This is a genomic window from Clostridia bacterium, from assembly GCA_035561135.1.
GTDB lineage: Bacteria > Acidobacteriota > Terriglobia > Terriglobales > Acidobacteriaceae > DATMYA01.
In genome coordinates this window covers 57,672-115,342 of the sequence record DATMYA010000057.1, presented here as the reverse complement: position 1 = coordinate 115,342, position 57,671 = coordinate 57,672, and the positions used below count along the sequence as shown (strand labels likewise).

Sequence of the window (57,671 nt, the reverse complement as noted above, 5' to 3'; positions counted from 1 at the left end):
TCCTATTCAGTACATTCGCGCCAGTTTGCCATGCGCTCCCAGAGCTGAGGAAATAGACATTCATCGATCCCTCTGCCGGCGAAGTGAAGGTCGGGTAAATAAGGCTGGCCGAAATTGGCACGGCACCACCGAAGGTATCCGCAAAGATTGCACTACCCGCGCTTGACTTGCTCCAATTGAAGCGTAGATCGTTTGTCATTGCCGACGACACTTTGGACGTTGCACCTAGGGTCAAGGTGTGAGTTCGATAGGTGGTCGGCATACTTGTACTTAAAGTGAGGCCAGATGATCCGCGACTGGTCTGGTCCGACTTTGAATAGTTGTAGCGCCCAAAAAGCGTGACTTGACTGCTCGGCGTGTAGTCCAGCCGGAGGCTAGTTGCATCTAAATTTGATGGTTCCGAATAACTGCCGGTGAACTCCGCTGCCCCTCCGCCTAGTTCGGCTCCGTTCGGCATTGGGAATGCATTAAACAAATCCTTGATTACTCCCCCAGCTGCCGCGCGGACTTGGGCCGAAGGTACCTGGATTGTTTTCGATTTTGGTTGCCGTAATCGTAGACTTTCGTGTGAGAAGAAGAAAAAGGCTTTATCACGCACAAGCGGGCCGCCCAGCGTGCCGCCAAAATCATTTTGTCGCAATGCTGGCTTCTTGCCTTCAGACGCTTTCGCGAACCAGTCCCTTGCATCCAGAACGTCATTCCGGAAGAACTCAAACAAACTTCCATGGAATTCACTGGTCCCAGAGCGCGTGACCATCGAGATTTGCGCGCCGGGTACACGACCGAATTCCGGAGCGACGTTTGAAGTCTGAATTCGAAATTCCTGCAGGGCATCAATAGATGCTAATGAACTTGTGCCACCGCTCGCTCCTACAGCTGCCTGAGTACCTGCCGCTGACTGGCCGAGCGACATTCCTGCGCTGACACCAACATTTGCGGCAACTCCATCCACCATGAAGTAATTTGAATCAGTGCGCTGACCATTGACACTGAACTGACCCTGAGAATTAAAGTCGGTTTTTGCCAGCACCACACCCGGGGTGAGCTGGAATAGGGTGTTGACGCTCCGCCCATTAAGTGGCATGTTCTGAACGAATCGTGAGTCAACAACGGTCGCTACGGAGGAGGTAGTCTCCACTAATTGCGCTTCGGCAGTCACAGTAATCGACTCCGAAGCGGCTCCAATGTCCAAAGTGAAGTTCCGGCTTACCACGTCCTGAACATTTAAGATCAAGTTAGTAACCGCAACCTGCTTGAAGCCCTGCTTCATTACGGTCATGCGATAGCGGCCAGGTTTGATAGAGGAGGCGACGTAAATCCCGGCGGCATTCGTGACCATCGCGGTCTTGACATTCGTGTCGGAGTTTGTGAGTTGCACCTGGACACCGGAGATAACTGCTCCGCTCCTGTCCATGACGGTACCGGACAGGGTCGCAGTTTCTGTTTGCGCACAGGCAACGCCAGCCAATGCGAGCAGGAGAACAATATAAGTAGCGTATCGCACAGATACCGGAACATCCTTCATACAGAACATCCCCCTTAACCGAGTATCCAACGAAAATCCGGAGATCTGCCCACTGCCTCGAAAATAAAAATGCCGGGCGGAAATCTCGCTCGGCAACACCATTTGTTTAGCTACCTTATTATGGATGATTCGCGGCGGTCCCGAGGAACGCACTGAGCAGAGGTTTACCACTTGGCCGAACATTCGACTTCTCATTCGGCTCAGTAGTTACGAAGACGGAATCGATTGAGGCCAGGATCTTAGTATCCGTTGTAGTGAATACCCAGCGCTTCTGAACGTGATCATCCTTGGCTAAGGCACCAAGGCTCTTGATGCGTTGCGGTGCGCCGTCGCGCTTGCCCCATACATAAAATGTGGTTTTACCGTTATCGGATTGCTTGCCGCTGAGATCGTACGCATAAAAGATGAGAGACTTACCTTCTGTATAGAACATGCGGCCGAACGCTGGGCTGGTCTTGCCCCTGGTATCTGTGTCGTAGACGTCAATGATATGAAGATTGCGGGCCGCAATAAGATCCCGTATCTCGCGGCCACCCAGCGATAAGACTTGGCGCTCGCGTTCGAAAGTGGCTGCCTGGTCCGCCAGTTTCTTGTTCAGGCTTTGGATCTCGCTTTGTTGCAGAAGGGCTATGGCGCTAGCGGTGTCCTGCTTAAACCGCAGCTCGGCCAATTGCGTTTCCGCCCCGAGCTGAATGGTACGCGCCGCATCGAGTTGCTGTTTGACTTTGTTGACAACCTGAGCCGCGTTGGCATTGCTCTGCTCTAACGCCGTAGCCTTGCGCTCCTGCGCGAGCAATTCCTGCTGTAAGCGGGCATGCGTGAGGCGCGCTTCCGCGAGTTGCTGCATAAGTTCTGACTGAGAAGCCCCCGGCGCGCTCGGCACAGGGGAGAGCACTGGAACCTCAACCCTTACCATTTGCACGGATGACACAGGTTTCGAGCCCAGCCAATCCTCAAAGAAAAGTCCCGTACCGATGCAGAACATGAGACTGCCGACGACGAGAAAACTCCAACCCCGCCGAACAGGCCAAGTTGATGTGGTGCTCAGCTCTGGCGAGGATGGCGTCCTTGCTTTACGAGTAAAATGCGCTCCTTCCTTGGTCAGGGCCCTCAATATTGCATCGCGACCACGGAGGTCCGCATCGCGACCGCGGTAGATTACAAATCCCGGACGTTCCGGCAACCACTGAGCATGAATTTCCGCCATGTCGGCGAAAGTACCGCGGCAGCTGACGCACTCCTCAAGGTGCGCTTTTAGAGCCTGTGAATCCTCAGTACTGATATTTCCCGCCGATGCTGCCACGCACAATTCTTCAAATTCTTCGTGGTTCAAGACTTGCCACCTCCACTCTGAGCTCGGCCTTTTCCGACGACTTTACGGAATCCTCTGCGCCCTGAGTGCCGATAAATTCTCTCATTTTCACTAAGCCGCGATAATAATGATGTCGCACAGCCGCTAGCGTTTCGCCCGCTTTTGCTGCAGCCTCTTCTATTGTGAGGCCCTGGAAGTAGATGAGTTCAATCGCCTCTTGTTGTTGCTCGTTAAGTGAACTTAGCGCACGCCGGACGACATGCCCGGCTTCATCGCTCGATAGCCCCTGGATACGTAGAGAACTGCCGGCCAAGTGAAATGGATCAACCTCTGCTAACCCTTCGTTCGTGTAAAAATGGCGTTGCTCAAGATAGCGCCGTTGGTTGATGCTGCGGCTGTAAGTGAATTGCAATAGCCACGTCTTAAGTGTCCCGCGCGCAGAATCAAATTGTGCCGCCTTCCTGTAAATCTCTACGAAGATTGATTGGGTTACGTCATCCGCCTCGCATTCATTCTTAACGATTCGTAATGCGATGCTGAAGACTAGACGCCTGTAGCGGTCAACAATCACAGCGAGCGCATCGTCATTACCGGCTGTCAGTTGCGCGAGCAGGTCGGAATCACCGGCCTTCTGAAGGTCGTCCCAAGACAACTTGGGCGAACCGGGATCGCACAGCAGTGACATGCTCAACTCCGACTACTCAGGATAGCGACATAGTACCTCGCTACTTTGCGAGCACAACTCAATTCGGTGAATTAAAGCCACAAATATTTACGGCTGTCGGTGGGATTCATTCGCCATTTCGGTTGGAACTGTTTATGAAACGAAAAAAGATTGTGGCTCCGTAGAGGGTTGCGGTTCGGGAGCCCCTCCGATACGCTTGCTGCCGTTCAAATTTGTAATCTATTTCAACACTCGAGTTCGCATAGCGAGAGAACTCAAATTCACGTGGAGCACTTAATGAGCAGTCATCGAGTGGCGTTTGCAACAAGTGCGCTGTTTGTAGCGTTGTTCAGCGGTGTAGCCCTTCACGCACAGGCTGGTTCTGCTCGTACCAAGGAACCAGTGTCCGCAACCAACACACAGACTCAATGGCCGAAGCTTAAGTGTGAAAAGTATAAGCTGACGAATGGTTTGGAGGTGATCCTTTCCGAAGATCATCGCCTGCCGCTGGTAGCGGTAAACGTGTGGTACCACGTTGGACCGGCTAACGAGCGTGCGGGACGCACAGGATTCGCACACCTGTTCGAGCACATGATGTTCCAAGGATCACGGAACGTCGGCGAAAAAGCTCATATTCGCTTCCTGGAAGCCGCCGGCGCAAGCGACATCAACGGTACGACGGAATTCGACCGCACCAATTACTTCGAAACCTTACCGTCCAATCAACTTGAGCTGGCCCTCTGGTTGGAGAGCGACCGAATGGGGTTCCTATTGCCGACCCTTGATGCGGCTAAGCTGGAAAACCAACGCGATGTCGTCCGAAATGAGCGGCGCGAAAGTGTAGAGAATCGCCCGTACGGCCTCGCCGAGGAGGTCGTATTCCAGGAATTGTTTCCGAAAGGACATCCTTACCACGCCGCCGTGATAGGGTCTCACGCTGATATCGAAGCCGCAAGACTCGATGATGTTCGCGAATTCTTCAGGCAGTACTACGCACCAAACAATACGAGTGTTGCCATAGTTGGCGATTTCAATCCTGTTCAGGCAAAGGCCTTGGTCGAGAAATACTTCGGTCCTCTTCCTTCTGGCCCACCTGTACCAATGCTTGCAGCCACAACTGCGACCGTCACGAAAGAACGTCGATCAACTGTAACGGACACGATCGAGCTTCCTAAGGTTTACATTGCGTGGATCACAGATCCGATCTTCAAGCCTGGAGACGCAGACGCCGATTTGCTTGCCAAGATACTCGGAGGCGGGAAGTCCAGCCGTCTCTATGAGCGGCTCGTGTATGACAAGCAGATTGCGCAGGATGTACAGGCTTACCACTACTCTCTGGTGCTCGGTGGTGTATTTTGGATTGAAGCGACAGCGAAACCGGGCATTAAGCCCGATGAACTCGAGGCGGAAATCAACGCGGAATTAGAGGCTGTCAAGAGAGACGGCGTTACCGCGGATGAACTGACACGAGCCCGGAACTTAATCCAGTCAAACATTATCCGCCGCTTACAGACTCTCGGTGGTTTCGGCGGAGTCGCCGACCGTCTTAATCGGTACAACCACTTCCTCGGAAAGCCTGAGTATTTGCAGGAGGACCTCGCGCGATACGAGAAAGTGACCACGAGCTCTGTGCATGACATGTTGAGGGTAAAATTAGGCGCAAACCAGCACGTGGTCGTGTTTGCCGTCAACGGACCCAAGAAAGTCGATGATGTGCCGAAGTCGGCCGCGGATAAGGCAATTCCTAAGATTACAGATGTGAACATCCCCGATCAGGAGTGGCGCCGCATACCACCGCCCGCAGGGCCGGCATCGAAGATCGTGCTGCCAATTCCTATTCAGTTCAAGCTCAACAATGGCCTGACGGTGCTTTTTTCGGAACAGCACAACTTGCCAATCGTTTCAGCAAGACTGGTTTCGTTGTCCGGCAGCGATGTGAATCCGGCCAATCGGCCAGGGCTATCGTCGTTCACCACTGACATGCTCGACGAAGGTACGGCGAGTCGATCGACGCTGAAACTCGCCAACGATTTGGCCCAGATTGGAGCAACGCTGGCGACAGAAGCCAGCAGCGACGATTCGAGCTTGATAATCAGTTCGCTAAAGCGCAACGTGAGCGAGGCTTTTGATGTACTGTCGGACGTTGCATTGCACCCCGCCTTCGACCCTAAAGAAATAGAACGTGTTCGAAAACAGCGGATCGCAACTCTTACTCAGATGAACGATGAACCTGGAGACGTTGCCGACCGCGTGTTCAGCCGTGTCGTCTACGGGGACAAGCACCCATACGGTTACCTTGAGATCGGAACTGAGGAGGGAAACAAGTCCATCACTCGTGACGAATTGATCGGATTCTGGAAAACTGGTTACGTTCCCTCGAACTCAGCTCTTGTAGTTGCGGGCGATATGACCTTTTCTGAGGTGAAATCGCTAGCGGAGAAATATCTGGGGCAATGGCAAGGAACGGGTAAATACGAGGGCCCACCTGCATTTTCCAGCAAGACTAGGCGTACCGTTTTTGTGGTTGACAAGCCCGACTCGCCACAGACGCAATTGCGCATTGGCACGGTGGGAGTCTCGCACAGCAGTCCCGACTACGTCGGTCTGCGCGTGATGAACATGGCTCTTGGCGGTGCCTTCTCAAGCCGAATCAACATGAACCTTCGCGAGAAACATGGATATTCCTACGGCGCTTTCTCGCGTTTCGTATTCAGGCGAGGATCTGGTCCGTTCGTCATCAACACAGGTGTGCGTGGCGACACGACAGGCGATTCCGTTCGCGAGATCTTCAATGAAATTGAAGAGATCAGGAAGTCACCGTTCAGCGAGGCTGAATTGACGCTGGCCAAGGCTGCGTTAGCACGTTCGCTTCCGGCACTGTTCGAAACCACTGAACAGACGACACGCGCCACTTCTCGACTGTTCGATTACGAACTTCCGCTGGATTTCTATCGTGCATTGCCAGGGAAAGTCGACAGGGTAGACGCCGCCGAGTTGCAAGAGCTTGCAGTTAAGTATCTTGTCCCGGAGAACCTGATTGTTGTAGCGGTTGGGGACCAATCAAAAATCGAACAACAGCTCAGTAAACTAGAGCTTGGCGTAGTCACGGTTCTAAATTCGCAGGGGGTGGCAGCCAAGTAATGGTCCCCCGGCAGTTGGCAGCCCGATTGGCAGCGGAACGGGATGGCGAAGGAATGGCGCGGAGAGGCGCGCGGGACCAGCGTTGAAATGCATGAACGGACGCCGAGGACTGTAGTCTAGTTATTGCTATTCCATCGCGCAGAGAGACGCAATCGCACTGCTTAAAGCCAGGATCGTTGCGCGTAGGGCAGTTCTCTTTCCGTCAGTGAACGCCGCGCGCTGTTGAACCGGCGAACCGCTGCGCCCCTCCGGCGAGTTGGCCGAACTTCTCTCGGCGCTCACCCTCACATACGGCGTCACGCTTGCGGCTTCGCACCTGCCAACCAGGGTGCGGATACCCGCCTCAGCCATTTTCCGGGCACAGCAATATCCAGCATACCGTCGGCTATACCGCTGGGAAGGTTCAATCATTTGGGAAATTTTTCTTCGTTTGCTTCAGTTGTTCAATCGTGCGCTTGGCTCGGTCTGCCTGCGGGCCATTCGGCGCCTTATCGACAAACTCCTGAAGTGAACTGATGGCCTTCACTGTGTCCCCCTGCCTGACATAGATGTTCGCTAGGAGGAACGGCATTTCCGGAATGTGACTCCAGTCCTTTCCAAGAGCCATCTTCGCGGCTTTCTCAGCGACGTCTGTGTGCCCTGTATCGAGCTGGATTCGCGCCATCTCAAAGAATGGTTCGCCCCTGTCAGGCTGCGCCTTGGCGGCCAAAGCCAGGGTCTTGGCAGCGCCGTTGTAGTCTTTTTTCCGGGCTTGAACACGGGCCAAATTAAGGTAAGAGTAGAGATACTTCGGATCCTTCGCCAACGCCGTCTCAAAAGAGTTCTGCGCCGCGTCCAACTCTCCGACACGCTCCTGGCAGAGTCCGCTCTCCAGGTAAGCAAGCACAAAATCCGGCGCGATCTCGGTTGCCTTCCTGCCGTGATCAAGTGCTCCTTTGCAGTCGCCTTTCAATCGCGATTCCCGGGCCTTCTGCAGTTCCTTGCGGGCACCATCCGGGGCGGCCAGAAAGCGGACTGAAACGAGTGGGTCATCCAGTGATGGTGCAGTATCTGCCGGTGCTGAGTTCGGGTCAGCGTGCAGGGTGAGGCTGATGGTGCGCGATGAAGATCCGTAGAGCTCTACCGGGTAATCCTCAGGAGTGAAGCCGGGTAGGGTCACGCGTACCAGGTAGCTTCCTTCCGGAAGACCGCGCCATAGAACTTCACCGCGTGAATTCGCATAAGCGTGTTCCCAAGGCATATCGCCTTTGAATAGTTCAACACGGGCGAGCCCGGAAAAATCGCCTCCGTAAGCGAGCCTCACCCGGACCTGCAATTCATTCCCAAACTGCGCGAAGCTTGCGGTGCTTGCAACGATCAGTATCAAGAGAGCAGTAGTTATGCGCTTCATCTCCAATTCCTCCTCGCACTGCTGTGAAGAATGCCGGTTCTGCGATTACGTTAGCGACCACAAAAATGGGCCGGCTTTCGCCGGCCCAAAGCACATCAATTCTTAGAAGTTGAAGCGAAAACCAAGCCGCACCGCGACTGGGGACTGGAACAAGTCGCCCTTGTTGTAACGCGGGTCAACAACTGTTCCACCCGAGATGGTGTTGGCCGCGTCAATCGTCGCCTTCCAGTCGAAACCCTGCTGCAAGAACTTGTTCACGTTTGCAAGGTTGGAAGCGTCATTCATGCCTGCGTACGGCAGGTTGACGCTGGCCCGGTTGTAAAGGCGATATCGGTGAATCTCCGTAGCTTGGTTGAATAGGTTTGTGACGTTCACGCTGAATTCGACCGACTTCGATTCGTTCTTAAACGGCTTGAACGTCTGGCGGAGGAACACGTCGGTCTGCGTAAACCAGGGCAGTCGACCCATATCGCCGCGGTTGTTGACCATCATCTCAGCGCTGTTGAAGGTTGCTTCGGTTGTGATCGGCGTACCGCTCAGAGCCTGGAAGAAAAAGCCGATTGCCGGCAGCCTCTTGGGCATCTGATATTGGCCGTTCATCTTGATCTGATGCGGACGGTCAGTGTTCAGCGGACCATCAACTAATTTCCCGCTGGCATCATAGTTCAGGAACCATAGGTCGAAGTAACGAGCGACGTTCGGGTCGGTACGGCCCTGACCGACGCCGTTTGCAGTGTCTTCGTCAGAGCTGGCCAGACCGGAGTAGTTGCCCCGCAGGCGCGAGTAGGTATAGCTCGCGTCAAGTGTCCAGTTGTTTGAATACGGCTTACGGAGACGGAACTCCCAAGCGTTGTAGTTCCGGGTCGCTTTCGGCGTTGCCGGCATGCCAGCCGCGACGAACTTGCTGACCGAGTAACCATAGCCTGGATTGGTGATGAAGTATTCCTCTCCGAGCGGGGTCTGTACGCCAACGTCTTCGATGGCTCGATCAATCTGCTTGTGCACATATTGGAAGCTGAAGATGTAGTCCTTCTTCAGTTCGATCTCCGTGCCAACGATCGCATTGCTCATCCGCATTGCCTTGAGGTCTGGGTCGAGCGTATCGAACGAAGGAATACGCCAATCCAGGTCCTCAATAAACGGCATGCCCGCGAGCGGGCCGCAACTCACCGCGCCGCCTGAAGTTGAACCGGTGCAATTGGTGCTGAAGCCCGCCGGATCGTGAGCGCCACCGGCAAGCGTCCAGTCATCCGCAACCGCCTGATTGATGAGGTAGTACTGGCTATGCCACTTAAAACCGCCAAATGAGCCTTCGGCCATTGACAGCTTCATCATGTCGTAGAACCAGCCCCAGCTCCCGTAAACCTTGGCTTTGCCGTTTCCAAACAAATCAAAGCTGGCACCCAGGCGAGGAGCCACCTTGTCTTTGAATCCCCAGCTGAATGCTGCGCCCTTGAACTGCGGCAGATCGCTGAACGACGGGATCTCTTCCTTTTCGAATCGAATGCCCGGGCTGATGGTCAAACGGCGCCCGATAGTCCACGAGTCCTGGAAGAAGAGCGCGTGGTGATCGGTGTGGATTTTGGCGACCGTGCCGAACGGCGAACGAACCTCTACGTAACCGCACGGGTTGTAGGTAACGGCGTCCGGGCCTACGCAAGAGCTGGCGTGATTCCCCGAGATAGGGGATTCATACGTGCGCCCCCAATTGAAGCGAACGTAATCGTAAGGGTGGGCGTCAGCGATGTCGTGGACCCAGCGGTTGAACTGGTAGCCGCCCCTGAAGTTATGCGAGCCAAGGAAGTTCGCGTTCAAGCTGGCCGTGGCCACATAATTCATCTTCTTCTGGTAGTTCTGGGTCGTCTTATAAGCAGCATCGTTCGGGAACTGGTTGTAGAAACCACTTGGGCGATACAAGGAGCTGCTCGCGGAAACGCCGATTGCATCGTTCGAAGTGCGGAACAGCCATGTCGGCTCCGACGGTCCAACAAACTGGATTACATCCGAACCGTTGAAACCATACCTTGTGTCGATCAGGAATTTCGGGGTGACGGTGAACGTGGCGCCACCAGTGAATGTGTAGCTTGGGTATTTGTAGCCGGCAAGCGCGTAATTGAATTCGAACGCGTCCGTGCCAGCGCGGCTGGGGAGTTCACCCTTGTAGCGCGAGGTGTCCTGCGTGTAGCTGGCAAACAAACGAACGCGCTGCCACGGTTGGAAGTCGATCTTCGCCAGGCCACTGCGAGTAGTGTCGCGGCGCTCATACTTGTTCAGATGCTGAACACCACTCACGTCCGTCATGCGGACTTCGCGGCTGGTGTTTTCAAAGCTCGGGTTTAAGTTGACGAAGAACCAAGCCTTGTCGCGCCAAATGGGGCCGCCGAGGTTGAAGCCAAACTCGTTGCGGATGCTATGGTCTTTCGGGTACTTGATGTACTCAGATTCTTTCTCGTTGGCCAGGTTCAATCGGAGCGTGTTGCGCTCAGCACCGGTGAGACCGCTACCGCTGTTGTAATAATAGAATTGACCGTGGAAGTTGTTGTTGCCGCTCTTCGTTACTACCGAGAGGACGCCGCCCATCGCGCCGCCAAACTCAGCCTCGTAACCACCACTCTTCAGTTGGAGCTCCTGTACGATTTCCGGACGAACACTCTGATTGTTCTGCCCGGTGTACATATTGCTGGTGTCCACGCCATCGACGTAGAACACATTCTCAGAACCGCTGGCGCCGTCGACCGAAATGCCCGCCGCCATGGTCTCGTTATTAACGCTGGGCGTAAGCTTTGCGTAATCAGCGAAATCTCGCGTGCCCGGCACGCTCAGCATCGTGCCGCCCTGAACCGCGTCAGACGATTCGCTTTTGAACGTGTCGATCTGGACAGCCGAGGAGGAGACCTCAACCGTTTCCGCGGATGCGCCGACCTTCAACGGCATCTCGATCGCGAACGAACGGCCAAGTTGGACGGTGACGTTATCACGCACAGCCTTCGCAAAGCCGGTTTTTGCAGCGTTAACCTTATAGGTGCCGGACGGTAGTGCTGTTGCACGAAACGTGCCAGTGCTATCGGTTGTGCCTTCGACCGGGCGGATCAACGCCGTCGATGTCAACGTAATTGTCGCATCGGCGATCACTGCGCCCGATGGATCGGTCGCTTTGATGACAAGTTCGCCGGTCTGCTGCTGCGCCAATACGGGAACGGTGATAAGGCACAGGAGCATTACCAGTAGGAACTGAGCTCTACTCATAGAAGCCTCCATTTGGATTGTTGAGGAAAATTCCCGGGGACCCAAGGAGCCTTGGCCGCCGCTGTGGGTTGCGGGGGTGCGGCACTCTCAAAGCACAAGGCTTTTGGAAGTGATGCACCAGAGCTTAACCACAACAGGTGTAGCGCTATGAGAGGCGTTGCCCTATGAGGAGATTGAGTGTGCTACCCGATGAAGATTTAAAGCCTATTAGTTCGCGGAATCACTCGAAATGCGCAGAGACAACTCTTAAACAAGCTATTTATGCCAGGTGTACGCACAAAAATGGAAGTGTTGTTGGCACAATAGTGGTAGCAATTCGCATTCCAGAGTAGATCATTATATTTTCCAACAACTTACCATCCGCTAAAGTTCTAGAAAATATTGTTTTACGGAAGTGAGTAGTCTCGTTTCTATTAATTTTGGGATTTCCGTCCCGCTCGCGCGAACTCAGAGAGGCGACAAATATCCACTTGCACACGCCTGGTGGAGTTCGGCGTGATCAAATCGGGGGAGGTTTTCCATACCCAAAGAAAAATGAGTCGACACACTCAACCGATCAGAAGGCGAGAAACTGCAAGTCGGCCCACACACCCCTCGGCCGCTCCGCTCAGCGCGGTGGGCTGGCCGCGCAGCTTGGCAGGTTTTTCATGAATAACCATTGCCATCTCCACGATAGGGTTGCCCCAGTGCGGAGTTTGGCTGCTCAACTGGAGAACCTGGGATACGAGGCAGTCGATGGCTCCCGCAACTTCCAGTTTGAAAAGCCGATCCCCAATAGCGCCGAAACCATTTTGGACGGCAGCCTTCATCGATTCGGGCGTAGGATGAACGTACTTGCTGGTAGTGCTCAAGTCGGCATGGCCTGCAGCTCGTTGAAGCGTGAACAGATCCACACCGGTCAACCCAGGTTCGTCAGCGCCGTATGACGGGCACGGTGAACGGTCTTCAGGATTCTTGAGATGGGGGTATCCGATTACGATGGAGCTTTGATATCTGCGGGACTGATTTACAGGCGATGAAGCAGGCGTTAACGAACTTGTTTTCTAAAATGAGAACGGAAGGACCTCAAATGGACTACAAGTTTATTACTGACCTTCTGGCGGATGCGGAAATTCCGAAGGAGGGGATCCACAGCCGCGTGTTGCAAAAAGACGAGCATGTGAATATCACCCTGTTTGGATTCTCCGCCGGGCAGGAACTCTCAACGCATTCGGCACCAACGCCTGCAGTCATCTGCATCTTGAACGGTGAAGCAGACATAACGCTTGGGGAGGATGTGCATAAGGCGAAAGGCGGTTCGTTCGTATATATGCCCCCCTTGCTCCCGCACGCTATTGCGGCGAAGGTTCCGACGACCATGCTCCTGGTCCAAATCAAGGTCCCCAGAAAGTAGCGGACTTACAATGTGGAGCGCGACATTCCGCATGACGTCGAAGCAAAGACGGATAGCGTCTTTCTTCTAGCCATCGCGTGGACAAAATAGTGACATCGAGCGAATGAAACATACGGCTTAGCGGAGGACTTCAAAGTGGCATCGGAAGAGAAACCGGCGTTTGAGCGCATCAACTTCAAGGAGCGTGTTCCGGGAGCATATCAAACCATGCTCGCGCTGGAAACGTATGTTCACCAGACCGGCTTGGAAACTTCGCTGCTGGAACTCGTGAAGATGCGGGCTTCGCAAATCAACGGCTGCGCATACTGTCTCGACATGCACAGCAAGGATGCGCGTGCAGCAGGCGAAACGGAACAGCGTCTGTATCTATTGTCTGCATGGCGCGAGGCCCCCTTCTACAGTGATCGTGAACGCGCGGCCCTGGCATGGACCGAGGCCGTGACCCTGGTCAACGAAACCCATGCACCGGACGAAATTTATGAACTCGCGCGCGAGCAGTTTTCCGAAGAAGAACTTGTGAATCTAACAATGGCGATCATCGCTATCAATGGGTGGAACCGGCTGGAGATAGGCTTCCGCGGGGTCGCCGGCACGTACCAGGTGGAGAAACAAAGTCCAGCGCGATAGGACTGTCACCGCTGCGCAACCGGTAGGAGCAAGTCTTCCAGGAAGAAAGCAGAAAGCTCGGTGCGGCTTCGCAAGCCCGACTTTCGGTAGACCGCGAGCGCCTGCTGGCGAACCGTCGTCTCGGTTGTCGATCTAATTGTCGCAATTTCCTTATGTGTGAGGCCCTTCAGCAACAGAAGGCCGACTTCTCGTTCTGCGGGTGTGAGTGACCAGCGTGTAAACTGCCGATCAATCGCTTCCCCCAGCCCTCTAAGGGCATCCTGCGCCTCTTCCCGGAATCGGACGGCTTGCCATTGTGCCGCTTCGAGATCCACACTCAACTGCTTCGCTTGGCGCTGTACCAAGTTGAACCGTCGCCACATGAGCACCAACCCGACTACGGCCAGCGCCATTACAAATCCTTCCGCCAGTACATGGGACGGCATGGTGCCAGAGCGGTAATCGACCGCAATATCAATTCCTATGAGGACGGCGATGATCGCAAACAGGGCCATCGCCAATGACGTTGGCAGCGATCCAACATTCGTTCGATTGAGCGGTTCAACTCTCTCTTTTTCCATGACTTACACCTCGCGTACGTCCGTGCGATGACAGGACACCATTCGGCGCCTACGCTCGTCTGGCGCGTTCATTATGCGCCAAAGTGGAGGAGAACACCGTGACGACACCTTTGCATCCCGCGCTGGTACACCTGCCCCTTGGGCTGGCTTTTGTGGTTCCATTGCTCGCGATCGGATTTTCCTGGGCGATCTGGAAAGGACATATCCGGGCACGCAGCTGGTTCATGATCGTTTTTCTCCAGGCGCTACTCGTTGCAGGCGGCCTGGTTGCAATGAATACCGGCGAACGTGAAGAGGATCGTGTTGAATCCGCCGTTCCGAAACAGGCGCTACATGAGCACGAGTCGCTGGCAACGCAATTTCTGTGGGCTGCTGGTATAACGCTCGGCATAGCACTCCTCCCGGTAGCATCTCGCCGGCCTTCTGTCGTTCGTGCTTTTACAGCAGCGACGGTAGTGAGCACCTTCGTAGTCGCGGGAGCAGCTTTGCGCGCTGGTCATGCCGGCGGCCAGCTCGTTTACGTATACAACGCGGGGTCCGCGTACGGGGCTTCCAGCCAGCATACAGCACAGTCCGACTCCGATTTAGGGGTCAAGGTACCAAAGACTTCGTCTATCGTGCGGCGCGATCATGATGACGATTGAGCATCACGACCGTGACATGAAGGAACAATGCTGAGGCTTGTCACAGCATTCTTTTGTGCGAGTTCTGTACAGCGCGGTGCGTTCGATCTGAGGATCTGTTAACGCATAGTCTCCAAGGCGCTCCGACAATTCGTACCCGTAGGAGTGCCCCTTTTCCTTCAAGATAAGCAGCAGCACCGGCTCGATAATTCGGTAAATATTGATTACTATTAGCTAATCAACAACTAACAAGATTCGTTGAAACCGAAGTGAAAATCGCGGTCGCAACAAAGTCGAAAAGGGCCCCGGGTATGAATCTCGAATTTCTGTTCCACCAAATCCTCAAGCCGGCCTTGGGATGCACCGAGCCGGTTGCGGTGGCACTGGCGGCTTCGGCAGCGGTGCAGGCTTCCGCCGGATGGACGCCGAACTCAAAGGTGCTCCCGTTGCCGACGGTGAAGGAAGCAGATGTGAGCGCGATTCGGATGCGCGTGAGTCGAAACATATTCAAGAATGCGTTCGCCATCTTGATTCCGAATGCCGAAGGCCGCAAAGGCATCGTTATGTCTGCGGCGCTGGGCGTCTTCTGCGATCCGCGACAAGGCATGGGCCTGTTTCAGAACCTCGATGCCGAACTTATCCGCTCTGCCGATGCCCTGGTCCGCTCGAACAGAGTACAGGTCTCCATCTCCGAGGAGGCTCCCTCGGATCTGTTTATCGAGGTTGAAGTGGAGTTGAAGGGTGGGAGAGGCGAGTGCACGATTCGGGATGAACACTCGAACATCACTTGCCTGAAGCGGAATGGCGCCGCCATCCATGGTTGCGACACTATAGCAACAGGAATTGCCCGGTATTCTCCAGAGGTGAAAGCGCTCAAGGGCATGAACTTATCTGAGTTGATGGCTCTCGTAGAAGATCTGCCCGCAGGCGTGCTGTCGTTGCTCCGCGAAACGATAGAGAAGAATGTGACCGCGTGCAAGGCAGGACTTACGAGTCCGATGGGAATCGGCGCTGGATTTTTCGGTACATCGGGCGGCGCGCCCGTGAGTGTTTCGCAGTACGTGTCGAGTTTAACGGCGGCCGGCAGCGACGCGCGTATGGCCGGTTATCCGGTGGAGATCATGACCTCATGCGGGTCGGGCAACCAGGGCATCGTCGCGACGATTCCCGTCGTGGCCTACGCTCGCATGCACTTGCTCGATGAGCAACGCTTGCTGAAGGCGCTTGCGCTTTCTCACCTTTTGACGATGTACATCACGACTTACGTCGGCTATCTCTCCGGGTTATGTGGCGTAGCGATTAAGGCAGGTACTGGCGCGGCGTGTGGATTGACGTACGTGATGGGCGGAGGCGTTGAAGATGTGGAGCGGGCCATCAAAATCATGGCCGCGACGCTCACGGGAATGATCTGCGACGGTGCCAAGGTCGGTTGCGCGCTCAAGGTGAGCAGCGCCGCCGACATGGCCGTACGCGCGGCGTCGCTGGCGATGCGCAAGGCTGAGGTTCCGGACGACAACGGTATCGTTGCGAACACGGCAGAGCAAACGATCGAGAATCTTGCACAGCTTAGCCGATCTATGGACGTAGTCGATTTGAAGCTGATCGAAATCATGCTGGCGAAGATCCCTCAGTAGTTCGTCTGAGGCGGCGCGGAAAGTTTGGTTGAGCGCTTGCCTGGAATCGCGTTGGAACGGGCGCTTGACAACCCCAACGGCGGATTTCAAGCGGCGATTCTTCATGATCCGACCAGCTTATCTTGACGGCGGACTCACATTTGTACGATGATTGACTAGCTAATAACATGCCTTCTTGCCTCAACAGCAATAATAATAATTGCCTCCTCCGCGCGAATCGTGCGGGGGCCGGCGAGGGCATGGGCTAAACCCCCAACAGCACTCGACAAGGTTCCCACCCCCGATTCGCGAAAGCGGTCGGGGGTTTTCTTTTGCTGCTTATTCCATGTTTTCTTAGCGATTTCTCAGAATCGAGGCCTTATGTGCGGCATTCTCTCCATACTCAATATTGATCCCACTCGCGACGACAGCGCCGAGTTACGCAAGCGAGCTTTGGCGATGGCCAAGAAGCTTCGGCACCGCGGCCCTGACTGGAGCGGCATCTATAGTCATCCGCGCGCGATTCTCGCCCACGAACGCCTCTCCATCGTCGATGTTGAACATGGGGCGCAACCATTGATCGACCCGCGAAACTGCAACACTCTTTCCGTGAACGGAGAGATTTACAACCACAAGCGCCTCCGAAGCGCGCTAAAGGACGCGCACGAGTTCCGTACTTCATCCGACTGTGAGGTCATCCTCTACCTCTACGACGAGTTTCATCCGATGGAGTTTCTCAACCGCATGAACGGCATCTTTGCGTTCGTGCTCTACGATCCGCGCCGGAACGACTTCCTCATTGCGCGCGACCCGATCGGAGTCGTCCCGCTTTACCTCGGATGGGACCGCCACGAGCACCTCTATGTCTCATCCGAGATGAAGGCGCTTGCCGGCGTCTGCGAACGCATAAGCGAGTTCCCGCCTGGACACTACTTGCTCGGCAGCGAGCCGGAGAAGGGGTTCCAGAGGTACTATCGTCCGGCGTGGGCCGACGCTGCGGCTTATCCTACAAATGACTACGATCCCGCGCAGTTGCGTTCTGCGCTCGAGAGTGCGGTGCATCGGCAACTGATGTGCGACGTCCCGTATGGCGTGCTGCTCTCCGGCGGCGTGGATTCGTCCATCATCGCCGCGATTGCAGCCAAGTACAGCGCCAACCGCGTCGAGGAAGAGGACAAGAGTCCCGCATGGTGGCCGCGCCTGCACTCGTTTGCCATTGGTCTTGAAGATGCACCCGATCTCATCCCGGCGCGCAAAGTCGCTGAGCATATCGGCTCCGTTCACCATGAAATTCACTTCACGGTGCAAGAAGGTCTCGACGCGCTCTCCGACGTGATCTATCACACGGAGACCTTCGACATCACGACGATCCGCGCCTCCACTCCGATGTATCTGCTCATGCGCAAGATTCGTGCCATGGGCATCAAAATGGTTCTCTCCGGCGAAGGCTCTGACGAGGTGTTCGGCGGATATCTCTACTTCCATAAGGCGCCGGATGGCCGCGAATTGCACGACGAAACCATTCGCAAGCTGAACAAGCTCCATCTCTACGACTGCGCTCGCGCCAATAAATCAAGCGCCGCGTGGGGAGTTGAGGCGCGCGTTCCATTCCTGGATCGTGAATTCCTCGATGTCGCGATGACACTCGCTCCGGAGATCAAGCTGCCGAGGAATGCACGTCACCCATCAGCGATCGAGAAGTGGCCGCTTCGCAAGGCGTTTGAGGGCTATATCCCCGAGGAGATTCTGTGGCGGCAGAAGGAGCAGTTCTCCGACGGAGTTGGGTACGGCTGGATCGACGCGTTGAAGGCCGCTGCCGAAAAAGAAATCACCGACAACATGATGCGTGGAGCGGCAGAGCGCTTTCCGTTGAAGTCTCCTGAGACAAAAGAGGCGTACCTCTATCGGCAAATCTTCGAACAGCACTTCCCCTCCGCAACTGCGGTCAACTGCGTTCCGTGGGAACGCAGCGTTGCATGCAGTACCGAGACCGCGTTGAAGTGGGACAAGGCTCTGCAAGGGATAGTCGATCCTTCAGGACGGGCCGTAGCGGGAGTGCATACGGAGGCCTACGCAGACCAGCACCACACAGCTAGCCTGTCTTCCTGACAGAGGGTCCCAACCCGAGTCGAAGGAGCTTTTTTGCGTAGAGTTTGCTTCAAGCAGATGGAGAGTGGATAAAGCAGGGCTGGGAGCAAGATGCTCTCAGCCCTGTTTTTTAGAACGCGACAGCGATCAGATCGACGATTACTTCTTAACGTTAAGTTCTACCCACGTTGTCTCTTGGCTCAAAGGGACGACATATGCGTCGCGCTCCATCACGAACTGTCCGCGCGGGCCGTAGCCGCTCTTTGCCTTTCCGGGTTGCTCCACGCGTAAGCCCGCTGAGTGTGTGAACTGTGTCGAAGGAGCGAGCCCAACGCGCACGGTTCCGGTCACAGCATCCAACTCGATGGCGTCAAATTTTCCCGAGTCGAGTGTCAACCACAATCCTGCGGAAGCTATGTAGACGCGCGTGCGGAATGAGTCCAGCGGGGTGACCTTAATAGTTTTACCCTCGCTCTTAACATTGCCGCCAAACGACATCCAGCCGAACTCCGGAGTGTGGACAACGTACGTTGCTGTGTTCCAAGCGTGGCCGAAGAAGTTTGGACCGTAGTCGCCAGTCAGCGGGTCGAACTTGAGCATGTCCGGGAAGGAATGAAAAGCCGCGGACGCGAAACCTTCCTGGTCGATATTAGTGATTGCGCCCATGGTGCCGCCGTAGCCAACGCGCAGCAAGTAGAGGTCTTCTGGATGCTCACGGTACTCGCCTAGCACGGGTATAGCGTTCATTCCGGAACCGTAGTGATGGAGTTGGCGCTCAATCCGGCTGTACTTGCCGCCATAAAGAAAATCCCAGAAGCGGCGTGCGCTCCCGTTATAACCCCAATGTGGCACGGTCGGGTCGTAGCCGAGAATCGCGTTCAGCGTGACGTTTGCTTTGTCTTCATAGCCGAAGTATTTCGTCCACGCATAGACTTCTTCCTGTCCGGTCGAGTCCCATGGCATCTCACTGCCGAACGGGAACTTTTCTTCCTTCCATCGGTCGGCGCGCTTCTTCATGTCGGCTTCGAGTTTTCCCGCTTCGGTGTTCATGCCCTCACGCTTGAGGTCGGTCAATATCTGAACGAATATGTCTCCTTCCATCTGGCCGAACCTGGCGTAGTAGGGACCATATTTGACCATGGCCATCGAGGTCTCGTACGCATGATGCAGATACCAATCCCAAGGATGGTTAGTGACGAGCCCCTGGTTGTTTCGGGCCAGGCGGTAGAAGACCCAATACGCGGCCGCAACGTGCGGATAGTTGAACGACCGCTCAACTGACATGGACGCCTTCTTGTTCCAACTCGTCCACGACTTCCAGTTGATATCGCTCCGATAATAGTTAGCGGGCATCTCGTTGGGCTCGTAGTAGAAGAGACTCTTGCGCACGCCGTACGGGTGCTGGCCGTCTTTGAACTGCAACCCGCCCCAGAGTACTTCGTCCACGAATAGCTGCAGCTTGTCGATCTCTTCCTTATTCGGCTGGCCCAACTGTTTCATGAATGCGGCCAGCCACGAGCCAGACCCGCCTTCATCGCCCAGGCCGGCAATCCACACACGGCTTTCCTGATCGACGATCCGGTTCGCCTCGCGATCGTAGCTCATCACGGAAGGACTGCGGTGGAAGGGGTCTTTGGGATCGACAAACCATTGCTTCGTCGTCAGGAAGTTGCCCATGTCAGCCACGGCCTGTTGATGCGGCTTGGTGACGAAGTATTGGATCGTCTGTACCAGGCCATCGGCGTATGTGATGGTCAGGCGAGAGCGTCCCCAGGTTTTCCCCTTCACACTGAAAACCTTCCACCCAGGCGCCGTCGGCTGTTCCTTGCTGATAACAACCGCACCCGCAGGCTCAACGTTGAGAGATTTCACGTCTTTCCCATACTGCAGGAACAGGCGTCCGTCGATGTCCGTGGGCAGCACGTAACCGGGGACTCCCACGGCAACGGGCCTGTTATTTGCGGCCAGCGTCTTTTCTATGTTGCGGATCGATTCGGAAACGAGAAACTTGATTCCGTAGGTCTTTGACTCGCCGGGGGCCAGCGTCAGCATGGTAGGGGCATTCCACTGCTCGGCTGCCTTCCACTCATTTTCGGCATATGCCTGGCTGTGAACCATCCAATCGAAAAAACCTTCGAAGGTCATGCCGCGAGGGGTGGGGTCTGTAAAGATGGGAGTGGATCCACTGCCGCCGCGCCTTGGGTTCAGAATTGGGTTATAAGCCTCAAAGGGCGTTTGCCCGTCCGGCACCACCACCAACGCGGGGCCATGTCCGTTTAACCGCGTCACCTGCAAGTAGCCGGCATCACGTCCGATATATGGATCGAAGAACGAACACGCGGCGTGCGCCTGCTCCAGCGAGCGTTTGTTGATCACGTTATTGAAGACCATCGGGATGCCGAGCGCGCCAACCTGGACCGCCTCCGTGCCTTCGTTCTTCAGTACGAAGCGCAGCGCGAGTTTGCCGCCATCCACCGCCCATATGCGGGTAACATGCAGCGGGAAATCCGGCGGCAGCGTGGGGTTCAAAGCGGCGGCAGCAAGGACATTGCCCGAGGTAGGAAGCGCCGTAACCGGAGTGCGTGCAACCGCAGTCGAATAGCTCTTCCATTCGCCTGAGGTGCCTTTGCGAACGCGCAGGTCGAGATCACCAAGGTGATAGTAGCCGTCCTTCGAGCGTTCAATGAGAATGTCGCCCGGAGCGAAATCGAAGCCGGCGGCATCCGCCTTTGGCTTCAGCGCGGCGAGCGTCTGCGACGAGCGCACGAGTTTCAGAGCAAAGTCAGGAGTGTCCAGGTCGACGATGCCCTGGCTGAGCATAGGGCCGGGAGTGGGTGGCGCCTCAGGCTTGTCCTGGGCTACGACAAGCGTTTGCAGACCGATAATTGCGCTCAAAAATATGACGACGTGCTTCGTGATCGTCTTCGCTGGCGAAAACACTGTCTTGTTCATCTCATTCCTTATGTACTTGATCCGGCGCTATTGACCACACGGTGACCGCAGGGCATTCCTGCTTGCTGTTCTCTGTGTGCCTCGATCGACGCGATTCCTTTTCACTGTTGAGTGCTCCGGAAGAAATTGATTTCTGAAGCCCCAGTGCCCATTTTTACTTCGGCCTCCCATGGATAATCCCAATCCCCTGTAGCCTTCAGCGAAACCTTTTGTCCATCCTGTGTCAGTTCGTAGTGCTCACCGGGAGGGAATGAAACTCGAATGAGCGTGGAATGCGCATCCTGAGTCCTGTTATCAAGAGTAAAGAGCAGCTTGTCGAATTTCCTGTCCGTAATCATCGGTTGCGTTGCGCTGAAGCCGTCGCGGTCAACCTCAAGTTTGAAACGTCGCACCCCTGCAAATGGAAGCTTTGCATCGGGAAGAACGGCCGCGAACCGCTGACGCAAGCCATCGCGCGGCATGATTGTGAACGTCTCACCTTTTTCGGAAAGTTCCGCGCCGTAAGCCGTCCAGCCAAAGACCGGGTCGTGAGTCAGGACGGTAGAAGCCATACGTAGTGCGCCGGCGAAGCCCAAATCAATTTCGCCGTCGTAATGCCACGGTCCGCGGGGAACGTCCGCACCCATCCAGGCGTTCCCGTGCTTGGCGGACATGAACTGCCAACCGGCGGCACCGTCGTTCTCCTTGCCCGGAAACCAGAAGCCGTAGTTTGTGTCGGACCTGCCTGTGTTCATCAGGCTCCACGAGCTGAGATATGACGCGTATCCGAGCTGTACCCAGTCGTTAGGTTGGGGCGAGAAGTTCAGGGCGTAGTCCAGAATTCCCCATCCACCCATAGCGGCCATGTAACTCAATCCGGGGTCTGCACCGAGCTGATAGTAAGAGGCCTCAAGCCAGCCCCTCACGCTTAGCCCCGATGCAAGTTGGCGATCCATGAAGGCACGCGAATCCTGCGTCGATACAACCGGATGCGAATACCACTTCTTCAGCTTGATATCCCACCAGAGATTCTTGTCAGCTTTCATGTCGTGCGTCGCACCGTATTTTGCCAGCGCATAGCTGGACTCGAAGGCCGTGCGATCGAAAGCATATTCCGAGCGGAATGGATAAGGATCGTCGTAAACGAAGTACTTGACCTTCTTCTCCCACTCCGAGCCTAACCATGAGGCCTGTCCTGAAAACCCTTCACGTTCCAGCGCGGCGGCCAGCTTAAGCACGATCAGTTCGTTGTAGAGACCCCACTTGGATGTCTCGTAGTAGTCCGGCATCAGCTCGTAAGGGTACGTGTAGAAAGCTCGTGCGGTCTGGTACGCCCGCTGGAGATATCCTGCCGCGTCGAGATACTTCGACATGTGCGGATACTTTTTCGCGATCTCGTACATGTGGTAGTACAGCATCACGATGTGAGGGTAGTCGTACGAGCGCCAGACGTGAACTTTGTCCAGGTTTGTTTTGCTAATTTTCGCGCGTCGCTCAGGATCTCGGTTCGTGTACCAGTCGGGAGTGCCGTAAACCCCATACGGGTACGGGGTTTCCTCGCCCGTGCGCTGAAGCTTGCCCCACACGAAGTGCTCCAGGTAGTACTCAAGGGCTTCAATTTCACCCTGGTCGGGATAGGCAACGTTCTTCGCGGCGATATATGGAGCCTTGCTCAGGCCGGGATCATCGCAGGTCAACACGTAGGACATGCGCCCTTTGAAGATGTCCGGATCTTCAGGTGTGCGCAGGACCTTGTTTTTCATATCGTAAGGTGCAAATACGCCGTTCCACCACTTGGAACCATCGCGTATCTGCTGACGCCCGATAAGAAACGCGCTGCGCTTCTTTATGAGAGTTTCGATCGGTTCCGTAACGAAGTATTCGAGGTAGGTCTTTCGCCCGCCATCGTGATGAATCGTTAGCTTGTTTTCGCCGAGCCGCTTGAAGCTGAATTCATACAGGTGATGTCCGGGCAGGCGCTCGCCTAAGCTCGTAATCTTTGTCTGCTGCGGAAACTCTGCTTCGATGGACTCAATTCGCGCTTTCGTGTGCAGAGAGATGCGCGCGCTCAGATCCTCAGGAATGGACATCCCGGGCATAGCGCGAATGTCGAAGAGGCCCTCGTCGTAGAGGATTTCACGCAATTCATCGTAACTCTTCGCCCAGCGAAAGCGGAAGCCATAATGCGCCGTGCTGTTCTTCGCTCCAGACGGCCGGAGTTCCAGAAATGTATGCGCTTGTCGCCAAGTGCCGCGTTGTTCATTTCCTCCACTCAAGCCGGAATGAATGTAGTAGCGCGTTCGTCTCTGCGCGGTGTCGAAGTACTCAAGCCTGGTGCCGGGATGCGGCGTGACGATCAGAAACGGTGGTGCGCCGGAGGCCCGCACAAAGTAGAGAAACGATCCGTCACCAGAGATGAACTGGTGACCAAGGAATCCTCGTTCAAAAATTTCCTTGGGTTCTTCCCCCGACGGACGCTTTACAGGAACTTCAATCGCAACATCCCCAACCCGCACGGCTGAGTTGCCTACCGCATGGACATCGATGTTCCAATCGAGCGCCTTTCCGTCAGTTTTGAAAGTCTGCACGACTTTCAGGGGCGTGCCCGGCAAGGTCGTGTACCTGACGACTCCGGCCTGGGGAGAAGCGTCCGAACGGAAGTGCTGCACGTCCAGGTCTTTCCATTCGCCACCGCCGACTGAGTATCGGACCGTCAGGCCGAGGTAACGTTCTGGGATTGTTACCGCTGCGCCATAAGGATCGTTGGGGTGCGCAAGGGCCGAAACGCCACGATCGTCGTAGGCAAAACGTATGTCTCCCTTTTGGATCGTGTGTTGTGCCACCTGGGAGGAATCCGCCACGGTGACAAGCAGAAGCAGAACGAATGCTGCGCCTAAGACTGACCTTCGTGCATTCATCAGGCACTCTCCGCGTCAGTACATATTCGAATCAGTGACTGCTAAGCTCCGTCCGCTACTTAGGACGGTGTTTCTTCCAGGAAGCTGTTACGCGAATGCAAGCCGAATACCGTCGCTGCAGGCGACATTTGCCATCGTCTGCAGCGACTCGGTACGGCGGGAGTTCTAACCTAATGCGACCAGCGGTAGTACAGGTCGTTCCAACGGAGCTCTTTCTTGAATTCGCGCAAGCTCGTGTTCTCGTCGATTAGCAAATATTCCATCCCTGCCATCTCGGCGAAATCTTCCATGTGCTCGGCTGTCAAGGCTTGGCTGAAGCCGGTATGATGTGCACCTCCGGCCAGGATCCACGCACCCGCCGCGACCTTCAGATTCGGTTCCGGCACCCACACGGCGCGGGCTACTGGCAGATGAGGCAGCGGCTCGGGCGGAATCACGTTGACCGTATTCACAATCATGCGGAAATGGTCCCCCATATCCACGACGGAAGCGTTCAACGCCGGACCACTGCCCGCCGTGAACACCAACCGAACCGGGTCCTCCTTGCCGCCAATCGACAATGGATGAATTTCGGCAGAAGGTTTCCCTTCGGCTATCGAGGGACAAACTTCCAACATGTGCGAGCCAAGGGCCTTTCCGCCATCGCGCATGTCGTAGGTGTAGTCCTCCATGAACGACGTGCCACCATTCAGGCCGGCACTCATGACTTTCATCGAGCGCACAAGGGCGGCCGTCTTCCAATCGCCTTCGGCGCCGAAGCCGTAGCCATCGTCCATCAATCGCTGGACGGCGATGCCCGGGAGCTGCTGCAGGCCGTGCAGGTCCTCAAAGGTATCGGTGAAAGCCTTGAATCCGCCATTGTCGAGAAATGCCCGGAGTCCCACTTCCACCCGTGCAGCCTCGCGCAGCGAAGAATGCTTTTCGCCGCCTTTGCGCAGCGATGCGGCAACCGTGTATGCACCTTCATACTCCGATACCAGCTTGTCAGTTTCGGCATCGGTCACCTTGCGTATGTACGCCGTGAGGTCACCCATTCCGAACCCGCTCACGGTGTAGCCCAACTTGATCTGGGCTTCGACCTTGTCGCCTTCGGTTACGGCAACATTACGCATATTGTCGCCAAAGCGCGCCACTTTCAGGCTTTTCGAGTCATGCCAGGCGCAGGCCGCCCTCGCCCACGCGCCGAGTTCCTCATGAACATCTGCGTCCTGCCAGAACCCGACAATAACTTTGCGCTGCATTCTCATGCGGCTAACGCCGAATCCAAACTCGCGATCGCCGTGCGCCGACTGGTTCAGGTTCATGAAGTCCATGTCCATCGTGGACCACGGCAGTTCCCTGTTGAATTGCGTGTGAAGATGTGCGAAGGGCTTATTCAGTGAACTCAACCCGGCAATCCACATTTTCGCTGGAGAGAATGTGTGCATCCAGGTGATGAGCCCGACGCAGTTCTTGGAGGCGTTCGCTTCCAGGCAAAGCTCGTAGATGGCTTCCGGCGTCGTCATCACCGGCTTAAATACCGTCTTTACCGGAATTGCGGCCGACTCAGAGAGAGTGCGGGCAATCTCACGTGAGTGCCCAGCCACTTTCTCCAGCGCCTCGGGACCGTAAAGGTGCTGGCTTCCAGTGACAAACCAAAGTTCCCTTGCTTTGAAATCCATAATGGCCGTTCCTTCGTGATGTCGGGGGGCCTTCGCAGTAGCCGAACAAATGCGCAACCCGCCGGATTAGCTGACTAAAGATTCTTGTTCGTTCGCCGTGCTCGGTTCTCGCCGCATTCAGGAGCACGTGCAGCTCTTGCGCGAAGCACGTCTCTGAGTAAGCGTTTACTTAGAAAACGATATTCGCCCCAACTGTACTTGTCAAACAATTTCGAATTCGATTATGGCCGCGCCCAGTAAACTCCGCGGATCTGAGTTCAGTTCCAGAGTCCGATCCGCGTTACCATTTCGAACACACGGAGAAAGCTGTCGAATCCCACATAGCGAGATTCGCTTGGGCCAAAGCGGTCGCGCGCTGCGCGATCTACCCGGCCTCGATTTTGTGATCGCGTTTCGGCCGCTCAAGATGGCACACAACCGCCGCGGTTTTGCTGATGTTTCGCGTTGCAGGTAACCGTTTGCTCCAATCGCCAATTCGAAGTAAATAACTGTTCTACTTCTATCCAAAAAGAGCTTACAATTCGGCCCATCAAGAATTGAGTAAACGATTTCCATAAGCGGCTATACTGAGTACTGTCAACGAAATCGACCGTCGGCAATTCACAATTGCAGCCGGTGACGGCGGTGCTCTCAATTTCGTTGAAACCGTAAATAGCAGTCTTTGACCAATAGAAGAGGACGCCAGGCATTGTGACCCGGATCGTTCTCAACTGAAAGCGAGTGAATGATGCGTACAAATAAAGTTGCTGTACTGGCACTACTCGTTAGCTCGGCATGCTGTGCGGTCGCGGCCGAAAACAAGCCGTTGATTCGTGATTACGCCTCCGCGGTCATCAGCGCCCCACCGGATTCGCTGAAAGTTAATCCCTTCTACAAGAAGTACGCGGATGCTTCAGGGATCGCAATACTTAGCTCCGACAAGGTCCCCGACACTGCCCTGCTGGTAGCGCGGGACATCGTGATCCACATGCTTTCCAATCGGCCTGACATCCGCGGTGCGATGGTGGCGGAACGGTGGCGCGTCGGCGTCATGGCGCAAACCGAGTTGACGACCGACATCCCTGAGCATCGCGACCTGAAAAAGCCCAGGATCGAACAAGTCACCGAGGGGGAACGTGCCCGCTACGATGTCATTGCCAAAATGACGGACAAGCAGTACTGGGACAAACGGGCGCGCGGGCTTGGTGGCAATCCAACGACGTGTGCCGAAGAGAACATACTGGGCTATCCGGAGACACGTTACTTCGGCGAGAACATCCTTGTTCACGAGTTCTCACACGCTATACACCAGGGCATCGACAAGGCCGACCGCCAACTCAGCGCAGATATTAAGCAGGCATACCGTGACGCGATGGCGCTTGGCTTATGGAAGAATTCGTATGGCGCGACCAATCCGGCTGAGTACTGGGCAGAGGGAACGCAGTTCTGGTTTCATTCCAACTACGAATATGTAGATGGCGATCGTCGCATTAATTCGCCGTTGGACCTGCTCCGCTACGATCCCAAGCTCTATGAGTTACTCGGACGCGTTTATCCGGATCACAAGATTGTGGTCGATGTCTACCAAGGCAAGGAACTCAAACCGCCTGCTAGCCACAAGCCAGGCGCGCAAAACGTTCTGCAGTAATCGGAAATGACACTACGCAGCCGGCCGATGCGGAGCACCACGCCGGTTGCGTAGTATCACCTATTCGGAATCGCAGCACTGCACATCTTCCTAACAGTAGCGCACTATCGCTCGAGAATTCCAAGGCTCCCTTCTCGTAACGCCGCCCCCGCGTCGTCTGCAATTCCCGAATGTCGATACATGTATTCCGCAGTTTGTGCTCTGTTCCCTTCAAAAAAAGAGCGCCCCACTCCTGAGAAAGCGAATGGGACGCTGCGCGAGGGAGGCAGATTAACTGGAAGCCACGGTAAGGAACTCCGTGGCTCCCGAGGTTAAAGTGTCAGGTTAGAATTCGATATTTGCCCGGAACTCGATGTTGCGAGGACGAGTGCCGGATTGAAGCACAGCCGATCCGAAGCCCGACGTGCTGCCGACGCTCCTTCCGCTGTATGCAAATACCGGATGGTTGAAGGCATTCAGGAGTTCCGCCTGGAACTTGAATTTGACGCGTTCCGTGATGGCGGCTGACTTCGAAATGCCGATATCCGTAAAGGTTTGGCGAGGACCGTGGAGATATATGATCTGACCGATTTCTCCGGGCGTCGTATTGGAAGTGATAGCACCCTTGGCAAACATCTCGGCGGTCCACGTCGGATCGAGATACCTTACCTGGTTTGCCGCATTGTAGAACACACCAACATGGTCCTGAAGATCGGCAGCGGTGATACCGTTGAGAACCACTCCGCCGTCCGAAAGATTGTTGAAGGTGTTGTTCGCGCCGTTGATGCGGAACGGAGCTCCGGTCTGCCACGTCAAGATGCTCGAGACAGTCCATCCGCCCAAAACCTTATCAACGATGCCATTGCTGTTCAGCCACTGCTTCCCTTTACCGAATGGCAGGTCATAGGTTGCATTGACGTGTACGACGTTTTGGCGATCGGTATTGGCTGGGCCATAGCTGGACTTGATGTCGCGGATGGTTTCCTGCTTGTATCCGCCCATCCAGTCGCCAGCGGTGGCCACGCCAAGAGTGTGACTCCAGGTATAGTTCGCGGTGTAAGTGAGCCCGTGCCAGTTCCGTTGCCGGAACTCAAGCTGCAAGCTGTTGTAATTGGAATAACCCTTATCGGTCATGTAGGGCGCGCCCATCCATGCACCGGTAGCGAACGGGTTGGCTACGAAGAAGTTGATTGGATAACCCGCGCCAGCACCGGCGCTAGCGCCGCATGGCCCGAACGAGCTGCCAACCATGTTGCAGAAGTACCCGGGCTGGGTCAGAGTGCCCGCGAACGATCCAGCCTGTCCGCGCTGCAGGTTCGTAATAAAGCTGTTGTCCGTGAATGAAACGCCAGCAGCGGTCATGATCGGCAGGTTGAACTGCCCCGGTGCGCCGAGATTCGCGAACGAGTTAACGCCATTAGCCTTGTTGATGTTGTAGTTGGCCTGGGCGTGCTTGAATTCGTCCAGGAACCCGTTTTCGAAAATATTGACTTCGTTGATGTTCTGGGCGATCCACTGGTGGATTGTGTGGCTCCCGTTGTAGCGAACCTCGATTGCCCGCGTCGCCCCCAGTTCCCGCTGAATGCCTAAATTCCAGGACTGAGTGTACGGCTGGCGAATCTTGGGATCGATTCCGGCAGCGCTCGGATCGCCGAAAGTCGCTTCATTAAGGTGAATGACTTTCGAGTACTCCGAGGGTGATTTTACGAAGGTTGGGTACGGAGCGCCCAACTGCAAGCTACCTGGCATGAAGGTTCCAGGCAGGCCGGAGGTGTCAGCGTTCGTATAGAACGGTTGATAGAAGCCCGCGCCGTAGGCAGAAGCCATATCCCAAACGAACTGCTGCGGTTCGGTAAACCGGCGGAGCGAATATCCGGCACGAACTACCGTACCGTTGCCGCCCAGCAGCTTCTCAACCCAGGATCCTGACGACCTCGGAGACCATGCAATACCAATCGCAGGCTGCGGAGTGACCCTCCAAGGGTCATAGGCGCTGTCCCGCTGCGTCAGCACGGGGTCCATGGTGCCAGGCAGGAATCCGGGTTGGAAGAGGTTCCCAGCACCGGAAGGTCCAAAGAGATCTCCAGGCGTCATGGAGTGATACTTGCCTGTGATGTCCTTGTTCTCTCCAACGAAATCCCAGCGTAAGCCGTAGTTGATGGTCAGGTTGGGTTTGAACTTGTAGGAGTCCTGGGCGAAAAGACCCCAAGACTTCATGACTTCATTCAGCCGCGAGTATTGCACGTCTGTCGCGTAGGCATTGGTTTTTGAGTCATACGCATGGCGTCCCCATACACTATCGACACGCCCGGTCAGAACTGCATACAACTGCTGCGCATTCCCCAACTCATCGGCGTCAGTGATGCCATTCTGTTGCAGCACACTTTGCGTGATTGCCTGCAGAGCGGGATCACCCGTTGCGAGTCCCAGTCCTACGTTGGGGAAGCCCTCTGGCGGATCCCAATACTTGTTCTGGTCTCGGTATGCGTTGAAGCCGAAGCTGAACGTATGGGCGCCCTTCACCCAAGTGGTGCTATCCGACATGCTGATGACCGGCTGCATACGCGAGTTCGGCATGTTGTAAACCATGCCGGACATCTCATAATCGCCGTAGTTCCAGAAAACGGTCGGGTTGGTTTTATAGTCGCTGGAGCCTCCGGTGCCGAACCACGCGGCAGTGTAGAGGTAGCCAAGTCTTAGCTGGTTGATCAAAGTGGGCGAGATGGTCCACTCTAATCCGAGTGCGGCAGTCAAGTTATTGCTTTTGTTGTCTGCGATGCGACCGTCGCCTGGCCACCAGGCATTAGAAGCGCCCGGTGAGCTCGATTTCGTTTGGTTGTAGGCAAGGTTCAAACGAAGGTTTTGCGACAAGTTGTAGTCAATTCTAAACGTCGGATAGTAGATGGTAACGGGGCTGGTCTGATTCCACTGCCATAGCAGTAGATTCCGGTCGTCTTGGACACTAGGGTCCGGCGAGCCGGCGGACGCTCTATAGCCGTCGATCTCGGTGAGCCGATTCTTAATTACCGAATTAAGAGAGGTTGGAAGGTTCGTACCATTCGCCGCGTTGTAAGCTGCAGCGACATTGAACAGGTTGACCTGCTTGCCATTGCCGGCCGTGTAAATGCCTTGCCGAGCAGTGTCCGTGAAGTACTGGTTGTATAGAGTTCTGCTCCCCGGCTGTCTCGAATTGGACAAGCTGGCGAAGAAGAACAGCTTGTCCTTGATAATCGGACCGCCAAGGCTGGCGCCGAATTCATTCAGGATCAGCTTGGGCTTCTTTGAAACTCGCCACGGGTTGGCATTCAGCGCGTCGTTCCGGAAGTCTTCATAAAATCTTCCGTGGAAAGCGTTGCTGCCGCGCCGGGTGACGTAAGTGATCTGCATGTTCGACGTACCGAACCCCGAGTTCAGGTCCAGTTGATCGGTGCTGACTGTCATTTCCGCGATGTTTTCCAAGCGCGGAGTAACGGCGCTGGCATCGGCGCCAGACGAGTACTTCCAGCGACCCGAAACGCCGATAATGCCGTCCATGCTGCTTCCCTGCGCCATCGTCGGCAGGCCGTTCCAGGTGCCGTTATATCCGGCTGCCAGTCTGGACAATTGCGCGATGTTGCGACCGCCTAGCGGCAGGTCTTCGATCATCTTCGTGTCGATCGTAATGGACGTGGCGCTGGAAGAGGTTTCGACCAGCGGCGCAGCGCCGCCTTCCACGTCTACGACCACCTCAGCGGATCCGACTTTCAGCGTAGCCTTGATGTCGGTCGTTCGGGCGGTTTGAACCACCACATTGTAAGATTGCGTCTCGAAGCCATTCCTGGCGACCGTGAGTTTGTAAGAACCAAAGTTCAGGTTCACAAACGTATAGTTACCGGCGTCCTGGGTGACGGCTTGACGCACATCGTTCGTGGCAAGATCGGTCAACTTCAGCTGAGCGCCCGGAATAACGCCGCCGCTAGGGTCAACAACAGTCACCGATACCATGCCCTGAGACTGCTGTGCCAATGCTGCGGGAGTAAAGAAAATAGAACAGAGTAAGAGGCATCCGAGTAAGCTGCCCCACCAAAGGTACATCCTGTGTCGCTGTTTCAAACCCATACTGCCTCCTTCATCTTTTCCACCGGCTGCATAATGTATGCACCATCAAGCAGCGGACGGAACAAAACGACGTCAACCGCATTTGCCACCTGTTGCGACTTGCTCCTTTTCGTCCGGAGCTCTTAGTTCGAGTTATTAAACGACATAGTTATAGCAAACGTTTTCTCAAAAATCATAATCTATGCAAAGTACCCACTGCTGTCAATAGACTTTTTTTCTTAGTCCCGGGCGACGAATTCATGGCCCCAAAGTTCGTCGTGACCGCCCTATCGATTCAAGTCGCAACCGCCCTGCTCCGCGAAGCAGAGTCTCAGGCCGACATTGCGTGACCTCTACGATGCAAACCGAAATTTCCGTTCGCCGCATTTGCGGCCTGCCTTCAAGATCGGTATCCGTTTACTCAGATTGGCTCTCACCAGAAGTTGATTATGCGATGGTGCACTTTTCACCGCCTCCGCAGCGAGAGTTCGTGAGCGCTAATTGCCACGGCGATCGTTGTCTTCTTGCTGGATTTCAAAACCGCTGGGCGGGGCCACACCGGCAAGATTCTGCACGAAGTAGTCCCAGCGTCGGCGAATGACGTAAGGATTGCGGCCCTCCCCGTGGTACTGGTTGGGGACGATCAGCATGTCGAAGTTCTTATTAGCCTTGATCAGCGCATCCGCAAACTGGAGCGTCGCCGAAGGACTGACGTTGTCATCAAGATCGCCATGAACAAGGAAGAGTTTCCCCTCAAGTTTTCCGGCCATCGTGACGTTGGACTGCTCGCGGTAGTGATCGCCCAATGGGTAGCCCATCCAGAGCTCATTCCACCACGCTTTGTCCATGCGATGATCGTGGTTGGCCGATGTCGAGACGCCGACCTTGTAGAACTTCGGATGCGTCAGCATGGCATGAGCGGTGTCGTATCCGCCGGCCGAACCGCCATACAGTCCCACGCGTCCAAGGTCCATGTAGGGATATTTTTCTGCCATCTGCTTCAGCACGGAGATGTGGTCGTCAATGCCGCCGTCACCAAGGTTCCTGTAGGAAAAATTGTGGAACGCCTTAGATCGGCCGCCAGTGCCCTGGCCATCGATCATTACGACGATGAAACCAAGTTCGGCCGTCGATTGCGCCGTGCTGCGGAACGCAGCGAACGTCTTGGGCACAAAGAATGACTGCGGCCCCGTGTAGATCTGTTCGATCACGGGATATTTGCGTGATGGATCGAAATTCGACGGGCGCCAGATGAGCCCGTAGATGTCCACCTTGCCGTCGCGCCCCTTGCCGTGGAACGCTTCCGGATACTTCCACCCAGTCTTTAGCAGTTCCTTGGCGTTCGTCTCCTCAAGCGGCATGACCACTCCGCCATCAGACGTACGCCGCAGGACTACCTTGGTTGGCAGGTCCGGCCGCGAGTACGTGTCGATGAAATAGGAGTTCGAGGGTGAAACAATTGCCGCATGGTTGGCAGCTTCGGGCGTAAGCATTTTCAGGCCTGTGCCATCCAGATTGACACAGTAAAGATGCGTCAGATATGGATCCTCGCCCGCTTCCCTGCCGGACGCGAGGAAGTACACTTGGCGCGCTTTTTCGTTAATCTGCACGATCTGGCGAACGACCCACTCGCCCTTGGTCAACTGCTTTTTGAGTTCGCCGGTCTTGCCATCGAAAAGGTAGAGGTGGTTCCAACCATCGCGTTCGGAACCCATCAAGAACTCGGAGGCATCATTGACTGACTCGATGAAGTTCGTTGCCGGATCCACGAATGTATCCGACGCCTCTTCCAGTACCGTGCGGGTCTTGCCCGTGCTGGAATCTGTTTCGTGCAACACGTTCCGCTTCCAGCCGCGTTCAGAGGTGTTGAAGTAGAAGTGCCTGCTTTCCTTGTCCCACTCGAAACCGGGCCCGCCCTGGAATGCCATGCTGATGGGGTCGGCTTGGACGGCAATGCGCTGGCCTCGCTCGACGTCGAAAATTATCGGCTCGGCCCTGGACAGCGCCTCACCCGGGAGCGGGTAAGCATATGTGTATGCGATCGGGCGAAGCCTGTCCGGCGGGACAGACTGAATGGTCGTCATTCGCAGAGCGAAACGCGAATCCATGCGATAGGTGACGAACTTGCTTGAATCCGGAGCCCAGAAAACCGCCACATTCGGCTTGGCGCCGGTTGCTGCGCGCTGAATCAGTTCACCGCCGGAGGGCAGCGGCGTAGCGTAATCGTAGCTCTCGACGCCATCGTCGGTCAGCCGAATCTCCTGGTTGTTGCTGACCGACCGGACCCAAAGATTGTGATCTCGGACAAAGGCTTGCCATCTACCGTCCGGTGAAAAGCCGTCGCCACGTTGCCGCGGACGGTCCTTTAGCTTTAAGCAGTTATAGGTGTCGAGTGTGCAACGCCACTGCACTCCCGCGTGCGTGAACTTGATGTCGGGAGCTTTCGGGTCGTACGCGAACACGTCAAACGGGAGCTTATCGGCGTGATATTCCCTATCCGCGACACGGGAGAATGCGGCCGCGAGTTTCGCGTGATCGAATAGAGGTTCGCGCGTCTTCTTCGCTGCGTCTACGACCAGGAACTGCTTACCTTTTTGCGTTACGCTACGGTACCAGAAGCGGTCTGACTTCTCGATCCACTGCGGCTTGACGTCCGCTTCCTGTACGAGTTTTGTCACGTTCCAGGGCAGGAAGCGCTCGGCCCGTTTGTAGTCTTCCAACGTGCCCTGCGCCAACACCATCGCAGGTAGGATTAAAGAAAAGACAAGAGAAATGCTGGCTATACGATTCCGCATATAAAGTTTTGGCTCCGCACCGCTCAAGCGCCGCGTTAAATTAGTACGACTTGTTGTTGCACTTCCCCTGTCACTTCGGCTGTGCGCTCTCGAACGAGAACGTTCACCTCACTGCGCAGGCCGAACTCGGGCAGATAAATCCCCGGCTCAATAGAGAAACATGTGTTGGGAATGACTTCGCGCTCGTCCCGCACCTCGAAGTTGTCCATGTTGGCGCCGTTGCCGTGAACCTCGGTGCCGATGGAATGTCCGGTACGGTTGTTGAAATACGCGCCATAGCCCGCCTGTTCGATGACGTCGCGCGACTCCTTGTCGACTTCCCATCCCAGTAGCGTGCGGCCGGCTGTAAGCGTTTGCTGGACCTTGTTGATCCCCGCATCACGCGACTGCCGGACGATCTCGAATATGCCCTGAATGCGCTCCGGAACCGACGTCCCAACGTAGCCGACCCAGCTAATGTCGTAATAGACGGCGTTGGGCCAGTCCTTCTTGCCCCATATATCGAGCAGAATGAAATCGCCCTCTGCAATCCTGGCGGAGCTTTCGGCGGTTGGCGCGTAATGCGCGTTGCTGCTGTTCTGGTTGACGGCAACGATCGGAGGCGCGTCGGCTACGAGGTTCTCACGCTTGAAGGCCTCGACAAGCCACTGCTGGATTTCGAATTCGTTGCTCCCACCGCTGCGGGCGCGGCGTCCGATCTCCCGGAAAACGTCGCTCATGATTGAGTCAATCGAATCTCGCGCTGCGAAATGGCTGGCAATCTGCGCTTCGGTCCAGGTCGCCTCGCAAGTGGCCACCAGGTTTGCAGAGCTGATGACCTCCTTGCCCAGGCTGCGCACAAGGTCAATCGTTCCGCCATCCACAAGCGACACATAGAAGATCAGGTTGTTCGGCGAGAACTGCATCGCAATCCGCTGGTATGGCGCGAGCATCTGTTCCAGGTTGCCGACCAGTTTTTCCCACGCTGCATAGACCAGTTTGCGTCCCGGAAGTCCGTCAAGCTGAAATGGCTCGATTCGATGAACGAGTTTGACCGGTTCGCCTTCCGCCGGGACAAGATAAAACCAGCGGCGCGAAACACTCAGGGTCTCTGAAAGGCCGAGAATCCGATAAGCGATCGGATCGCGGTGATGGTGATCGCAGAACAACCAAGCTTCTATGCCGCGCGCTCGCAGCTCGGACTGGATTTCAGGAATCGATCGCATCGTATTGCTTCTTCCGTGACGAAGTTTTGCAACCCCTGCTTCACTTTACTTTCGCGGCGATGGCGACTGGCTCTGTTGTCTGCGGCTCTTCGTCAAAGAACGGAGCCCACTGCTCTCGCCGTGGCGCCTTCGTAATCAGGCTGACCACAACCAGCGAGATCAGCGAGACGATCAACGCAGGGAAGATTGCGTCGCGCGCCGCCCATGAAGCCGGCAGGAACTGCTTGCCGCCATAGCTCCAGGCGACGGTGACGAACGTCCCGAGCCCGATCGAAGTGACTGCTCCGGCTGCGGTCGCGCGCTTCCAGAAGAACGCCGACATCACAACCGGCGTAATCGCAGCAGAGTAGATGGTGTACGCATACAGCGCCATTGCCAGCACCGATGTCCAATAAGCACCCTGGATGAGCGCGAACACGCCGAGCCCTACAACGGCAAAGCGCGACAGCAAAATGATTTGCTTGCTTGACGCATTCTTGTTGATGAATCTTGAATAAACGTCTTCGACCAGATTGGTCGCCGGCGAGAATAGGTAATTGTTCGCCGTCGAAATCACCTTGGCAAAAACCGCCCCCATAAGCAGTGCGCCCATGAATGATGGCAGCGCGTGGCGGGCGACGAACGGGATGGTCTCACGAGGGCTCGCCATCAGCTCTGGCCTTGTACCGTAGAGGGCCGTGCCGAAGACGGCAATCGCGATGATCACCGTCTCCAGGAACACCGTTCCGACGATCCATCCGCCGACGGCAATTTTTGCGGCGCGCGCATCTTTGGCCGAAAAGAATTTTTGATACATGCTCTGATTGCCGAGCATGAGCAGGAACGTCGGAACGAAGAACTCCATCGCCTGGGTGAACGTCACGTGTCCGAGTACCTGGAACCGGTCTGCCGGAAGCGCCGCGTGCAGGCCTTCCCATCCACCTGCTGCGTAGAACAGCATCGGCGTGGCGATCAGGGTCGTAACCGTGACAAGAATGCCGATGACGACATCCGCATACGCGACGGATGACATCCCTGCCAAGGCAGTGAACAAGATCACGAAGGCGGCCACAATGTACATGCCAACCGTGGCATCAATTCCGGTGGCTAAGTGAAGAATGTCGCCGCCGCCCCTGAACTGGTACGAACAAATCGCGGTGTACGAGAACAAAATCGCAATTGTGCCGAGCACGCGGGCGGCCGCGTTGTAGCGCGTCTCAAGCAGGTCTGGCAAGGTAAACTGCGCAAACTTACGAGCGCGTGGTGCCACAAAGTAAATGATGAGGAGGCCAATCCACCCACCGGCCGGCTGCCACAATGCAGCAAAGCCATTCTTGGCGGCATTCTCGGCGCCCGCAAACAAGCTTCCGGCACCGACCCAGGAACAGAGCAGCGTTGCAACTAAGACGTAAGCGGGAAGACTGCGGCCTGCAACCAGGAAGTCTGCTTTGCTCTTCACCGTGCGACTGCGGAATACACTGACTCCCAGGAGGACAACAACAAGTAGAGCCAGAACCGTCACATATATATTCAAAGGTCCGACCTCGATCCGAGGCACTGCCATCGCTTTCGCGAGAAAGCAACTTCCATGGAGACACGCGACAACAGATTGCACGTCAGAGTTTTGGAACGACTCCGAACTTTATACTTTATGCACTCTGCCGTCCATGCTTTTCTTTGCTCCCGGTTGAGCTACGTTATCGTGGGTTTTCGAGCGAAATAAAGGAATAGACCGGCAACCCTAATGCGATGAATCAAACGACCTTAGATACCGCACCTGAGTAATTCGGAAATCCGAACCTGCGGGGGGCGTTTCGACAGCATCCGTAAATCGCAAGCACAGTCAGCCCGCAACCCTGCGGTGCTGTCACTCACGCCTTTGAGAGTCGTTTTTGGTTTTGCCGTTACGACTTCTCGCGGCGGCTCTTGATGAAGTCCTGGAGATACTGACCCGCTTCAATTATGTGGTGCCAGAGTGCTTCGCAAGCGACATCCGGCTGCCTGGTTTTGCAGGCATTCAGAAGGATCCTGTGTGCCCGGCCAGCGCGGTGAAGGTCGCGCGTGAACACGAGATGGAGCCGCGTGTAGCGGTCGGAATTGTTGTTCAGCGTGCGCAAAAGATTGATGAGGACAGGCCGATTAGCGGGGGCGTAAAGAGTGGAGTGGAATTGCCAGTTCCACTGTCCCCATGAACTGATGTCGGTATCTTGCTCGACTACCTGCTCATAGCCCTTCAGTATCTCTTCCGCCTTGCGGAAGTCCTCATCGGTAAAATTCGGGATTGCCTCCCTCAGAACGTGGCATTCCAGTACAGCACGAATATCGAACAGTTCGCCGATTTCTTCGGGTGACAACGCAGAGACGACGGCGCCGCGGTTGGCCACGATTGTGATCAACCCCTCGGCTTGTAGGTGGCGGAGCGCTTCGCGTACCGGAATGCGGCTGACCTGGAACTCAGCCGCGATGGCGTCCTGGCGCAACTGTTCGCCCTCGTGCAGTTCGCCGCGAATGATCTTTTGGCGCAGTTTGTCGGCTACCGCAGACGCAAGAGACTGTCTTTGGATTGCTGACGATTCCGCAGTGCGGACGGCGTCTGTTGTAATGCTCATAAGTGGCTTGTTGCCGATCATGTGAGAGACGACTGACATTTTATCCGTTGCTGCTCCCGCTCTGTATACATTATTTGATGCGCAGCCAGAGAAGGATGCGCTCCCATCCACGGTTGAACCCGTTCTCATTTCAGAAGTCAACCCTCCGGAATGCTCCGGAGGGTCTATTTGTTTACGGTTACTGAACTGTGATGTTCATAGTGGCTGAGCCTTGGGCGGGTGCCGATGCAGCCGTGACACTTAAGGTGTAGCTGCCCGGCTCAGTGTGCGGGACACTCGGAGAACCGCAACCGAACATGACGGTGAGCAGCAGCAATCCGATGATTGTAAGGAACGGAATGCGGCGGCTGCGTTTCGATTTGCCACCCGCAAATGGTGCGGCAAAGACGATCATCGGAAACGCGATCGCGAAGCCGTACATCATTCTTGTTCCAAGGCTCGCGCTCAGCGTGTGAGCAGAGAACGGCCCCGTAGTAGACACCGTTAATGTAACCGTCGTTGGCGTGCCGCTGACGGTCGGACTTGCCGGTGAGAACACGCACGAACTCAGCGGTGGCAACCCGCTGCAGGCCAACGTCACTGGCGCGGTGAGATTGCCATTTGTCGTTAGGGTCAGAAGGAAGGTCGCGCTCTGGCCTGGCCGGACTGTCGCCGCCGTCGTGTTGCCGACAATTGTGATCGCCGGCGCTGCGACGGTCGTCGCATCCGTGGCCGTATTGTTCGACGTGTTCAACTCGCCGCCGCCCGAAACAGTTGCGGTGTTTGTGACCGACGCCACGGCGTTCGGAGCGACATCAACCTTGAGCGTGATTCCCGGGTAGCTAGACCCGCTTGCCAGCACGTCCGGCCGCGAGCAAGTCACGGTGGGGGCCACGGTACACGTCCACCCTGTTCCTACCGCACTAATAGCAGTGAGCCCAGCGGGAATTACATCGGTGACCGTCACGTTGCCCACTGTGGGCCCGGCACCAACGTTGTTGACGATGATGGTGTACGTCGCGCCTTTCTGCGTCTGGATGAAGTTACCGGAATGCGATTTCGTTATGTTGAGATCGGCCACCTGGTTAACGGTTGTCGTGTCGGACGCAGCGTTATTCGAAGTGTTCGCGTCTGAACCCCCGGAAATAGTGACGGAGTTCGTGAGGTTCGGAGCTGCGTTAGCGGCCACGTTGACGATGAGGTTGATCACCGGGTAAGTGGCGCCGGCGACGAGCGCGTCGGTACGCGTACAGGACAGGGAAGAAAGCGTGCAAGTCCATCCCGTACCGCTGATGGCGGTGGCCGTCAGGCCGGCCGGCAACGTGTCAATAACTGTCACGGCTCCGGAAGTATTCGCCTGCCCGGCATTCGTGACAATGATCGCATAGGCGTCAGCGGTATTGCCCTGGCGGAAGTTGCCGGAATGCGTTACCGCAACCGCGAGGTCAGGAGAGAGGACGGAAATGGCAGCAGTGGCCGCTCCGCCGTTTCCGCCGTTGGTCGAGGTGACGATGCCGGTGGTGTTGACCTGATTGCCGCCAGCAACACCGACAACGTCGATCGAGAACGTACAGACGCTACTGGGGGCAATCGTCGCACCAGCAAGATCCACAGCGGACGCTCCCGCGGTTGCGGTGATGGTTCCACCGCCGCAGGAGCCTGTCAGGTTATTCGGGTTCGCTACAACCAGACCGCTCGGCAATACGTCGGTGAATGCCACGCCCGTCAGCGCCGTCGTAGTGTTCGGGTTGGTGATGGCAAACGAGAGGCTGACGTTCGAGTTCAACTGAACGGTCGCTGCCCCGAACGCGTTCGCGATCTGGGGCGGCGCAAGGACGGCGATCAGGGCCGCGTTACTAGTCGCGCCCGGGCCGCTTTCGATCGACGTGACAATGCCTGTCATGTTCGCGTGAACACCGGAGGTGACGCCGGTAACGTTCAGACTGAGGGTGCAGGATGCCGCGGTCGCAAGCGTTCCGCCCGCAAATGTGACCGAGTTTGTGCCGGGAATTGCATTGATCGTACTGCCAGTGCAGCTACCGGCGAGTCCGCTCGGATTGGCAATGACGAGGCCGGCGGGCAGCGTGTTCACAAAACCGATACCGCTCAACTGGATAGCGGTGTTCGGGTTCGTAATGGTGTAAGCCAGTGAGGTTGAACCCTGGATCGGTACGGTTGCTGTGCCAAACGTGTTAACGACCGTCGGCGGCGTGGCGACTGAGAGGCTGGCCGTTGCCGCGTTGCCGGCGCCGCCGTTGGTAGACGTCACGGCGGAGGTTGTGGCGCTGTGACTCCCCGATGCAGCGCCGGTTACCGCGACCGCGAACTCGCAGACGCCGTTCGTCGGAACGGAGGCTCCCGTCAGCGCGATGCTCGAAGGTGCCGCCGTTGTCAGCGTCCCGCCGCACACCGGTGCGGTGCCGTTCGATACCGTGAGGCCGACCGGCAACGTGTAAGTGAAGCCCACGCCGCTCAGCGCGACAGTATTCGCCGCTGGACTGGTGATGGTGAGGGTCAGGCTGCTAATGCCATTCAAAGGAATGGCAGTTGGCTGGTAGACCGCGGCAATCGACGGCGGAGCTACGACGGTGATCGATGCCGACGCCGTACCGCCATTTCCGGCTTCCGTTGAGGTGACATTACCGGTCGTGTTGTTTTGAATGCCAGCCGCGATGCCAGTGACATTCACCGCGAAACTGCATGAGGCACTGGCCGCAACTGTCGCGCCCGAGAGGCTGATGGAGTTCGTCCCCTGATCTGCGGTTATCGTCCCTGCACCACAGGAGCCCGAAAGTCCATTCGGTGTCGAGATGACCAGGCCGGACGGAAGTGTGTTGGCAAAGGCGACGCCGTTGAGCGAGGTCGTCGTGTTCGGATTAGTGATGGTGAAGCTCAACGACGTCGAGCCGGTGAGCGGAATGCTCGCTGCGCCGAACGAGTTGACGATGGTGAGTGGCGCAACAACGGTCAGAGATGCGTTGGAGGTGTTGCCTGCACCGCCTTCGGTCGAGGTTACGGAAACGCTGTTGTTTGCCACGACGGCAGTCGAACCTGTGACGTTTACAGACACAGTGCAGGAGCTGTTCGAAGGAATAGTGCCGCCAACGAGCGAGAAGCTGGCCGCGCCAGCAACTGCCGTCGCTGTGCCGCCGCAGGTGTTATTCAAGCCGCTGGCCGGAGCCACGACCAGACCTACCAAGTTGTCGGTGAAGCCAATCCCAGTCAGCGGAATCGGATTCGCCGCGGGATTTGTGATCGTCAGCGTAAGCGAGGTCGAGGCATTGATCGGAATAGTTGCAGCGCCGAATGCGCTGGCGACGATGGCCGGTGCCGCCACCGTGATGCTGGCCGTTGCCGTGTTTCCGGTGCCGCCATTGGTGGAAGTGACGGACGTTGTGTTCGTCACTAGCCCTGATGCGATGCCCTTGACATTGAGAGTGACACTGCACGCTCCGCCGGTCACCACGTTCGCTCCGCTCAGGGAGACTGTTCCGGAACCGTCGACTGCGGTTGCAGTACCGCCGCAGGTGCTGCTCAGGGCGCTGGGCGTGCCCACCACAATGCCTGCAGGCAGCGTGTCAGTGAATGCCACTCCGGTCAGTCCTACTGTGTTTGCCGCCGGATTGGTGATGGTCAGAGTTAGGGACGTCGTGCTATTCAGCGCAACGCTTGCCGCGCCGAAGGCCTTCGCAATCGATGGCGGCGCAACAACGGTCATGCTGGCGGACGCTGTCCCTCCTGTGCCGCCGTCAATTGAGGTCACTGCACCCGTGGTGTTGTTCTGGAGTCCCCCGGCTAAACCAGTCACACTAACCGAGAACGTACAGGAGGCGTTTGCCGCGAGTGTTGCCCCAGACAGGCTGAAGTTCGACTCGCCTGCGACAGCCGAGATCGTTCCGCCGCCGCACGTGCCGGAGACGGTGTTCAATGACGCGAGCACCAGTCCTGCTGGCAGCGTATTCGCGAATCCGACTCCAGTCAGCGAAACCCCGGGATTTGCATTGTTGATCGTGAATGACAACGAGGTCGATGACCCGACTGGCATGCTCGCGGTGCCGAAGGTGGTGATCATCGTAGGCGGTGCCACCACTGTTATCGATGTGCTAGCCGTGCCACCTGCGCCCGTTGTCGTCGAAGAGATCGCTGTGGAGAAGTTTTTCAATCCCGCCGTTGTACCAGTCACATTGATGGAGAACGCACACGATGCGCCGTTCGTAGCCAGAGTGCCACCGGTCATGCTTATCGTGGAACTGCTCGGGATTGCCGTGATGACTTCACCATTACATGATCCCGTCACGCCGTTCGGAGTCGAAACGACAAGTCCTGCGGGCAGCGTCGCGCTGAACGAAAGGCCGTTGGCGGCAGTGGCTGTGTCGCCATTCGTAATCGTGAATGCCAGAGCGGCAGAACTGTTCAGCGGAGTTGTGGCCCTGTCGAACACAACATTGAGAGACGGCGGACTCAAAATGGTAATGCTCGCGCTCGCCATGTTGCCTGCGCCGTAGAGCGTGGACGTAACCGGACCGGATATTTGCGTCTTAATACCCGAGGTCGCAGCAACGACGTCGAGTTCGACATTGCAGTTCGAGTTCGCGGCGTTTGTGCCCCCGGAAAGGCTGATCGAATTTGTTCCTGGCGTTGCCGTTACGACGCCACCGCAGGTATTCGACAATCCGTTTGGACTGGCAACCACCATAGACGACAGTATGTTCGTAAACGAAACATTTGGGTCAGCGAGCGGATTGGGGTTGGCAATCGTGAACCTGAGCTTTACCGGGATATTCACGGGGGCCGTAGGTGCAGCGAAGCTGGCGCTGATAACGGGCGGAACCGGCGTAAAGAAGTTTGCCGTGACGCTTTCCGGAGCGTTCACCGTAATCGTGGTTGAGGCGGCATTCGCGTTCGCAACCGTCGCCCCGGTCCAGTTCAGGAACATACGGTTCGCTGCCGGCGTCGCCTGTAGCGCAACCACGCTGCCGTGGTCATGGTAGTTGGTGCCGGGCGCGGGCGTGATATTGCCATCCGCGACGGCTGACACCGCAGTGGTCAGCTGATGTTGAGCGGTAAATTGTGCCTGGTACAGCGGCGTTGGATTCGCGCAGCCTGGTGCTGTAATTGGGAGGGACGGATTCGTATGGGTTGCGCCGCTAGGCAACAACCAGCTACTAAAGATGTATCGCGTAGGGTCACCGTCACCCTGAGGCGAAGCCGTTACGATAGTGTGAGGCGTGCCGGAAATCCACTGGAAAGTCCCGCCGCCCGGCGTGCCATCAACGTTGAAGCTGAGACCTGGCTGGTTTGAGTTGACGGTGGTGGCGACCAGGTTATCGATTTTGCGCACACGCTGGTTCTGCGAGTCGGACACATACAGGTGACACCAGGAATCAAACGCAAGACCCAGCGCAGAACTGAATCGCGCGCTACTCACCGCGCCGCCATCACCGGCGAAAGCGTTGGTTCCCGCCAAACCGCCAATCACGCCGGTCGAGAAATGCTTAAGTGCGAAGTTGTCCATGTAGTCGACTCCGCCAAGGGGCGAGCCTGTAACGGGATAATTCGCGACAACGGACGCGCCGATATTCACCAACGTAGTGGATGGGCCGGACGGAACGACTTGGCTGAGCGTGACGCCCGTGCCCATGTCTGCCTGGCTTGCCCATAGATTGCCCAAGCTATCAACGGCGAGGCTCATGAGCGAGAGTCCGCTGGAGTAAACAGAAGTGCGGCCCGAGAAGTCCGCTAACTTAAAGCGATGAATCTGAGAATTCGCGATTACATATACGTAACCCTTTGTTGAATCGACAGCTATGTCGCGCAGATTCTGACCGTTGGATGCAACGGGGTGCGTGAGCGTGCCTGCGCTGTATTTGAAGATGCCGTTGCTGTCGGTCGCAATGTAGATATTGCCAGTCGTGTCATTGGCGATATTGAAATTGCCAACGTGAACTCCGGCCGCGAGGCCAGAGTCGAGCTGCGCGCCGGTGATGACCGTGCTCATCTTGCCGTCGTTGCTGACCCTGCGAATCGCGCGATTTGCCTGGTCGGCGATGTACATGTTGCCGGTGCCGTCGAACGCTACCTTCTGGATGTTGTTACTGACAGTCGCCGAGGTTGCGGGCCCTCCGTCGCCCAGGTAGTTGGGATTACCGGGAGTGGGTACCGTATTGATGTTGCCGCCGACCGGGAACCACCGCATGATCTGCGGGCTGCCGCCGCCAAAAAAGACACTTGGGCCGGCACTGCTGACTGCCAGACCGTACACGTTGTAATTGCCTATGCCGGCGTTGATAGCCGGGGAGCCATCTCCGGTAACGGTATTCGTCCCGTTGCCGGCCATGAGTTCCAGACTGCCAGCGCCGTTGTGGTCGAATCGACCGATACGGTTGTCCAGTTGGCTATTGAAGTAGATGAAGTTGCCTGCGACCGCCAGCACCGGTGAGTAGTCCAGGTTTACCGCCGTTGGCGCTACGGCGCTGCCATTCCAGCAGGTCATACAGAAAGCTGAGTCTTGTCCTGCGAGCTTGGTAATTGCGCCCGCAACGCCGTTCGTATTTACGATCTTGACGATGACGCCCGAGTTGTTTCCGAACCCGGCAAAGATGACGGCATCATTGGACGCGTCAACCCGAACCGTGTAAGCCCACCAGGTTGACGCCGTGTACCACTTGCTGACAGCGGCGCCGCTAATCTTGTAGATATCCGAGCCGTCCGCGACGAAGATGTTGCCGTTGGAGTCTATTGTCAGCGACTGGGGGTTGAAGCCGGTAGCCACCGTCGTAATGATGCCCGTCGCCAGATTGACTTTCCGGACTCGACCGTTCGCTGGGTCTCCGCAGGCATCGGCTATGTAAAGGTTGGCTTCGGCGGCATCCAACGCAACGTCGCATGGTGCTTTCAGTCTTGCGGAAGTCCCAGGGCCGCCGTCACCGGCAATGCCGCTGACGCCGGTGCCTGCGATGACCGTGAATCCAGGGCTCACCGTCGCCGCACCAGTTACCTTCATAACCCGACTGGCCACGCCATCCGCAATGTAGAGATCCCCTGTACCGTTGGCGACAGCGCCGTTGAAGCGCTGCAAGCCCGCTCCCGGACCACTTCCCGCGACCGTATTGATGTCGCCGTACTGAGCAAAACAGGTTAGAGAAGCTAACAAAACGACAAGGACACAAGCGCACACGCGCGCGGTAATACGGTCGCTGGATCTCATTGGTTTGAATTGGCTCCGAACGTTAGAAACGCTTGAAAGAGGCCCCTGTAATTACTGCTGTTGGGAAGCGGTCGGCTGCGCGGGAATCGTACTCTCTCCAGAGTAGATGGTCAACTACTTACCTAAATAACTCAAGGCATGACTGCCATTTGCGGAAACAAAGTTGAGGCATTCCCAACCTGGAACTGCGGAGTATTTCACTGCGTGCTCAAGCGGAACGTGATCGAGTGGAGCGAGGATTCACAAGTGCGAGGATTGGAGCAATATGGGGTGGCTATTCGTAAGACTGCTGACAAAGCCAGTTCAGAACACGCGTAGTGGTGAGCGTAGCGCTTTTTTGTTTTGGGCGCGTAGTCGAACCACCTTGCGTCTTCGTCGCACAGGGTCTTCGTAGAAAGGGCTTAATACCTGGGGATTTTGCCGTCAACCTTGTCGGCCCAGCCAATGATGCCGCCCGCTAGACTTGTGACTTTTAGAAATCCCGCTTTGCGAAGGAACTCGACGGCTTTAGCGCTGCGAACGCCGCCTTTACAATGCGCGACGATTTCCCGGCCGGGATCCAACTCGTGCACACGTTGAGCGAGGTCGCCGAGAGGGATGAGATGCCCGTGCAGGTTGCATATCTTATATTCATGCGGGTCGCGAACATCGAGCACAAAGATGTCTTCACCCGCATCGAGCCTGCGCTTCAGTTCTTCCGGTTGTATCTCCGGCACCGCGGCGGCGCTGGACATCTCTTCACCACGAACTCCGCAGAACTGGTCATAGTCGATCAATTCCCTGACCGACGGATTCAGGCCGCACACCGGGCATTCGGGATCCTTGCGCAGTTTCACCTCGCGGAAACGCATTGTCAGTGCGTCCACGAGCAGGAGCCGGCTAATCAATGACTCGCCAGAGCCAAGGATTAGTTTGATAACTTCGGTCGCCTGAATGACTCCGAGAAGGCCCGGCAAAACACCCAGCACTCCTCCCTCTGCGCAGGACGGCACCATTCCCGGCGGTGGCGGCTCGGGATACAGGCACCGGTAACAGGGTCCGCTCTCCGCCGCGAAAACGCTGGCCTGGCCCTCGAACCGGAAAATGGATGCATACACGTTGGGCTTTCCACTCAGCACGCAGGCGTCGTTCACCAGGTAGCGCGTGGCAAAGTTGTCGGTGCCATCGGCGATGATGTCGAACTCGCGGAACATATCGAGTGCGTTTTTGCTTGAGAGCTTGGCGTCGAAGCGGCGGACATTAACGAACGGATTGATCGCTTCGATCTTTTCCGCAGCTGACTCGACTTTCGAGCGCCCTACATCGCTGGTCGTGTGAATGATTTGCCGCTGAAGGTTGGTGTAGTCCACTACATCAAAATCCACCACTCCGAGCGTGCCGACGCCGGCGGCGGCCAGATACAGAGCAACAGGCGAGCCAAGGCCTCCGGCCCCGACGCACAGAACACGTGCCGCCTTGAGCCGCTGTTGCCCATCCAACGCGACCTCCGGCATGATCAAATGCCGCGAATAACGCAGTATCTCTTCATTTGTGAGATTGACTGGCTTCGCAGTATCAGTTGACGCAGGCATCCTTCACCTCCGAAATCTCGCCATCTTTACTCGCACCGACCAGCAAAGTGCTAGCTCCTAGCCGCCAGCGATGGCGCCCACGACTAGAAAAGGCTCAGCCCCGGCTGCAACGGCCTCGGGGAGCGGGGTGTCCGGTGGTTCGTGGGAGAGGTCCTGCTCGCAAGCGAAAAACCTCACAAACGGTCTTCGCTTTTGCGTGACGTGATCACGTATCGTCCCACGCAGCACCGGGTAAAGTGTCTCGAGTGCGTCGAGAATCGAAGACTGCGTGGCCAGTCCCTCGACTTCGAGTTTCACCTCGCCGTCGGCGCGCGCCAGCGTTCGCAAGTGTGCCGGAAGTACGACTCGAATCATGGCAGCGTCTGCACCTCTACGGAAAGCACGGCCGGAAGGTCTCTGACGATCGGGGCCCAGGTATCTCCGGCGTCGGCCGATGCGTACACCTGTCCCCCTGTGGTGCCGAAATACACGCCACACGAATCGAGCGAGTCGACAGCCATCGCGTCGCGCAACACGTTCACGTAACAGTCGCTTTGCGGCAGGCCTTTCGTGAGTGCCTCCCACTCATTGCCGCCTGTCCGGCTACGATAGACGCGCAGTTTGCCATCGGGCGGAAAGTGCTCCGAGTCGCTCTTGATCGGAACGACGTAGATGGTATCTGGTTCGTGCGCGTGAACGTCGATAACAAACCCGAAATCGGACGGCAAGTTGCCGCTCACCTCTTGCCACGAATCGCCGGAGTTGTCGCTGCGCATGACATCCCAATGCTTCTGCATGAATAACACGCCCGAACGCGATGGGTGCATGGCGATGCGATGAACACAGTGTCCCACGTCTGCATTTGGATCGGGTATGTGCTGGGACGTCAGCCCGCGGTTAATCGGTTGCCAGGTCTTGCCGGCATCGTCGGTGCGGAACGCACCCGCCGCCGAGATAGCGATGAAGATACGCTGGGGATTGCTCGGATCCAGAAGGACCGTGTGCAGACACATTCCCCCCGCACCCGGTTGCCAACGCGGCCCTGAACCGTGGCCGCGCAGTCCAGAGAGCTCCTGCCACGTCTGCCCGCCGTCGGTCGAGCGAAACAGGGCGGCGTCTTCGACTCCCGCGTAGACCGTTTCCGGTTCGGTGAGCGAGGGTTCAAGATGCCACACCCGCTTGAACTCCCAAGGATGCGCCGTGCCGTCGTACCACTGGTGAGTGCCGGGAACGCCATCGTAAACGAACTGATTCCCCACCGCGTCCCACGTCTTGCCACCGTCATTGGAGCGCTGGATAACTTGTCCGAACCATTCGCTGGATTGGGACGCATAGATCCGGTTCGGGTCAACCGGTGATCCCTTGACGTGGTAAATCTCCCAGCCCGCAAAGTGGGGACCGCTGATGTCCCACCGTTCACGTTTCCCGTCTGACGTGAGTACGAAGGCTCCTTTGCGCGTGCCAACCAGTACCCGTACCTTGCTCATAGTCGCTCCTTCTCGCCAGTTCGTTATGGGTGGCCGAGCAGCCGGAGGAAGCCGAGTGAGGCATCCCCCAACCATGACTCAGGATGGTTGTTCGCAGTTGATCATCCATGGTGTGCCGAATCGGTCGACAACCATACCAAAGCGGAGCGCCCAGAAAGTCTTCTGGAGCGGCATTTGCACCTTGCCGTTTTCCGCAAGTGCCTGAAATATGCGCTCTGCTTCTGCGAGTTCCTTAATGCCGAGCGCTATGGAGAACCCTTGTGGCTGTTGATAGCGGTCCGGCGGAGCGTCGGAAGCCATCAACACCCTGTCGCCAATGGTCATGCGCGCATGAAGAATCTTCTTGTGCCAGTCCGGTGGAACGTGTTCTGCCGCGGGCGATCCCCCGTGGGTCATCATCGCCTCGATCTTGCCGCCAAGACACTGCTCGTAAAACTTGAACGCTGCCTCGCACTCGCCGTTGAAAGTCAGATAAGCATCCAATTCCATCATGTACTCCTTTCGGCTCATCGTTCAGAAATCCGTTGACTGCAAGTTACTGGTTACACCTGTTCCCACGGTCAATGCCGCGAGAGTCATTACTTCCTGTTCTCCAAGCGTGCGCGCAGTTGCGCCTCCTGCTGCTTGAGCTCAGGCGTAAACTCCGGACCGAAGTTCTCCATCTCGAACACCTGGCGAATCTCGATCTCCGCCTCTTCTCCGGTCGGATTTGGGCAGCGCTTGACCCACTCGATCGCCTCTTCTTTGGACTTCACCTGCCACAACCAGAATCCGGCAATCAACTCCTTGGTCTCGGCAAAGGGACCGTCAATCACCGTCCTCTTCTCTCCCGAGAACTTGACGCGAGCGCCCTTCGAACTCGGTTGGAGCCCTTCGCCCGCGAGCATCACCCCGGCCTTCACCAATTCTTCATTGAACTTCCCCATCGCAGTCAACAACTGCTCGCTCGGCATCACACCCGCCTCGGTGTCTTTATTGGCTTTGATCAGCACCATGAAGCGCACTTTCGATCTCCTTATTCTGCCGGGCCAGACCGGTTTGGGGCGGCGCCTGACTACGCATGTCGGTTATGCACGGCTGAGTTACGGTTTTGAGTTTTCACAGGCGCGACGGGGGTCACCAGCTAGTCGAACGAGTAGATGCAGAATCAACAGGCGAGATGATTTATTTCTTTGACACTCGCCTCGTTGAAGCGGAGACGCAGGTCTCACGCGTCCACCCAATATCCGGGATTTTCGCGGCGGTCTCGATGGGCCTCGTCAGAACTCTTCGAGCGGCGGCGGTTCACCGATCCTCTGGTTACGCAGCCGGCATCATCTTCTTCATCCGCTCTTGCAATTCCTGCGGCGACACATCTTCTATGTGAGTTGCGATTCCCCAGAGGTGTCCGAATGGATCCTGGATAAAACCGGAGCGATCTCCGTAGAACTGGTCCTGAACCGGCTTCAGAATCTTCGCACCCGCAGCGGCGGCGCGCTCGACTACGTTGTCAACATCCGGGATGTACAAATACAAGCTCACCGGGCTTGCGCCGAGGCTTGCGGCACTGGTGTAACCCGGCCCCATGTTGGGATTTTCGTCGGCCAACATGATGTGTGAGTTGCCGATCTTCAGCTCGGCGTGGCCGACTTTGCCGTCAGGCTGGTCCATGCGGAAGATCTCGGAAGCACCAAATACTTCTTTGTAGTAGTCGATGGCTTGGGCAGCGCCCTTGACGACCAGGTAAGGCGTGATGGTGTTGTACCCTTCGGGAATATGCGAGACCTTTTTCATGACTTTTTCTCCTTCAGAATTCAGCCCTGTTTTCAGAGTGCAGCCGTGTCCGAATTGAGGTGTTATAGACCGAGTTGTAGCTTCGCCGCTTCCGACATCAAACCTATGTGCCATGGCGGATCGAACACGATATTGACCTGAACATCCTTCACATCCGGCAGTTGTGAGATCTTGCTCTCGGCGGTGGCTTTCAGCACGTTAGCCATGCTGCAGCCTGGGGCCGTCAGGGACATGTCCACCTCGATCCGGTTTCCAGCTTGTTCGAGCGGCACGATTTTTAATGAGTAGATCAGGCCAAGGTCAACGATGTTGACCGGAATTTCCGGATCGTAGATGGTCTTCAGTTCGTCCCAGATCATCTGCTCATCGAGCGGGCCTTCTCTTTGCTTCTGCTGCGTGGTCATCCTCGGCGCCTCTTGATGATCATCCGGAGCCTGGATTCGAAGTAACTTGCTGCCATCATGCGATTCCATGTTGCTGCTCCAAGTTGTCTTCAGCACTCATCCAACTTCATTCCATCGCAACGCGGGTTGCTCCTCGCCGGATTGCGTCGAGGCACCAGGCACATGAACGACCCGGAACAGGGCAGCATCGATCAAAGCCGCGACATGGCTGCGCGCGGAAGCGTTGCCCATGCGCTCCAGGCACTCACTGGCAAAGGCGAGCAGCAGGAGTTTCCGCGCTGAAGCCTCGTCGATACCACGAGAACGCAGATAGAAGAGCGCATCCTGTTCGATTTGGCCAATGGTCGCGCCGTGAGTACACTTCACGTCGTCGGCGTAGATCTCCAGTTGTGGTTTGGTGTCAATCTGCGCATCGTCGGAAAGCAGCAGGTTGCGGTTGGTCTGCTTGGCGTCGGTCTTTTGCGCCGCTTTGTGTACGATGATGCGGCCGTGGAAAACGCCGTGCGACTGGCCATCAAGGATTCCGTTGTAGAACTGCCTGCTACTGCTGTGCGGACTCTTATGTTCTACGAGCATGTAGTTGTCGAGATGCTGGCGGCCATTTCCGGCGAACAGGCCATTGATCAGGCATTCGCTTCCTTCTCCCGCCAATACTGCATGAACGTTATTACGCACAAGTCCACCGCCCAGCAAGATTGAGTGCGAAGCAACGTTCGCGCTTCTTGACTGCTCGATCCGAAGAGTTGAGATATTGAACGCCTGTTCGCTTTCGGACTCAATTGTGTAGTGCGAGATGGTTGCGTTTTCTCCCGCGACAAGCTCGGTGGCCGTATTGCAAAACGTTGTGCTGCCAGAGAGTGAAACGCCATCGACTGAAACGCCATAAAGCGAAACATACTCTTCCACGATCGTGGCCTGGCTGCCTTCCTCGGCTATTACGAGATTCCGTGGAAAGCTGACGCTGGGCGTGTCGGCGCTCGTCGAGAGATACAGCATGCAGATGGGGGCCTCTACGACAACGCCACGAGGGACTCGAACATACGCGCCATCTTCCGCGAAGGCCGTGTTCAAGGCACAAAACGCGTCCCGCCGAATGTCTAGATAAGAACCCAAATGAGCCGCGACCGACTCAGGCTTGCTCGCGATCTGAGCGGCTAAGCCACTCACTTCTATCCCTTGCGGATCAGTCGGTAGTGACGATAACTCCCGCGCCCATCGTCCATCTACGAACACGAGCTGGCAGGCAGCTCCGGCGACCTGATATTTTTCGATCTGTGCGCGCGACAGCAACTCGTGGCCATTCCGTATCAACTGGAATGGAGTTTGTGCCAGGCGCGAGACGTTGGTGAACCGCCAGTCCTCATCATGAGTTGTCGGAAAGCCAACTTCAAAAAAGCGTGCAAAGGCGTCCTGCCGGAGCTTTCGCAGCCATGGCAGATCGTGACCAGCGGCACGCTGCTCGAAATTACTGAAGGACGCTAGATAGCTGTCCAATTGTTGTGGCGCTGCAATCAAGTGCTGCCTCCCCCATTATGCGGGCATCGCCGGGCGCGTGTCGGGCTCGGGGCGGCCATAGCCCGTTTCTTCCAACTCAAGCGCCAACTCCGGACCGCCCGAACGGACGATTCGTCCATCCACCAGGACATGCACAAAGTCGGGAACGACATAGTTCAGCAGGCGCTGGTAGTGCGTAACCAGAATCATCCCTCGATCCGGGCTTCGCATTGCATTCACTCCCTTGGCGACAATTCTCAAAGCGTCTATGTCGAGACCTGAATCCGTCTCGTCGAGGATTGCGAGCCTTGGTTCGAGAATCGCCATTTGGAGGATTTCGTTCCGTTTCTTCTCGCCGCCTGAAAACCCTTCGTTCACCGAGCGATTCGCGAGTTGTTCATCCATCTCCAGCAGCTTCAGCTTTCCCCTGAAGAACGGAAGAAATTCAATCGCATTCATTTCTGGGATGCCGTGGCACTTGCGAATGGCGTTCAACGCAGAACGCATGAAATATGCATTGCCAATTCCCGGGATCTCGAGCGGATATTGAAAGGCCATAAAGACACCTTCGCAGGCGGCTTCTTCAGGCTTCATCGCGAGCAGATCTCTACCCTCGAACAACACCTGCCCTTCCGTAACCTCATAGTTTTCGCGGCGAGCCAGCACCTGTGCGAGCGTGCTCTTGCCCGAGCCGTTCGGTCCCATGATGGAATGCACTTCGCCGGCTCCGACCTTTAGGTCGATGCCTTTCAGGATTTCATGCCCAGCGGCCCTGACATGGAGATTGCGAATTTCCAACAAGCTCATTTGTGATTCCTTGAAAAACCAATTCTTTGTAGTGCTCGATTTCTACCCAACGCTGCCTTCCAGGCTGACGCTCAACAACTTCTGTGCCTCTACTGCAAATTCCATAGGCAGTTCGCGAAAGACGCGCTTGCAGAAGCCGCTTACGATCATCGAAACGGCGTCCTCAGCTTTGAGGCCGCGCTGGCGCAGATAGAAGAGTTGATCTTCGCCAATCTTGGATGTGGAAGCTTCGTGCTCCATTCGAGCGGATGCGTTCCTGACCTCTATATAGGGAAAGGTATGCGCGCCGCACTTGTCGCCGATCAGGAGCGAATCGCACTGCGTGTAGTTGCGAGCCCCTGTCGCTCCCTTCAATATCTTGACTCCCCCTCGATACGTATTCTGACCGTGTCCAGCGGAGATTCCCTTGGACACAATCGTGCTGCGCGTGTTCTTACCGAGGTGGATCATCTTTGTTCCTGTGTCAGCCTGTTGATAGTTGTTGGTGAGAGCCACGGAGTAGAACTCACCTACTGAGTTGTCGCCCTGGAGAATGCAACTCGGGTACTTCCACGTGATCGCCGAACCGGTCTCCACCTGCGTCCAGGAGATTTTGGAATTAGCTCCCAGGCACTTGCCGCGCTTCGTTACGAAGTTGTAGATTCCGCCCCGCCCTTCTTTGTCGCCGGGATACCAGTTCTGCACGGTGGAGTACTTGATCTGCGCGTTGTCGAGCGCTACCAGTTCGACCACGGCCGCGTGCAGCTGGTTCTGGTCGCGAATGGGAGCCGTGCAGCCCTCGAGATAGCTCACCTGCGAATCGTCATCGGCGACGATCAGCGTGCGCTCAAACTGTCCCGTCTCAGCGGCGTTGATGCGGAAATAGGTGGAGAGCTCCATCGGGCAATGAACGCCTTGGGGCACGTAGACAAAAGAGCCGTCCGTGAACACGGCCGCATTGAGTGCCGCGAAGAAGTTATCCGTATGCGGAACCACCGAGCCAAGATACTTCTGCACTAGCTCAGGGTGGTTCTGCACTGCCTCGGAAAACGAGCAGAAAATGATTCCCAGCTCTGCCAGCTTTTCCTTGAAAGTTGTCGCCACAGAGACGCTGTCAAATACGGCATCGACGGCCACACCCGCCAGCATCTTCTGCTCCGAAAGCGGAATACCTAGCTTTTCGTATGTGCGCAGGATCTCCGGGTCCAATTGCTCCAGACTCTCCAACGCTGGCTTCGTTTTCGGCGCCGAGTAGTACACGATCTCCTGGTAGTCGATTGGCGGATATTTGATGTTGGCCCACTTGGGCTCGGCCTGCGCCTTCTGGAGCGAGGCCCAGTGGCTAAACGCCTTCAGCCGCCACTGCAACATGAAATCGGGCTCCCGCTTCTTGGTTGAGATGAGGCGAATAATGTCCTCATTCAGTCCTCGCGGGACCCTCTCCTCATCGATCTCGGTGATGAAGCCCCACTTATACTCGCGCTCCGCAAGCTCTCGAATATTGTCAAGTTCTGTGCTCATTGCACCTTCTCAGACGACCGAGTGATCGTCGACACATAGTTACCGTGTCCATCTTTGATGGCTGTCAATTGCAGTGGCCGCGCCAGATCGGAAAGCGTGACCCTCTCCAGCGTCTCTCGTATGGCTTGACTGATGACCCGCTGATTCGCCTTCGTCGGACAGCTATGCTCAAGGTCGCATAGACCTGAGATATCCGTGCTGCACTCGGTCAGCGCGATCTCGCCTTCCAGAGCGGAAATGACTTCGGCGACCGAAATGTCGGCCGGTCGCCTCGCAAGGCTGTAACCGCCCTTGATGCCCCGATGCGATATCAGCAGCCCACTATTCAGTAGTGTCTTCAGGAGCTTGCTCGCGGTTGGTATTGGCAGCCGCGACTCAGCCGCCAGGTCGCGCGCCGTGCGCAGCGAACCATTGCGGTCGCGAGCTATTACCGTCAAAAGGACTAACCCGTAGTCCGTGAGCTTGGATAATCGGATCATCTTGTCGCCTTCTTTCGAAGCTCGAGCCACTGGTCAATATAGTACCAATCTGGTACACTTTTATTGTACGTCGCATGGCCAGTCTTCGCAATAGTTGGCAGGAATTCTGTCATTCCACAAAAGCAATTCGTAGGAGGCAGAGATGAGCAAGAAAATCGAAGAGCGCGGTTACATCACTCCCGACGTCCTGGTATCGACCGACTGGGTAGAGGATCACTTGAACGACCCGACGGTCCGCATTGCGGAGTCCAACGAAGACCCGCTGCTATACGCCTCCAATCACATTCCCGGCGCGGTGGAGATCGACTGGACTCGCGACCTCAACGATCCGATCCGGCGCGATTACCTCAACCGGCAACAGTTCGAGGCGCTGATGCGCCGCAGCGGGGCTACGCCCGAAACCACCATTGTTGTCTATGGCGACAAAAACAACTGGTGGGCAACATACGCTTTTTGGGTGCTGCAACTATTCGGACACACGCGGGCCAAGGTTATGGATGGCGGCAGGCTGAAATGGATTAAGGAGAATCGTCCAGTCTCACGCGAAGTTCCCCGATATCTGGCGACCCAATACCAGGCTCCCGAGCGCGACGACACTCGTTTCCGGGCCTTTCGCGATCAAGTACTCGAACACCTTAGAAAGAAGCAGCCGTTGGTAGATGTTCGCAGTCCTGAAGAATTTACGGGCGAGCGGCTGCACATGCCCGAGTATCCAAACGAAGGGGCTCTGCGCGCCGGCCACATTCCAGGGGCTTTCAGCATCCCGTGGGGGCGTGCCGTCAACCAGGAAGATGGCACCATCAAGGACGCTCTCGAGTTGCGGAATATCTACCTGGACGAAAACAAGCTGCTCCCCGAGGACGATGTGATTGCTTACTGCCGAATTGGCGAGCGGAGCAGCCACACCTGGTTTGTTCTCCATTATCTACTCGGTTTTCGGAATGTGCGAAACTATGACGGCAGCTGGACAGAGTGGGGGAACCTCGTCCAGGTTCCAATCGAGAATCCGAGCGCAGAGGCACGGCATGAAGCAGCTGCCTGAACGATTCGAGACCCTGCTCGACGCGCTGGAGAGTCTGGACCGTACCGACCGAATGCAGATGCTGGTCGACATCGCGGGACAGTTCCGGCGCGTGCCCGCCTCCATCGCAGAGCGGCCATATCCTGTCGAGCGCCGCGTCCCCGGATGCGAGTCGGAGGCGTATGTTTGGGCGCGCCCGGGCAGCGGCGGAACACTCGATTACTATTTTGCGGTGGAGAATCCGCAGGGAATTTCGGCTATGGCGCTTGCCTCGATACTGGGTGATTCACTTTCCGGAATTCCGCCCGAGGAGATCGTGACCATACCGGCTGACGTGGTGTACCGCATCTTCGGCCGTGAGCTCTCGATGGGTAAGTCCCTGGGATTAATGGGAATGGTGAACATGGTGCGTGCCATCGCTCATCAGCACTTGCGCGCTCGGGAAGCTACGCGCCAACAGTCTCAGACATAAATACGCTGGACATTGGTGCACGTCGGAAGGCGAACACACACACTTCGACGCAAAGCATACTTGGCTGTGTAGCTGACTAAGCCACGTTCTTACGCTCGCTGCGAGTGACGGAAGTAAAGCTCGGTGAGCGTAGGCCGTGGATTTTGTATGCTTCGTTCAGCGTATGTACGACGTGCAGCCCGTTGTGGACTTCGCTTCTGCTGATCTGAAACATTCGCGCCAAGCCGTAATCCAGATCGCGCGGAGCTACGATGACCCGAATCTGAGCACCCTGAAACAGACGAGGATTCTTCGCCATGCGGCGAACAGTTTCCGAAGACACTGCGAGTACGGTAACCGGTGACAGATCCAGTATCCCGCCACAAACCTTTTCAGACGCCAGGAATTCCCGGACGGAGTTATACAAATCCGAAGCACCCTGATCAGTAAGTTCACCATCAACCGTGACGCGAAGGATCTTATTGCTTGAGTCGAATTCCAGCAGGTAACCCATGTTCGCTACTCCAACGAAGAATGCCTTAACACGAACAACAATGCTTCAGGGGTTTGTAAGTCGCTTCTGTTTTCGTTTGCAATGTGGACTGCATTTCCGCCCCCTCCACCACGTTACAAGCTAGCCTCGTATTCTGACTCATACCTTTCCTATCCGAGGTCGGACATTTATCTAACTATCTAACGCTATCTAACGCTATCACCAATTCCGTTCGGAGGATTGCCGTCGAAGTTCCTACAGCGGTCCACAGCGGGCCAAGCGAAGTTCACAACTTTTTACAAATTGTTGCTTCACCCTGACACATCGCCCGCCCACTCAGATCATCTTAGGCATCAATAGTTGGCGAGTTCGCGAAGGGGGCTTCGATGAAAAAGCCGAAGAAGCAACGCTGGACGGAACGAACTCGCATACTCACCCTGATGCTCGCCGTCATGCTTCCCGCGACTGCGCTCATTGCCGTCAGCGTGATTCACCTGCGATCCATTCAACGAGACCGTACGGTTGAAGCCGCCATTCAGCGCGACTATCAGCAGGTACTCGCCATTGCCGACAAGCGCATCGTCGACCGCGCATACGAGATGGCGGAGGATGCCCGCAAGGATTTTCCCGACGTGGATAACGCTCAGGACCTCGATCAGTTCCTTGCTTCCCACAGCGATATCACGCACGCCTTCATCTACGACCAGGACAAAGGGATCGAGTTCCAATCACAGCCGGAACAAATGCACAGTCCTCAGTTCCAGGCTGAAAGCAACAAACTCGGCAACATGTTCGGCAAGTGGTTCGAGATGGAGGGCAAGGATTTCGTCGCGAAGTTGAAGAAGATGGAACTGAAAGACGGCCGCAAAGTTTATCTGACGGATAACTGGGTGCAGCACGGTGACAAATGGGAATACCAGTCGCTCGTCTTGTTCCAACCGCGTGGTGCGGAAGGTCGTGTCGCGCTCGCCGGCATTTTGTATGACACCGCCTTCCTGACCAACACCTTCTTCCCGCAAGCGCTCAACGCCGTCATGCCCTGCCCGACGGAAAGCGATCCGAA

Annotated in this window: 38 protein-coding genes and 1 pseudogene (2 of these 39 cut by a window edge); 11 read left to right on the top strand and 28 right to left on the bottom strand. The window is 56.3% G+C overall.

Annotated elements, in window-relative coordinates:
* From VN622_13225 to VN622_13215, 3 genes are all read right to left on the bottom strand, one after another.
* Window positions 1–1,525 carry the 5' portion of a carboxypeptidase regulatory-like domain-containing protein gene (locus VN622_13225; GenBank protein HWR36824.1) on the bottom strand. The gene continues 1,568 nt to the left of window position 1, outside the view, so 1,525 of the gene's 3,093 nt are visible here — the first part of the coding sequence; its start codon is at window positions 1,523–1,525; the stop codon falls past the left edge of the window.
* Between the two features lie 118 nt (window positions 1,526–1,643).
* A complete protein-coding gene (locus VN622_13220) occupies window positions 1,644–2,858 on the bottom strand; it encodes a hypothetical protein (GenBank protein HWR36823.1) in 1,215 nt (404 codons plus the stop codon).
* Window positions 2,839–3,522 carry a sigma-70 family RNA polymerase sigma factor gene (locus VN622_13215; protein ID HWR36822.1) on the bottom strand — a complete coding sequence of 228 codons (684 nt, stop codon included), beginning with the start codon at window positions 3,520–3,522 and terminating at the stop codon, window positions 2,839–2,841. Before VN622_13215 ends, VN622_13220 begins: the two co-directional genes overlap by 20 nt.
* A 276-nt stretch (window positions 3,523–3,798) precedes the next feature.
* Here VN622_13215 and VN622_13210 point away from each other — a divergent pair, with 276 nt between their 5' ends.
* On the top strand, window positions 3,799–6,642 hold the full coding sequence (locus tag VN622_13210; protein HWR36821.1) for a pitrilysin family protein: 2,844 nt from the start codon (window positions 3,799–3,801) through the stop codon (window positions 6,640–6,642).
* Window positions 6,643–6,912: 270 nt separating this feature from the next.
* A pseudogene (locus VN622_13205) lies at window positions 6,913–7,148 on the top strand (hypothetical protein).
* On the opposite strand, the gene VN622_13200 reads toward VN622_13205, so the two are convergent.
* From VN622_13200 to VN622_13190, 3 genes are all read right to left on the bottom strand, one after another.
* Window positions 7,046–8,032: a tetratricopeptide repeat protein gene (locus VN622_13200; GenBank protein ID HWR36820.1), complete on the bottom strand. Its 987-nt coding sequence runs from the start codon at window positions 8,030–8,032 to the stop codon at window positions 7,046–7,048. The pseudogene VN622_13205 and the gene VN622_13200 sit on opposite strands and share 103 nt — an antisense overlap.
* A gap of 102 nt (window positions 8,033–8,134) precedes the next feature.
* Window positions 8,135–11,278: a carboxypeptidase regulatory-like domain-containing protein gene (locus VN622_13195; GenBank protein HWR36819.1), complete on the bottom strand. Its 3,144-nt coding sequence runs from the start codon at window positions 11,276–11,278 to the stop codon at window positions 8,135–8,137.
* A gap of 548 nt (window positions 11,279–11,826) precedes the next feature.
* On the bottom strand, window positions 11,827–12,129 hold the full coding sequence (locus tag VN622_13190) for a hypothetical protein (protein ID HWR36818.1): 303 nt from the start codon (window positions 12,127–12,129) through the stop codon (window positions 11,827–11,829).
* Between the two features lie 218 nt (window positions 12,130–12,347).
* On the opposite strand from VN622_13190, the gene VN622_13185 reads away from it, so the two are divergent.
* Both VN622_13185 and VN622_13180 read left to right on the top strand, forming a co-directional pair.
* Window positions 12,348–12,671 (top strand): cupin domain-containing protein, encoded by a 324-nt coding sequence (locus tag VN622_13185; GenBank protein HWR36817.1) that lies wholly within the window; start codon window positions 12,348–12,350, stop codon window positions 12,669–12,671.
* 135 nt (window positions 12,672–12,806) lie between these two features.
* Window positions 12,807–13,298 (top strand): carboxymuconolactone decarboxylase family protein, encoded by a 492-nt coding sequence (locus tag VN622_13180; protein ID HWR36816.1) that lies wholly within the window; start codon window positions 12,807–12,809, stop codon window positions 13,296–13,298.
* 5 nt (window positions 13,299–13,303) lie between these two features.
* On the opposite strand, the gene VN622_13175 is transcribed toward VN622_13180, so the two are convergent.
* Entirely contained in the window at window positions 13,304–13,858 is a 555-nt protein-coding gene (locus tag VN622_13175; protein HWR36815.1) for a helix-turn-helix transcriptional regulator, read from the bottom strand.
* Between the two features lie 98 nt (window positions 13,859–13,956).
* On the opposite strand from VN622_13175, the gene VN622_13170 reads away from it, so the two are divergent.
* The 3 genes from VN622_13170 (at window position 13,957) to asnB (ending at window position 18,203) form a co-directional block, all read left to right on the top strand.
* Window positions 13,957–14,502 carry a hypothetical protein gene (locus VN622_13170; protein ID HWR36814.1) on the top strand — a complete coding sequence of 182 codons (546 nt, stop codon included), beginning with the start codon at window positions 13,957–13,959 and terminating at the stop codon, window positions 14,500–14,502.
* A 290-nt stretch (window positions 14,503–14,792) separates the two neighbouring features.
* Entirely contained in the window at window positions 14,793–16,115 is a 1,323-nt protein-coding gene (locus tag VN622_13165; GenBank protein ID HWR36813.1) for an L-serine ammonia-lyase, iron-sulfur-dependent, subunit alpha, read from the top strand.
* Between the two features lie 360 nt (window positions 16,116–16,475).
* Window positions 16,476–18,203, top strand: coding sequence for an asparagine synthase B (asnB, locus tag VN622_13160; protein ID HWR36812.1), 1,728 nt, complete (start codon window positions 16,476–16,478; stop codon window positions 18,201–18,203).
* Window positions 18,204–18,341: 138 nt separating this feature from the next.
* Here the strand turns inward: asnB and VN622_13155 are convergent, their stop codons facing one another.
* From VN622_13155 to araA, 3 genes are all read right to left on the bottom strand, one after another.
* A complete protein-coding gene (locus tag VN622_13155; GenBank protein ID HWR36811.1) occupies window positions 18,342–21,134 on the bottom strand; it encodes a DUF5695 domain-containing protein in 2,793 nt (930 codons plus the stop codon).
* 101 nt (window positions 21,135–21,235) lie between these two features.
* Complete coding sequence (locus VN622_13150) at window positions 21,236–24,031, bottom strand: DUF5695 domain-containing protein (protein HWR36810.1); 2,796 nt, start codon at window positions 24,029–24,031, stop codon at window positions 21,236–21,238.
* Between the two features lie 170 nt (window positions 24,032–24,201).
* Window positions 24,202–25,692 carry an L-arabinose isomerase gene (gene araA, locus VN622_13145; protein HWR36809.1) on the bottom strand — a complete coding sequence of 497 codons (1,491 nt, stop codon included), beginning with the start codon at window positions 25,690–25,692 and terminating at the stop codon, window positions 24,202–24,204.
* 724 nt (window positions 25,693–26,416) lie between these two features.
* On the opposite strand from araA, the gene VN622_13140 reads away from it, so the two are divergent.
* Window positions 26,417–27,319: a glycoside hydrolase gene (locus tag VN622_13140; GenBank protein ID HWR36808.1), complete on the top strand. Its 903-nt coding sequence runs from the start codon at window positions 26,417–26,419 to the stop codon at window positions 27,317–27,319.
* Window positions 27,320–27,643: 324 nt separating this feature from the next.
* On the opposite strand, the gene VN622_13135 is transcribed toward VN622_13140, so the two are convergent.
* The 17 genes from VN622_13135 to VN622_13055 form a co-directional block, all read right to left on the bottom strand.
* Window positions 27,644–31,282 (bottom strand): TonB-dependent receptor, encoded by a 3,639-nt coding sequence (locus VN622_13135; GenBank protein ID HWR36807.1) that lies wholly within the window; start codon window positions 31,280–31,282, stop codon window positions 27,644–27,646.
* Window positions 31,283–31,872: 590 nt separating this feature from the next.
* Window positions 31,873–34,170 carry a DPP IV N-terminal domain-containing protein gene (locus VN622_13130; protein HWR36806.1) on the bottom strand — a complete coding sequence of 766 codons (2,298 nt, stop codon included), beginning with the start codon at window positions 34,168–34,170 and terminating at the stop codon, window positions 31,873–31,875.
* Window positions 34,171–34,205: 35 nt separating this feature from the next.
* Window positions 34,206–35,375, bottom strand: a complete 1,170-nt coding sequence (locus VN622_13125) for a M24 family metallopeptidase (protein ID HWR36805.1) — start codon at window positions 35,373–35,375, stop codon at window positions 34,206–34,208.
* A gap of 40 nt (window positions 35,376–35,415) precedes the next feature.
* Entirely contained in the window at window positions 35,416–36,813 is a 1,398-nt protein-coding gene (locus VN622_13120) for a sodium:solute symporter family protein (protein HWR36804.1), read from the bottom strand.
* Window positions 36,814–37,258: 445 nt separating this feature from the next.
* Window positions 37,259–38,002, bottom strand: a complete 744-nt coding sequence (locus VN622_13115) for a GntR family transcriptional regulator (protein HWR36803.1) — start codon at window positions 38,000–38,002, stop codon at window positions 37,259–37,261.
* Between the two features lie 139 nt (window positions 38,003–38,141).
* Complete coding sequence (locus tag VN622_13110) at window positions 38,142–45,149, bottom strand: hypothetical protein (GenBank protein ID HWR36802.1); 7,008 nt, start codon at window positions 45,147–45,149, stop codon at window positions 38,142–38,144.
* A gap of 401 nt (window positions 45,150–45,550) precedes the next feature.
* A complete protein-coding gene (gene moeB, locus VN622_13105; GenBank protein ID HWR36801.1) occupies window positions 45,551–46,720 on the bottom strand; it encodes a molybdopterin-synthase adenylyltransferase MoeB in 1,170 nt (389 codons plus the stop codon).
* 57 nt (window positions 46,721–46,777) lie between these two features.
* Window positions 46,778–47,074, bottom strand: a complete 297-nt coding sequence (locus VN622_13100) for a MoaD/ThiS family protein (GenBank protein ID HWR36800.1) — start codon at window positions 47,072–47,074, stop codon at window positions 46,778–46,780.
* Window positions 47,071–48,186: an exo-alpha-sialidase gene (locus tag VN622_13095; protein HWR36799.1), complete on the bottom strand. Its 1,116-nt coding sequence runs from the start codon at window positions 48,184–48,186 to the stop codon at window positions 47,071–47,073. The genes VN622_13100 and VN622_13095 overlap by 4 nt, the downstream gene beginning before the upstream one ends.
* Before the next feature lie 78 nt (window positions 48,187–48,264).
* Window positions 48,265–48,675 carry a VOC family protein gene (locus VN622_13090; protein ID HWR36798.1) on the bottom strand — a complete coding sequence of 137 codons (411 nt, stop codon included), beginning with the start codon at window positions 48,673–48,675 and terminating at the stop codon, window positions 48,265–48,267.
* 89 nt (window positions 48,676–48,764) lie between these two features.
* The gene (locus VN622_13085) at window positions 48,765–49,190 is read right to left on the bottom strand and encodes a YciI family protein (GenBank protein HWR36797.1); all 426 of its coding nucleotides are present in this window, start codon (window positions 49,188–49,190) and stop codon (window positions 48,765–48,767) included.
* A 295-nt stretch (window positions 49,191–49,485) separates the two neighbouring features.
* Window positions 49,486–49,959 (bottom strand): VOC family protein, encoded by a 474-nt coding sequence (locus VN622_13080; protein ID HWR36796.1) that lies wholly within the window; start codon window positions 49,957–49,959, stop codon window positions 49,486–49,488.
* Window positions 49,960–50,021: 62 nt separating this feature from the next.
* Window positions 50,022–50,459 carry an iron-sulfur cluster assembly protein gene (locus tag VN622_13075; GenBank protein ID HWR36795.1) on the bottom strand — a complete coding sequence of 146 codons (438 nt, stop codon included), beginning with the start codon at window positions 50,457–50,459 and terminating at the stop codon, window positions 50,022–50,024.
* Entirely contained in the window at window positions 50,460–51,878 is a 1,419-nt protein-coding gene (gene sufD, locus VN622_13070; GenBank protein HWR36794.1) for a Fe-S cluster assembly protein SufD, read from the bottom strand.
* 15 nt (window positions 51,879–51,893) lie between these two features.
* Window positions 51,894–52,664 carry a Fe-S cluster assembly ATPase SufC gene (gene sufC, locus VN622_13065; protein ID HWR36793.1) on the bottom strand — a complete coding sequence of 257 codons (771 nt, stop codon included), beginning with the start codon at window positions 52,662–52,664 and terminating at the stop codon, window positions 51,894–51,896.
* A gap of 42 nt (window positions 52,665–52,706) precedes the next feature.
* A complete protein-coding gene (sufB, locus tag VN622_13060; GenBank protein ID HWR36792.1) occupies window positions 52,707–54,164 on the bottom strand; it encodes a Fe-S cluster assembly protein SufB in 1,458 nt (485 codons plus the stop codon).
* Window positions 54,161–54,643: an SUF system Fe-S cluster assembly regulator gene (locus VN622_13055; protein HWR36791.1), complete on the bottom strand. Its 483-nt coding sequence runs from the start codon at window positions 54,641–54,643 to the stop codon at window positions 54,161–54,163. The genes sufB and VN622_13055 overlap by 4 nt, the downstream gene beginning before the upstream one ends.
* A gap of 142 nt (window positions 54,644–54,785) precedes the next feature.
* Here VN622_13055 and VN622_13050 point away from each other — a divergent pair, with 142 nt between their 5' ends.
* Together VN622_13050 and VN622_13045 are read left to right on the top strand one after the other, a co-directional pair.
* Entirely contained in the window at window positions 54,786–55,685 is a 900-nt protein-coding gene (locus VN622_13050) for a sulfurtransferase (protein ID HWR36790.1), read from the top strand.
* Complete coding sequence (locus VN622_13045; GenBank protein HWR36789.1) at window positions 55,669–56,136, top strand: SufE family protein; 468 nt, start codon at window positions 55,669–55,671, stop codon at window positions 56,134–56,136. Before VN622_13050 ends, VN622_13045 begins: the two co-directional genes overlap by 17 nt.
* A gap of 76 nt (window positions 56,137–56,212) precedes the next feature.
* Here the strand turns inward: VN622_13045 and VN622_13040 are convergent, their stop codons facing one another.
* A complete protein-coding gene (locus tag VN622_13040; GenBank protein ID HWR36788.1) occupies window positions 56,213–56,629 on the bottom strand; it encodes a hypothetical protein in 417 nt (138 codons plus the stop codon).
* 365 nt (window positions 56,630–56,994) lie between these two features.
* On the opposite strand from VN622_13040, the gene VN622_13035 reads away from it, so the two are divergent.
* Window positions 56,995–57,671: the start of a HAMP domain-containing sensor histidine kinase gene (locus VN622_13035; GenBank protein HWR36787.1), read on the top strand. 994 nt of this gene lie beyond the right edge of the window; only the first 677 of its 1,671 coding nucleotides appear in the window; its start codon is at window positions 56,995–56,997; its stop codon lies beyond the right edge, outside the window.

Bases quoted from the DNA above. Each gene is read 5' to 3' on its own strand.
- VN622_13215 (HWR36822.1), bottom strand. From the start codon at position 3,522: ATGTCACTGCTGTGCGATCCCGGTTCGCCCAAGTTGTCTTGGGACGAC.
- VN622_13210 (HWR36821.1), top strand. From the start codon at position 3,799: ATGAGCAGTCATCGAGTGGCGTTTGCAACAAGTGCGCTGTTTGTAGCG.
- VN622_13200 (HWR36820.1), bottom strand. From the start codon at position 8,032: ATGAAGCGCATAACTACTGCTCTCTTGATACTGATCGTTGCAAGCACC.
- VN622_13195 (HWR36819.1), bottom strand. From the start codon at position 11,278: ATGAGTAGAGCTCAGTTCCTACTGGTAATGCTCCTGTGCCTTATCACC.
- VN622_13185 (HWR36817.1), top strand. From the start codon at position 12,348: ATGGACTACAAGTTTATTACTGACCTTCTGGCGGATGCGGAAATTCCG.
- VN622_13175 (HWR36815.1), bottom strand. From the start codon at position 13,858: ATGGAAAAAGAGAGAGTTGAACCGCTCAATCGAACGAATGTTGGATCG.
- VN622_13165 (HWR36813.1), top strand. From the start codon at position 14,793: ATGAATCTCGAATTTCTGTTCCACCAAATCCTCAAGCCGGCCTTGGGA.
- asnB (HWR36812.1), top strand. From the start codon at position 16,476: ATGTGCGGCATTCTCTCCATACTCAATATTGATCCCACTCGCGACGAC.
- VN622_13155 (HWR36811.1), bottom strand. From the start codon at position 21,134: ATGAACAAGACAGTGTTTTCGCCAGCGAAGACGATCACGAAGCACGTC.
- VN622_13150 (HWR36810.1), bottom strand. From the start codon at position 24,031: ATGAATGCACGAAGGTCAGTCTTAGGCGCAGCATTCGTTCTGCTTCTG.
- araA (HWR36809.1), bottom strand. From the start codon at position 25,692: ATGGATTTCAAAGCAAGGGAACTTTGGTTTGTCACTGGAAGCCAGCAC.
- VN622_13140 (HWR36808.1), top strand. From the start codon at position 26,417: ATGATGCGTACAAATAAAGTTGCTGTACTGGCACTACTCGTTAGCTCG.
- VN622_13135 (HWR36807.1), bottom strand. From the start codon at position 31,282: ATGGTATCGGTGACTGTTGTTGACCCTAGCGGCGGCGTTATTCCGGGC.
- VN622_13130 (HWR36806.1), bottom strand. From the start codon at position 34,170: ATGCGGAATCGTATAGCCAGCATTTCTCTTGTCTTTTCTTTAATCCTA.
- VN622_13125 (HWR36805.1), bottom strand. From the start codon at position 35,375: ATGCGATCGATTCCTGAAATCCAGTCCGAGCTGCGAGCGCGCGGCATA.
- VN622_13115 (HWR36803.1), bottom strand. From the start codon at position 38,002: ATGTCAGTCGTCTCTCACATGATCGGCAACAAGCCACTTATGAGCATT.
- VN622_13110 (HWR36802.1), bottom strand. From the start codon at position 45,149: ATGAGATCCAGCGACCGTATTACCGCGCGCGTGTGCGCTTGTGTCCTT.
- moeB (HWR36801.1), bottom strand. From the start codon at position 46,720: ATGCCTGCGTCAACTGATACTGCGAAGCCAGTCAATCTCACAAATGAA.
- VN622_13100 (HWR36800.1), bottom strand. From the start codon at position 47,074: ATGATTCGAGTCGTACTTCCGGCACACTTGCGAACGCTGGCGCGCGCC.
- VN622_13095 (HWR36799.1), bottom strand. From the start codon at position 48,186: ATGAGCAAGGTACGGGTACTGGTTGGCACGCGCAAAGGAGCCTTCGTA.
- VN622_13090 (HWR36798.1), bottom strand. From the start codon at position 48,675: ATGGAATTGGATGCTTATCTGACTTTCAACGGCGAGTGCGAGGCAGCG.
- VN622_13080 (HWR36796.1), bottom strand. From the start codon at position 49,959: ATGAAAAAGGTCTCGCATATTCCCGAAGGGTACAACACCATCACGCCT.
- sufC (HWR36793.1), bottom strand. From the start codon at position 52,664: ATGAGCTTGTTGGAAATTCGCAATCTCCATGTCAGGGCCGCTGGGCAT.
- sufB (HWR36792.1), bottom strand. From the start codon at position 54,164: ATGAGCACAGAACTTGACAATATTCGAGAGCTTGCGGAGCGCGAGTAT.
- VN622_13055 (HWR36791.1), bottom strand. From the start codon at position 54,643: ATGATCCGATTATCCAAGCTCACGGACTACGGGTTAGTCCTTTTGACG.
- VN622_13050 (HWR36790.1), top strand. From the start codon at position 54,786: ATGAGCAAGAAAATCGAAGAGCGCGGTTACATCACTCCCGACGTCCTG.
- VN622_13045 (HWR36789.1), top strand. From the start codon at position 55,669: ATGAAGCAGCTGCCTGAACGATTCGAGACCCTGCTCGACGCGCTGGAG.
- VN622_13040 (HWR36788.1), bottom strand. From the start codon at position 56,629: ATGGGTTACCTGCTGGAATTCGACTCAAGCAATAAGATCCTTCGCGTC.